Genomic DNA, 54,217 nt, shown 5'->3' with positions numbered 1-54,217 from the left:
GGTGCGGGCGGTGCGGGCGGTGCGGGCGGTGCGGGCGGTGCGGGCGGTGCGGGCGGTGCGGGCGGTGCGGGCGGTGCGGGCGGTGCGGGCGGTGCGGGCGGTGCGCGCGGTGCGCGCGGTGCGGGGGCGCGGGCGGTGCGGGGGCGCGGGCAGTGCCGCCCGTGCGGGACGGTGTGCCTGTGCGGGCGGCGGCGGGCGGTACCGCCGGTGCGGGACGGCGTGCCTGCACGGGCAGTGCCGCCCGTCACTCCTGACCGCGCTTCGGTGGTCCAACGACGCGCAGGAGCAGCCGAATTGGGGATTTCTGGGCGCCGTGTCCGATCTTCATGGTTTACACGGAGGCAACGGAATGTTGTACAACCCTTCTACGCGCTCGAACGTCTGACCCATCAGTGTCAGGCCGCAGTCGTGCGGGAAGTGTCGACATTTCCATCCCCGTTCCACGACGGCAGGGGGTATGTGAGTATCCACGAGGAGCTGAGAGAGCACACATGGGCGAGCGGGGCAGGAACAGCCATATAGGGGCCGCGGGCAGCCGCCGGAAAAAGGGCGGGCGCCGCGCCCAGCAGCCCGCCGGGCGCCGCGCTCAGCCTTCCCCCGGCGCGCACCCCGGGGAGGGGAGCACCGAAGGAAGAGGCGAGGGCAGAGCCGCGAGCAGGCGCGCGCCGCGCGGGCGACGCGGCCAGCGCAGACCGCGCAGCAAGGTCAAGACCCTGCTGATCTTCGTACTGCTCCCGCTGCTGGTCCTGGGCGGTGCGGGCTTCGCCTGGATGTACTTCGCGCTCGACGGCAACCTCAAGACCGTCGACATCGAGGCGGAACTCGGCTCCGACCGGCCGCCGGAGGTCGACAACGGATCGATGGACGTCCTCGTCCTCGGCTCCGACTCCCGGCAGGGGGACAACGGTCAGTACGGCAAGGACGTGGGCAGCGCGCGCTCCGACATCGCGATGATCGTGCACGTGCACGCGGGCAACGAGAAGGCCAGCGTCGTGTCGATCCCGCGCGACACCCTGGTCAGCCGCCCCCAGTGCATGGGCAGGTCCAAGGTCAGGCCGGCCGCGGAACGCCAGATGTTCAACACGGCGTACGAGATCGGCGGGCCCGCCTGTGCGGTGAAGACGGCGGAAAAGCTCTCCGGCCTCCGGATGGACCACTACGTCGAGGTCGACTTCGGCAGTTTCAAGACGCTCATCGACGCGCTCGGCGGTGTGCCGATCACCACCACCAAGGCGATCGACGACCCCAAGAGCCACCTCAAACTCGCGGCCGGCACCCACCGGCTGGACGGCGAGCAGGCCCTCGGCCTGGTACGCACGCGAAAGAGCGTCGGCGACAGCAGCGACCTCGGCCGCATCCAGCTCCAGCAGGCCTTCATGAAGGCTCTGATGGAAGAGATCAAGGGTGTCGGCGTCCTCAACCCGAAGAAGCTGTACGGTCTCGCGGACGCGGCGACCCAGACCCTCACCACCGACTCCGGCCTCGGCTCCGTCATGTCCCTGGCGTCCTTCGGCAACCGCCTGGGCGGCATCGGCTCCAAGGACATGAACATGATCACGCTGCCGATCGACTACGACGCGAAGGACCCCGAGCGCGTCATACCGCTGAAGGACCAGTCCGAGCTCCTGTGGATGTCGCTCCGGATGGACAAGCCGATCCCGCCCGCGGTCACGGAGAACTCGGCCGGCGACAAGGTCGACGCGGGCAAGGTCGTCAAGAGCGACTGAGCGGCCCGCGGGAGGCGCCGCCGAGCGGCCACGCGTCGATGTCGCGGTAGCGGATCGGCCCAGGACCCCGGCCGAAATTGCTGCCCACCAGGTGCAGACGGGCCGCCGGCCACCGGCGGCCCGCGAAGGACGCCAGGGCGTCGGCGGTCTCGACGACCGGGGCCGGACCGCCGCGGCGGGCGCGGGCCAGGGTCAGGTGCGGTCGCAGCGGCCGGCCCTCGAAGGCGATGCCGCAGCCCTGCACCACCGCGCGCACCCCGTCGGCCAGCCGGTGCAGCCCGTCCAGGTCGCCGCCGATCCCGCTCCACAGCACCCGCTCGTCGAAGTGCCCGCCGCCGCGCAGCGCCAGCTCCAGGGGGTGCTGCGCCGCCGCCAGTTCCCCCAGCGGCCCCCGCAGCAGCGGAACGCTGGCGACCGGCAGTTCCCCGAGGAACGCCAGCGTGATGTGCCAGTCCTCGATGCGGTTCCAGCGCAGGTCCGGATACGCGTCCCAGGCGGGCCGCAGCTCCTTCGCCAACTCGTCCTTCGCGTCGTCCGGCGGCGCCAGGGCGATGAACACGCGTACGGTCGCGGGCGAGGCCCCGTCCACGGTCATCTGCGGTTCCCCCCGACGCTGCTCTCCGGTACGGCTCGCATCGTACGGGGCGGCGCGGGGGAGCCCCGTACGTCCCCCGCGCTCCCGTGCTCCGGGGACACGGACGTCGCACCCCGCCCGTGTCGGCAGGGTGCGACGTGACCGCTCGGAGGTGTTACCGCTTGTGCGGCTGGGCGAAGCGGATCCTGACCGGTCGCGAGTGGATCCTGGCGACGCAGGCGGGGAGCGCGGCCTTGTCGTCGTGGTCGCGTGCCCGGTACGCGCTCGGGCTCATCCCGACCAGTTCGGTGAACCGTGAGCTGAACGATCCCAGCGACGTACAGCCCACCTCGAAGCAGACCTCCGTCACCGACAGGTCGCCCCGTCGCAGGAGTGCCTTCGCCCGCTCGATGCGGCGCGTCATCAGATAGCTGTACGGGGTCTCCCCGAACGCGGCGCGGAAGCTCCGGGAGAAATGACCGGCCGACATCAGCGCGACGTGCGCGAGCGCGGAGACGTCGAGCGGCTCGGCGTACTTGCGGTCCATCAGGTCGCGGGCCCGGCGCAACCGGACGAGGTCCTCCAGATTCACGCGCCCACCCTCGCACAGGCCGGATTCACGCGCCCACCCTCGCACAGGCCGGCCACGGCGGGAACGGGGTGCCGGGCATCGGGGCCCCTCCGCGAGTACGGCTGCCGCGCGGCATAGGGTCGGATGCACGGAGGCCGGTTCGTCTCCGGTTTCGCCCCCTGTACCCGGGTACCGAAGTAATCGTGTATCCGTCGACCGACCCCGAGGAGCAAGTCGTGACCGACCCGGCGTCCAGCACCGTGCAGCAGGAGATCGCGCGGGACCTCCAGGTGTCCGCGAGTTTCGACCCCGAGCAGGAGATCGAGCGGCGGGTGGCCTCCCTGGCCGAGCGCCTGACGACGACGGGCCTGCGCGCGCTGGTGCTCGGCATCAGCGGCGGCGTCGACTCCACCGCCGCCGGGCGGCTGTGCCAGCTCGCCGTGGAACGGGCCCGCGCCGCCGGACACGACGCCACCTTCTACGCGATGCGGCTGCCGTACGGCGTGCAGGCGGACGAGAAGGACGCCCAGCGCGCGCTCGACTTCATCAAGCCCGACCGGGTGCTGACCGTCGACGTGAAGGCCGCGAGCGACGCCTCGCTGGACGCCTCCCTCGCCGGTGGGCTCGCCTTCCGCGACGAGAGCCACCAGGACTTCGTACAGGGCAACATCAAGGCCCGGCAGCGGATGATCGCGCAGTACGCGGTCGCCGGCGCGCAGGACGGCCTCGTCGTCGGCACCGACCACGCGGCCGAGGCGGTCACCGGGTTCTTCACGAAGTACGGCGACGGCGCCGCCGACCTGGTACCCCTGACGGGTCTGACCAAGCGCCGCGTACGGGCGCTCGCGGACGCCCTGGGCGCCCCGGCCGAGCTGGTGCGCAAGGTGCCGACGGCCGACCTGGAGACGCTCGCGCCCGGCAAGCCGGACGAGGAGGCCCTCGGCGTCACGTACGACGAGATCGACGACTTCCTGGAGGGCAAGCCGGTCAGCGACGACGTCGTCACGAAGCTCGTCCAGCGCTACCGCCTCACCGAGCACAAGCGGCAGCTGCCCGTCGCACCCTGAACCCCGGAGGTATGTCCGTCTCGCGCGTGGGCAGGCGGGGATTTAACGTCAACGTACGGACGTTTCGGATGTTACGGACGTGCGACGCGCAGACCCCGGAAGGAACGAGCGTATGAGCAGCGAGCGGGGAGACGACGTCTACCAGCCGGACGGTGCCGATGAAGTGACGGCGGACTCCGGCATCCTCGACCCCGAGGACACCCTCAACGACCGTGAGGCGGACCCCTACGACGAGGGCTGGTCGCCGCCCGAGCGGCCGCTCGCCGTGGGGCGCGTCGGCACCACGGCGGAGGAACAGCAGGAGGGCGAGTCGCTCGACGGGCGGCTCGCGCAGGAAGTGCCCGATCCCGCACTCGACACACCGGGCGGCCCCGAGGACGACGACGGCCTCGGCGACCTGCCGGGCGGAGCGGGCGAGCCCGTCGACGCCGAAGTGGGCGACCGGCGGGCCGGACGCCTGGTGGCGCCGGACGAGGGTGCGCGCGAGGACGCCGAGAAGGACATGCTGGCCAACGACGTCGGCATCGACGGAGCGGCCGCGTCCGCGGAGGAGGCGGCGGTGCACATCGTGCCGGACGACGCCGAGGCGGACCTGGGCGAGGGCCTGAGGAACTGAGCAGGCGCGGACGGGCGGGGCGGGGACGGCAGGCACCGTCCCCGCCCCGCCCCCACGTCCGAGGCCTTCGCGCACCCGCGGCAGACGGCCGCAGCGGTCACGGAGGTGTTCGGCGTCGAAGCGGTCCTGGACCCCGGACTGCGCGAGAAGTCCTACGGTCAGGCGGGCGGCAGGCCCCAGGAGTGGCTGGACCGGAGGTTCGTCCCGCCGCCGCCCGTCGGGGAGCGGATGGACCACGACGAGGGAGTACGGGGCGCCGAGACCAAGGCGCAGTGCGCGCGGCGCCTCTACGCCGCGATGGACGACATCCTCCGCAGCCCGTGCCGGCACCAGATCGTCGTGACGCACGGCGGCTCCCTGACCTTCGTCGTGGCGTCCTGGATCAGGATGCCGATCGCGTCGGCCGGATACGCCGCTTTCCACGCGGCGCCGGGCAGCATGACGAAGCGGTCGGCGGTTTGGGGGACGGCGGCTCGGATACCCGCAGGAGAGCACGGTGTTCCCGCGCGAGAGGAGATTTTCGATCATGACCGCGCAGCAACCCGCAAGGGGCCACGAGGCCCGGCAGCAACGGTCGGCCGGAACGGCGAAGTCGCCGAAGGCCGAGCACGACGATCCCGTGGCGGCCTTGCTCGGCAGGGTCCGCGACGCACTGACGGAGCAGAACAAGTGAGGGGCTCCGACCACGGTCCGGGCCGGGAGCCGGGACACGCACCCGCACCCGCGCGCGGCGTCGATCCGGCCCGGCTGAGCGAGGACGTACTGCTCCAGGAACTCGAGAGCGTGCACCGTACGCGGCACGAGACCTTCCTCCACGGCAGCGGTGACGCGCTCGCCGAGCACACCCGGCGGACCGTGGAACTGGAGGACGAGTACGTACGTCGCCACCCGGAGCGTTCCGTCTCCGCCGACCGCACCCGAGAGGGAGCTCGCGCACGCGAAACGTGACGCGAGGGCGAGGCGCGCGCTCGTGCCGCGCTGGTGTCGCGGCGTGGGCGCGCGGGGCACGGCGTGGGGCGAAACGGGCACGGCGTGGCGCGCGCCGGGGCGAAATCCTCGCGGATCAGGCCTCGGCCTCGTCGGTCCCGCCGGGTGGGAAGTCCCCGCGATCAGGAGCCGTCGGTGCCACCGCGCCGCGTCCCGATCCGCCCGTGCAGGGACGCCGTCCGCTCCGCCGTACGCACCCCGCCCCGCCGAACCACGGCCTCGCCCGGGGCCTCCCCGCTGATCGACGGCCTGTTCAAGGCCTGTGGGATCATGCGGGGACGACCCCGGGGAGGGGCCTGTGGCGGTCGGTACGAGGAGTCGGGGATGAGTGCGGGTGGGGGACAGGACGGTGCGTCCGTGTCCGACGAGGAGTGGGAGCGGTTCCTGCGGGAGTCCGCCGCCGGAGTGCCGGGCGCGCCGAAGGAGCCCTCGGCGCGGGCCCGGGACGTGACGCGGAGGCTGCGTGAGGAGCCGGTACGGCCGGAGGCGTGGCGTTCCTACGAGCCGGCCCGGCCGCGCCGGTTCAGGGGCCGGCACGCGGCGGTGCTGGTGGCCGCGCTCGCGCTGCTCGCCGTGGCGCTGGTGCCGGGGCTCGCAGGCCGCGCCACCGGATGGTTCGGCGGCGCGGACGGCACGACGGACGCCGTCGGCGCGCAGGCCCCCGAGTCGCAGCGGCCGACCGGCCCGCCCGCCGGGCAGACGCCCGTGCGGCCCACCCTCGCCGAACCGTTCAGGGGTTCGCCCGCAGCCCGGTGGGCGAACGGCGCGGCCGGAATCACCGTGCCTCCGGCCAGGGCGACCGGCTGGATGAGCACCGCACAGGTCGCCCAGGCCCTCACCCGTACCCGGGACTTCCTCGCCGCGTCCAACCTGGACCCGGGCGTGCTGCGGGGCGAGCGCCCCGATCGGGCGATCGCCCTGGTCAACCCGCACCAGAAAGACGTCCAGGACTACCTGTCGACCGCCTTCACCACCTCACGCGTGTCCGACGAGAAGAAGGACCCGCTGCTGCTCTTCAGCCGGTTCGACCCCTCGCGCACCCGTCTGGTCGGCGACGTGATCAAGACCCGGGGCCGCCTCACCTTTCGGGAGGGCGAACACGGTGCGCTCCAGGTGACGGCCGACGTCACGTTCGTCTACCCGGTCGTGCGCGCCGCAGCGGGCAGCGAGGAGGTCGCCCGTACGATCGTGCGCCGCGAAACCGTGCTGAGCTGGGACGATCCCGGAAAGGTGAAGACCGAGGCGGGCACCTTCTCCCTCGACTCCTACACCGTCCACATGACGAACGCGGGCTGCCGCGACACCTCCGGCCGCCTTGCCCCGGCATTCGGCGCGGAACGCTCCGGCGCGGCCACCGGCCCCGAGGTCGACCCCTACGACCGCAGCACGCCGATGACGGAGCGGATGAAGGACGCCGACGACGCCGGGTGCGGGACGGCGACGCGGACATAGGCGGCCGTCGGCCGGACGGAGGACGGCGGGGGACCGCTACCTGGTGCTTGGCCCCGGCGAGGGGGAGTCCGCCGACACGGAAATCCCCACCGTAGCGCGCCGGTTGCTCGCACACATGCCTGGGGACGGACCGAAGCGGCTGGGGGCGCGTGGCCCGAAGCCGGTCCCGTAGCGGTGGCACACGGATCTTCTACGGTACGGAGTCCGGCGCGCCGTAGACGCGGGCGAGCTCCACCGCCAGGCGGGCGAGCCGCTCCCGTGCCTGCGGAGGGTCCAGCACCTCGATCCGCGCGCCGAACGCGGCCAGTTGACCGGCGACGACCTCCGCCGTCGGCCCGTCGACGGTTACCTCGGACCAGCCGTCCGGCAGCTTCTCCCCGATCCGCAGCCGCCCCTCGAACAGCCGCTCCAGGATGGCCAGGGTGCCCGGCTCCGCCCGCGCCCGCACCGTCGCCGCCAGCATCCGGTCCTCCAGTCGCGCGGCGAGGGACCGCCATACGGCCGGCAGGTCGAAGCCCTCCGGTCGGGTCACCGGGGCGCCGGTCGGCTCCGCGGTCAGGACGCGGCTGAGGCGGAACGTACGCAGGCCCCCCTCGGTGTCGGCGACGAGGTACTCGTTGCCCGCCTTGAAGGCCAGTCCCAGCGGGTGGACCGTCCGCACGGACGCGGGCTTTCCGGGGCCCGCGTACCCGAGCCGCACCTGATGGCCGTCCACCACGGCCCTTCGGAGCGCGTCGAGTTGGGGTGCGGCGGCCGTCGCGTCGGCGCGCGTCCAGTCGGTGGCGTCGACGATGTGGGCCCGAGCGGCGGCCTCGGCGTCCGAACGCAGCGGAGCGGGCAGCGCCCGCACCAGTTTCCGCAGGGCGGTACGCAGTTGCGGTGTCGCCGTCGCCGATCCCGCCCGCAGGAAGAGCGAGCGGATCTCCTCGGCGGTCAGGCCGGTGAGGTCGGTGCGGGCGCCGCCCACCAGCGACCAGCCGCCGCCCCGGCCGCGCTGCGAGTACACGGGGATGCCCGCGGTCGACAGGGCCTCCAGATCGCGGCGCGCGGTCCGTTCGGAGATTTCGAGTTCGGCCGCCACCTCGGCCACGGTGACGCGCCCGCGCGACTGGAGGAACAGCAGGGTCGCCACCAGGCGGTCGGCCCTCATACCGGGCCGCTTCCCGAATCGGTCCCCATGCCGGTGCCCTTCCTGCGCGAGTGCCCTTCTTCTGCGGGCCTGCCTCTTCCCGCAGGTCATCCTCTCCGGAAAAGTGGCCAGGAGGTGACCTGTTCGACTTCCAGGATGAGCGCATGACGCACCCCGCGAACACCACACAGGGCCCCGCCGCCCCCGCGGACCCCCGCCCGTTCCTGAACACGGCCGTGGCACTGGCCGGACGCACCCTCGCCGCCGTCCCGCACGCCCTGCCCGCCGAACCGCGCGGCGGCCCGGTCCCGTTCGCGGCCGTGGTGGACGTCGCCCCAAAGGCACCGGACATCGACCGCCTCGTGGCGTGGTCCGGGCGTACCCCCTGACGACCTGCCGGACCCGGGACGGTGTTTCCCGTGCGCACCCGTCACTGCCCCACGCGGCCGTCGACGCATTCCCGCAGCAGGTCGGCGTGGCCGCAGTGCCGTGCGTACTCCTCGATCCGGTGCACCAGCAGCTCGCGGACCGCCGTCCCGTCCTTGCCCAGCCGCGTGCCCAGGTCCGGGTGGGCGGCCAGGGCGGCGTCGGTGGCGGCCTGTTCGCGTTCCAGGTCGGCGTACGCGGCGTTCACCACGGACTGGTCTGCGACGGCGCCCTCGAAGTCGGCGTCCTTCGTCCCGTACAGCTTCGGCAGCGGATCGCCGTCGGTGATCCAGTTGCGCCAGTCCCGCTCCACCTCGGCGAGATGCCGCAGCAGGCCCAGCAGCGACATCGTCGACGGGGGCACCGAGCGCCGCGCCAGCTGCTCCGGGGTCAGACCCTCGCACTTCATCCGCAGGGTCAGACGGTAATCCGTCAGGAATTCCAGCAGCGTCGGCAGCTCGCCGTCAGGGCTGGGGCCGTCGCTGTCGCGGGGGTCGTCGTCCGGATCGACCCACATGTCGGGGTGGACGGTCGCCGGGGTCCAACGTGCGGGCTGATCGCTCATGGATGCCATGGTGGCCGGTTCGGGCCCGGCCCGCCACCGGTTTGCGCGGGCGTACGGAGCGTGACGGAGACCAATCCCGGCCTGCTGCACGGGAGTTCGGCAGCCGTCGCCGCGGGGATCTTCCGGTGGCCGCCCAGTGACGGGACCAGACGTTTTCAGCCAACATTAGGTTAGGCTAACCTTCGTCCTGTGAACGTCGGAGAAGAACTCCCCCAGGCCGCACCGGCCCGCGGCCACGCCCTCGCCGCCACGGGTGTCACCGTGGCATACGACGGCGTCGACGTGGTGCACGAGGCGTCCCTCGAACTGGCGCCCGGGCGGGTGACCGTACTGGTCGGCCCCAACGGCAGCGGCAAGTCGACGCTGCTGCGCACCGTTGCGCGGTTGCAGCGGGCACGGAGCGCGACGCTGACCCTCGACGGAGGTACGGACGGCTTCGCGCTGTCGCCGCGCGAGTTCTCGCGACAGGTCGCGCTGCTGACGCAGGGGCGGCCCACACCCAGCGGGCTGACCGTACGGGACGTGGTGGAGTTCGGGCGCTACCCGCACCGGGGGCGCTGGGGCCGGAGCGACCCCGGCGGCCGGGAGGCCGTGGACCGGGCGCTCGGGATGACCGGCGTCGCCGAGCTGGCCGAGCGGGGCGCCGAACACCTCTCCGGCGGCCAGTTGCAGCGGGTGTGGCTGGCGGGCTGCCTCGCGCAGGAGACCGGCGTACTGCTGCTGGACGAACCGACGACGTACCTCGACCTGCGCTATCAGGTGGAACTGCTGGACCTCATACGGGACTTGGCGGACGACCATGCGATAGCCGTCGGCGTCGTGCTGCACGACCTCGACCAGGCGGCGGCCGTCGCCGACCGGATCGTCCTGCTCCGGGCGGGCCGGGTGATCGCGGACGGCGAGCCGGGGGACGTACTCACCCCGGAGCGGCTGACCGACACGTACGGCATCCGCATCGAAGTCTCCACCGACCCGCTGACCGGACGGCTGCGCACCCGCGCGATCGGCCGGCACCACACCAGGCGCACGCCCGACGGAGTCCGCGTACTGGACGCCGACCGCGACAGCGTCAGCGCGCACCGCGGCGCCGGCAGGGACGAGGGAGACCGTGCGCCCGGCTACGGTGCGGGCGCCGGCGACAGCGTGCGAGTGAGCACCAGCACCACCGCATAGCGCGAGAGCACGTACCGCAGGACGTCCCGCCCCCGGCGACAGGACGCCTCCCCCCTCTCAAGAACGACCCCTCCGCAAACAGAACGCGCACCCCCGCGCACAGTGAAAGGCCCAGTGCCCCCATGAGACGACTCCTCCTCGCCGCCACCGCGGTCACCGCCGCCGTCCTCACCCTCGGCGCCTGCGGCACCACCGAGCCCGCCGCGGACAAGAAGGCGGACGCCAAGCCGGCCGCGAAGATCTCCCTCACCGACGCCGGCGGCAAGAAGGTGGAGCTGGACGGCCCCGCCAAAAAGGTCGTCGGCACCGAGTGGGACGTCGTCGAGCACCTGGTGTCGCTCGGCGTCGACCCGGTCGGCGTCGCGGACGTCAAGGGCTACACCGCCTGGGACAAGGCCGCCCCGCTGAAGGGCAGCCCGAAGGACATCGGCACCCGCGGCGAACCCAGCATGGACACCGTCGCCGCGCTCGCGCCCGACCTCGTCGTCGCCACCACGGACCTCCCGCCGGCCGCCGTCAAGCAGCTGGAGAAGATAGCCCCGGTCCTGACCCTGAAGGCGGCCGACGCCAAGGACCCGATCGGTCGGATGACCAAGAGCCTGGACATGATCGCCCAGGCCACCGGCACCACCGAGAAGGGCGACAAGCTCAAGAAGGACTTCGAGGCCAAGCTCGCCACCGGCAAGCAGGAGCTGGAGAAGGCCGGCCACAAGGGCACGAAGTTCGCCTTCGCCGACGGCTACGCGCAGGGCAACCAGGTCTCCGTCCGGCCCTTCACCAGCGGCTCGCTGATCGGCGCCGTCAACGACCGGCTCGGCCTGACGAACCCCTGGAAGGTCAAGGGCGACCCGGCGTACGGTCTGGGCGCCACCGACGTCGAGGGCCTGACCAAGCTCGACAAGGACACCGTGTTCGGCTACGTGTCCAACGACAGCGACAAGAGCAGCACCGTGTTCACCGGCGTCCTCGCCGACAACGCGGTGTGGAAGTCGCTGCCCTTCGTCACGGCGAACAAGGTGCACCGTCTGCCCGACGGCGTGTGGATGTTCGGCGGCACGGCGTCGATGGAGATGTACGTCGACTCCGTCGTCACCGCGCTGAAGAAGTAACGACGGGACACACGTACACACCATGGCCGTCACCACCACCGCACCCGCCGCCCCCAGCACGGCGGCGGCCTCCCGGAAGGGCGGCGCGGTGGCGGTGACGGCCGTGCTCGTCCTGCTGGTCGCCGCCCTCGCCGTCGTCGACGTCACCCAGGGCACCGCGCACGTCGGTGCCGCCCAGGTCTGGAAGGCGTTCACCGGCGACGCCGCACCGGGGGACGCCTCCGTCGTCATCGCCTCCCGGCTGCCGCGCATGGCCGCCGGAATCTTCGTCGGCGCGGTCCTCGGCATGGCGGGCGCGGCCCTCCAGGCCGTCAGCCGCAACGTCCTCGCCTCGCCCGACACCCTCGCCGTCAACGCCGGTTCGTACGTGGCGCTCGGGCTGGTCGCCGCCACCGGCGTTTCGCTGCCGCTGCTCGCCTCCTCGGGCGTCGCCTTCGTCGGCGGCCTGGCCGCCGCCGCGGTCGTGCTCGGCATGTCCGGGCTCGGCGCGGGAACCGTGCGCCTCGTACTCGCCGGCACCGCGCTCACCCTCGGGCTCACCGCCGTCACGGAGGGCATGCTGCTGCTGTTCCCCGTGGAGACGCAGGGGCTGTACGCCTGGAACCAGGGCAGCATCGGCCAGAACGGCTTCGGCGGCGTGCTGTGGATGGCGCCGCCGGCCGTCCTGGGTCTCGCCGGACTGCTGCTGGTCGCCCGCCGGGTCGACGCCCTCGCCCTCGGCGACGACGCGGCGCGCGGGCTCGGCGTGCCCGTACGCGCCACCCGGGTGGTCACCGTCGTACTGGCCGCGCTGCTGTCCGCAGCCGCCGTCACCCTGTGCGGGCCGATCGGCTTCGTCGGACTGTGTGCCCCGGCGCTGGTGCGCGTACTGGCGCGCCGCCACCGGGCGTTCACCCGCATCCGCGTCGGCGTGAGCGTCTCCGCGCTGGCGGGCGCCGCGCTGGTGCTCGGCTCGGACGTGGTGCTGCGCACCCTCGTCTCCGCGGACACGTCCGTGTCCGTGCCGACCGGCGTCGTCACCAGCCTCGTCGGCGCGGTGTTCCTGATCGTCCTGGCGACCAGGGGACGGGACCTGGGAGCCGCGTCGCCGCCCGACCGGCTCCGCATCCGCAGCCGTACCGTCTTCGTCACCGTGACGGCCGCCCTCGTCGCGGTCCTCGTCGGGCTGACCATCGCCTCCGTACTCCTCGGCGACTCCAAGCTGCTGCTCGGCGACGTGCTGAACTGGGCGCAGGGCAACGCAGGCCGCGCCGTCACCTTCGTCCTGGACACCCGGGTCCCACGCGTCCTGGCCGCCCTCCTCGCGGGCGCCGCCCTCGCCCTGGCGGGCACCCTCATCCAGGCGGTGACCCGCAACCCGCTCGCCGAACCGGGCGTGATGGGCGTCTCCGGCGGTGCGGCGCTGGGCGCGGTGCTGCTGGTGACGACCGTGCCGATGGCCGGCCCGGCAGGCATGGCGGGGGCGGCCTTCGCGGGCGCGGCCCTCTCCGCCGTCGTCGTGTTCGGGCTCTCCGCGCGCGGCGGCTTCCAGCAGAACCGGCTCGTCCTGGTCGGCATGGGTGTCGCCACCGCGAGCACCGCCCTGATCAGCCTGCTCATCGTGCTGACGGACCCGTTCAACGCCACCAAGGCACTGACCTGGCTGTCGGGTTCGACGTACGGGCGGACCATGCCCGACCTGCTGCCGCTCGGCGTGATCCTGGCGGTGGGGGCGGCCGTGGCGTTCGTACGGCGCACCGAACTCGACCTCGTCTCCCTCGACGAGGACACCCCGCGGCTGCTCGGCCTCGGGCTGTCCCGCTCCCGCCTCGGCTTCCTCGCCCTCGGCGTGCTGCTGAGCGCGGCGGCCGTCGCCGCCGCCGGAACCATCGCCTTCGTCGGCCTGGTCGCCCCGCACGCCGCCCGCGCCCTGGTCGGCCGCCGGCACGCGCGCGTGGTCCCGGTGGCGGTCCTGCTCGGCGCGGTGCTGGTGGGTACGGCGGACGTGGTGGGCCGCACTGTCATCGCCCCGGCACAGCTGGGTGCGGGGCTGCTGACGGCGGTCATCGGGACGCCGTACTTCCTGTGGCTGCTGCTGCGGAGCAGGGGGGACGCACGGTAGCGGCGGCGGCCCCCGGGGCGCGCAGCGGAACCTTCCGCCGCGCGCCCTTGCGCGTCACCGGCCGCTCAGCCTCCGCAGGTCCTCGGCGAGCGAGGCGACCGCCGCCGGATTGCGGGGGCTCTCCACCAGGTCCACGTAGTCCAGGACGACGATCCGGTCGTTCTTCACCGCCGAGACGTTCGCGAGCGGTGGGTAGGACTTCAGGAACTTCCGCTTCTGCTCGGCGGAGGTGTCCCCGTAGTCGTTGATCACGATCACCTCGGGGTCCCGCGCCACCACCGTCTCCCAGCCCACCGTCGCCCAGCTGTCCTTGAGGTCCTTCATGACGTGGTCCCCGCCCGCGCGCGTGATGATGTCGTGCGGACCGGCGTACGCGCCCGAGGTGAACGGCTTGTCCCGCCCGTCGTCGTAGAGGAAGACGCGCGGCCGGTCGGCCCCCTTCAGCGCCTTGCCCTCCGCCTCCGCGACCTGCTTGCGGAACGTGGCGACCAGGGCTTCGGCACGGTCCTCGACGCCGAAGATCCGGCCCAGGTTGCGCAGGTCGGTGTAGAGCGCGTCCAGCGGGGCCATCACTCCGCGCGCGGTGCCGCGCCCGTTGCGGCACGACTCGCTCAGCAGGTACGAGCCGACGCCGACCTTCGCGAGTTCGGCGGGCGTGAAGCCCTCCCCCTCGTCGAAGCCGTAGTTCCAGCCCGCGAACACCAGGTCGGCGCGTGCGTCGAGGACGAGTTCCTTGTTGATGCCCTTCTTCGACAGCCACTTGGTCCTGTTGTAGCCGTCCTTCCAGGGCACGGACGTCAGGTCGCCCTTGTCGTCGGGCATCACGAAGCCCGCCATCTGCTTTTCGAGGCCGAGCGCGAACATGATCTCGGTGATGCCGACGTCGTTGGTGACCACGCGTTGCGGGGCCTTCCGGTACGTCTTCTTCTCCCCGCAGTTCTCGACGGTCACCGGGTAGTGGCCGCCGCCCGCTTTTGCACTGTCCGTTCCGGCGACCTGCGCGCCGCAGCCGGAGAGGGTCAGGGTCAGCACGGCGGCGAGCCCGAGGGCCGCGGGACGCCGACGGAGGTGGTGGAAGTGGTGGGGCATGGTGGGCGGGGCTCCTCAGGGAGTGGGGGTCGGGACGACGAGACGGTCGAAGAGCAGCTGCACGGCACCGGACTCCGGGTGCGGGACGCGGTGCGCCCGTACGCCGAAGACCTCGGCGAGCAGCTCGGCCGACAGCACGTCGTGCGGGGGACCGTGGGCGACGATGCGGCCCGCCCGGATCACGTACAGCAGGTCGCAGTGGAGAGCGGCGAGGTTGAGGTCGTGCAGCGCGGTGAGCACGGTCAGACGGCTGTCGCGCACCAGGGCGAGAACCTCCAACTGCTGTGCGATGTCGAGGTGGTTGGTGGGCTCGTCCAGGACGAGCACCCGGGGCTGCTGGGCGAGCGCACGGGCGATGAGGACCCGCTGTTTCTCGCCGCCGGACAGGGAGAGGAAACCGCGGCCCGCGAGGTGGGCGGCCCCCACCTGCGCAAGGGCCCCCGCGCACACCCGGCGGTCCTCCTCCGAGGCGCGGGCCACCGACCGCTGGTGCGGCAGCCGCCCCATCGCGACGACCTCCGCCACCGTGAAGTCGAACTCGGCCGCCGCCTCCTGGGGCAGCGCCGCCAGCCTGCGGGCGCCCTCGCGGGTACTGAGCGCGGCGAGGTCGTCCCCGTCGACCAGGACCGCCCCCGCGCTGGGACGCAACGCCCGGTACGCGCACCGCAACAGGGTGGACTTCCCGCTGCCGTTGGGACCCACCAGACCGACGAGCCGGCCGTTGTCCGCGGACAACGTGACCTCGTCCACCAGCCGGGCGCCCGAGACCTCGACGGTCAGCGCCTCGATGTCGAGCCGCATCACACACCTCCGAAGGTGTAGGAGTGACGGCGCATCAGCAGGATGAAGCAGGGCACGCCGACGACGGCGGTGAGCACGCCCACGGGCAACTCGACCGGTGCCAGCACCACCCGGGACAGGATGTCCACCCAGATCAGCAGCACCGCCCCGACCAGCGGTGCGACGGCCAGCAGCCGCCGATGGTCGGCGCCGACCAGCATCCGCACCCCGTGCGGAACCATCAGCCCGACGAAACCGATCGCCCCGCTCACCGCGACCACCGCGCCCGTGACGGCCGCGGACACCAGGAACAGCTCCTTGCGCAGCCTGCGCGCGTCCACCCCCAGCGCGGCGGCCGTCTCGTCGCCCATCGCCAGGGCGTTCAATCGCCGCGCCGACCAGCCCAGATGGACGAGACCGCCGAGCACCGCCCCCGCCGCGATCGGCACCGACGCCCAGCTCGCCCCGCCGAGACTGCCCAGCAGCCACATCATCGCCGAGCGCGCCGCCTCGCCCCGGTCGGCGGCGAACACCATGAACGTCGTGATCGCCGAGAACCCGTAGTACATCGCCGTCCCCGTCAGCACCAGACGCAGCGGCGTCAGTCCCCGCGGGGTGCGGGCGATGGTGTACACCAGCGTCATCGCCAGCAGCGCCGAGCCGAACGCCGCCGCGGACAGCGCCCACATCCCCAGCGCCCCCAACGCCCCGAAGATCAGCACCGCGTTGGCGCCGACGGCGGCCCCCGAGGAGATCCCCAGCACGAACGGATCGGCGAGCGCGTTGCGCACCATCGCCTGCACCGCCACACCGATGGCCGACAGGCCCGCCCCGACGACCGCCGCCAGCACGGCGCGCGGGAAACGCAGCTCCCACACGATGGTGTACGCGGAAACCTCGTCGGGCGCGATCGTCCCGCCGCTCAGCCCCGCCCACAGATGGCGGGCCACCTCGCCCCAGGTGAGCCCCGACGCGCCGATCCCCGCCCCGCACACCAGCGACAGCACCAGTCCGGCACCCAGCACGGGCAGCAGGACCGGCAGCGTCACCGGCGCGCGTCCGCGGCCTGCACCGGTGGCGGGGGCCGGGCGCGGTGGCGCGGCGGGAGGGCGGGCGAGGGGGATGGCCACGGGCGTATTCGCTTTCGCCTCGGGCCGTGCGGCTGCATAACCCAAGGAGCGGCGCCGGGCGCGGGGCGCCCCGTGCGGCACCTCTCGCAGTCCACGGCGATTGTCAGGAGCGCTTCACCGCCGCGGGTGATCGGGCTTACGGGGACCCCACTTGGGGACTCCGTCTACCGTTGCGGGTCAGCGCCGGACTTCGACCGGACTTCCCCCGCGGGGCGACTCGCAGCCTAGCGGGTGCCGGACGGCGGGACGGACAGGGGTGTCCCGCCGTGCCGCTGCCGCGCGGGGTGCCGTCCCTGCCTCGCGCGGCCGGCCCGCCGGCCATGAGCCCGTCCCGGGTCTCCCACCGTCCGGCACCGGCGTGGCGCGGATCTGCGGGCGGAGCGGGCCCGGAACGCGGTCAGGCTGTCTCCGGCGCCCTGCCCAGCCACTCGCCGCCGCGCATGATCACCCGGCCCCGCAGCTCCGGCACACCGTGCCAGGCACGCACGGTGGCCGGCGTCACCCGCACGTAGACATGGGGCTTCGTCGCCGCACGCGGGTCCCAGCCGAACCTGTCGGTGAAGGCTTCCGCGGCCTCCTCGGGCACGTCCCGCGAGGCGAAGCACTCCGCCCGCCCCGCGAGCGTCACCACGTCGGCGGTGTCCGGCAGCGCCAGGCGTACCCGCGGATCGGCACGGACGTTGCGTATGGTCACGGACGTCTCCGCCGTGCACACCCACACCGCCCGCCCGTCCCACAGGAACCACAGCGGCACCTGGTGCGGGCCGTGCTCCGGGTGGGCCGTGGACACCCATATGTCCCGTTCGGCGGCAAGCCGTTCGAGGGTGGCCCGGGTACGTCGCGCCGGGCCGCGGCGCCCGCTCTGCGTGATCTCCATGCTCACCGACCCCAGAGGCGGCCCGGCCGCCCCGCATGGGCCATCGGTCCTACGTCCGCGGTCCCGTCGGCACAAGGACGGCGCCGCCGTCCCTCACGCCGTACGTGCCCGGAAGCGCGCCCCGGACACCGCCACCGACACCGTCAGGATGCCCGCGCACCAGCCCAGCGCGAGCCACGGGGTGCTGCCGACGGACAGGCCCAGGAGCAGGCCTGGTCGCGCGCACCTGAGCCCCGGTACGGGCGGCGGGTGGCCGCCCGTACCGGGGCCGGAGGGGTGTCGACTAGCAGCCGTTCGACACCTGGAGGCCCTTGTTCGCGCCCGCCGTCCGGCTCACGGTCGCCGGTACGCAGGCGGCCCCGTCGAGCTGGTAGGCGTACGGGATGCCGATCGTGGTCGTCGACCTGGGGTCCGGTCCTGCGGGCTTGTAGTCGCTGCCGGGCTTCGACCAGGTCACCCTGTCGAAGATGTTCCCGCCGACCTGCCAGTGGCCGACGGTGGTGGTGTAGAAGGTGCCGAGGACGTCCTTGGAGTCCTGGAAGTAGTTGTTCTCCACCTTGGCGCGGGCGCCGGCCCGGGAGTTGATGCCCGAGTCGTTGAGGCGCGTGTAGTGGTTGTTGAACATGTGGGCCGTGCCGCCGCGCAGCAGCGGGGCGCGGGAGTCGATGTTCTCGTACAGGTTGTGGTGGTACGTGATGAAGCCGTTGGACACGTCGGTCTCGCTGGACCCGACGAGACCGCCGCGTCCGGAGTTGCGCAGGGTGCTGTACGAGAGCGTCACGTACTGGGTGTTGTTCTTCATGTCGAAGAGGCCGTCGTAGCCCTCGGACTCGCCGCCCGAGGCCTCCAGCGAGACGTGGTCGACCCAGACGTTGCGGACGTTGCTCTCCATGCCGATGGCGTCGCCGCCGTTGGAGGTGGGGGAGCCCGACTTCTTCACGTTCCGCACGGTCACGTTGCGGATGACGATGTTGCGGGCCTCCCGCAGGTGGATGCCCAGTTGGTCGAAGACGGCGCCGCTGCCGACGCCGAGAATCGTCACGTTGCTGATCTGCTTGAGCTCGATGACGCCGGCGGCGGTGTTGCAGCTCGTGCCGGACACCTTGGCGGTGTTGGCGTGGTTGATGGTGCCCTCGACCTCGATGACGATCGGGGTGCTGCTGCTCGCCCGGCCGCACAGGGCGGCGTGGATCGCCGTCCCGGTCGTGGCGCGTACGGTCTTGCCGCCCGCGCCGCCGGTGGTGCCGCCGTTCTGGGTGGCGTAGCCGGTGGCGCCGCCGGACGCGGCCGACGCGTGGGGGGTGGTCAGGAACAGGCCGGTCGCGACGGTCGCGGCCGTCGTGACCAGGGCTGTACTGAGTCGCAGGGCGACTGCTCGTCTCATTCTCGGCTCCCAATTCTCGGTCCGGCCCGGCGCTTGCCGACGGCGTGGGCGAGGGTGGGTCCCACGCGGTCGGTCGGGGATGCCGGACGGGCCTGATTCCGGGCACGGCGAGGACCGGCCCGATGCGGATGCTCATGTCGATGTGTCGACGTCGGGGACGTGGAGAACCCCCTGACGGGACCGATGGCGCAAGCCGGCGGTGGAAGCGTGGGCGACGCGTGCGCGGCGTCGCTCGTGGGGGCGCGACGACCGTCCCGCCGAACGGTCCCCCGGGGTGGAGCAATGGAGCGGGAAAGCGCTTTCTGCCCGTGACCATAGGGGTGCCCCCGGGGCCTGGCAAGACTCTGCGCGAAACGCGGAACATTGCCCGCCGCCGCGCTGGCGGTCTCCGCCGGCTCGGCTCCCGGCTGTACCCCGGTCCTGCCAAGTCGAAGGCACTGCAACGGAGTTGGCGGACAACGAAACGGGCCACGCACGCTTTCGCATGCGTGGCCCGGTCAGCGGCCGGTGTGTGCGGGTCGTACGGGAAGTCCTAACCCCCCGCGGGGGCGGGGAAGTCCCACACGGCCCGGAGGCCGGGACCGACCACCAGGGCCGAGCGGCCGAGCCGCTCCACGTGCCGGTGCGCGACGGGCCGGTTCAGGGACATGCCGATCTGCCGCAGGCCCGCCTGCTCGCGGGGTACGGCGTCGAGCCGGATGGTGCTGCCGCCGCCCTTCGCGACGACCCCGCCCGCGACGGAACGTACGGAGAACCCGCCCGCGCGCAGCAGCGGCACCGTGTTGGCCAGGTCGCGGGCGGTGACCGCGAGCCGGATCGACGTGATGTCGCGCATCAGGTGCCGGCGATAGTCGTCGGACAGGTAGCGGTCCCTGCCGACGTCGCCGGGAAAGCGGGCGGGGCCGGTCCGGCTGCGCGGGTCGGCGAAGTACTCGGGGCGGTACTCCATGCCCCAGGCGCCGAAGGCGTCGTACTCGCCGGAGGTGAACACGGCGTCGAACCACGGCACCGGGACCCCGTCGCCGAAGTCGCGCGTCTGGGGAAACTCGACGGGGTGCTCGATCCCCTGGCCCCGCAGCCGCCGGATCACCTCCGTCAGCTCTCCCCGCCGTTCCACGGAGAGCGCCAGCCCGCCCGCGCCGAGGGCGCCGTCCTGGCCCGGCAGATCGCCGGCACCGAAGAGTTCGAGGTAGGTTTCGCGGCCCAGCAGATAGCGGCCGGTCCAGGTCCGGCCGCCGGAACCCATGGTTGTACGGACCTGGAAGTTCGCGAACTCCCGCAGATAGGCGGAGTGTTCGATGGCGTCGGCGGTCGCACGGTCGAGGACGCCGTAGGCGTGGTTGTAGTGGAGGAGCTGACGCCCCGTCGGGGGCGGCCCGGCATCGGACGCGGCGGCCGAGGCGCTCGCGTGGACCGCGCCCGCGAGGACGACAGCCAGGGCGACGAAGATGCGCATCACTCGTCGAAGCAACATGCGGCAAGCGTAGGGCGCACCGCGCGGAACGCACAGGGTGCGCACGGTCGTTCACGCGCTCCCGGGACCGGACCCCGGGCCCGCCGTCATGGCCTGCGCACCTCGTAGTGGAAGCAGCCGTACTCCACGGCCCGGACGTGCACCAGCACCACTTCGGGACCGGCGAAGGCCTCGTCGAGGACCCGCTCGAACCCCGCCGTGGCGTCCTCGGGGACCTCGAAACAGCGGCCCCCGACGATGTGCCCCCGCGCGTCGTAGCGCCGCACCGCGCGCAACGCCCCCGGACGCGCGAAGGGGTAGCCCCGACCCGTACGCATCTCCGCGCACGGGTCCGCGTGAATGAACACCGGGCCCGTCTCCTCGTACGCTCCGGGGTCGGCGCCCGCGTCGGCCGCCCAGCGGCGCAGCGGAGCGTAGGAGACGAGGGCGATCCGCTCGCCGGGCTCGACGGCGCGCAGACAGCAGCGCAGCGGACTGCCCACGCTGTCGACGGGCGACCCGTCCTCGCGCGCGGTGAACGGGCGCGGCGCCCGCCCCGCGTCGTCGGCCGTCCGGAGTTCTCCGAGCGTGGCGGGGGAGAGGGGCAGCGGCGTGTACGAAGTCATGGCTCCAGCCTCGCGGGACACGTCGGCGGGCACCGGCGGAATGCGGACGTCGAGGCCGGATGCCCCCACCCCCTGCCCCTCACCTTCCTTGCCCGCTCACGCCGGGCCGCCGCGTCGCGCGGCCGACGGCAAGAGCCCAGGATCCACTCCCGTGCGAAGTCTATGATCGACTCCGGATCGGAGGTTCGGACCATGCTGCACGACCGCTCCCGGCGTTCCCTGCTCACCGCGCTCGCCGTGCTCCCGCTCGCCCCGCTGACCGCCTGTGCGGACCCGCCTGCCCGCCCGGCCGCTCCCACGCCCGCCCCGGATTCCGACCGCCCGGTCGGCCCGTCGTCCTCCCCTGCGCCGACTGCTTCCCCACTCGCGCAACTCGCCGCCTTGGAAAGGAAGTTCGACGCCCGCCTGGGCGTGTATGCCGTCGACACCGGAACGGGCCGGCAGCTCGCGCACCGCGCCGACGAGCGCTTCGCCCACGCCTCCACCTTCAAGGCCCTGGCGGCGGGCGCGGTGCTGGCCAAGTACGAACTCGGCGGCATGGGCCGCAGAGTCACCTACGGCAAGGACCGCCTCGTCCCCCACTCCCCGGTCAGCGAACGGCACGTGGGCTCGGGGATGACCTTGGACGAACTGTGCGACGCGGCCGTCCGCCACAGCGACAACGCGGCCGCCAACCTCCTGCTCGACGCGCTCGGCGGACCGGAAGGACTCCAGGACGCGCTCCGGGCCGTCGGCGACGACGTCACCCGCATCTCGCGCACCGAGCCCGAGCTGAGCCGGTGGTCGCCGGGAGAACTCCGCGACACCAGCACCCCGCGCGCCCTGGCCCGCACCCTGCGCGCGTACGTGCTCGGCGACGCCCTCGGCGCGAACGAGCGCGCCCGGCGCACCAAGTGGCTGCGGACCAACACGACCGGGGACGCCACCATCAGGGCGGGTACGCCCGCGGGCTGGACCGTCGGCGACAAGACCGGCACCGGCAGCGGCTACGGCGCACGCAACGACATCGCCGTACTGTGGCCGCCCGGCGGGGCGGCCCCTCTCGTCCTCGCCGTCCTGACGCGCCGCGCCGAGCAGTCCGCCGCCCACGACGACAGGCTGATCGCCCAGGCGGCGTCGGTGGTGGTGGGCGCGCTCGGATAGGAGAGCGGTGCGAAGCCGCCGCCGCGCCCCCGATCGCCCGCGTCCCGGGCACCCGCGGTCACGTCCCGGACCATCCGCCGTCGCGTCCCCGGTCACCCGGGGATCGCGCCCCGACCTCCCGCCCTCGCACCCCCGACCGCCCGCCCTCGCGTCCCCCGATCACCAGCGGATCGCACAGTCACCCGCGGTGGAAGAGGTCGACGGCGGGCGCGCGCCGTCGACCGTCCCGGGACGCGAGCCGCGGCACCTCCCGCCCCTGCTGACGCCACTGGGACTCCAGGGCGTCGTAGATCGGGCAGGGGGACAGGGGCCGTCCGGCGGACGGCCAGAGTGGCTGCGCCTGCGGCGGGATGGGCCGAGGGTCGTACGCGGGCTGGCTCATGGCTGGCTCAACGATTCTGCTTGCCGTTACGTGGCGGCCCGCCGCCCGGCGGAGGCGTCTTCCGGCCACGAACGGTCACACCCTCACCGTCCCCGGCGGACATCGGCGCCGACGCGATCCGGACGTCTGCCGAGGGTGACGGCGAGTCGCGCGGGCGAGGTGTCGCCGATCCATGCTTCCGCGGCTAACGTGAGTGTTTCCGCGGGTATGGGTGCTCGAACAACCGTACGAGATGCGACAGGGTGCAATTCCCGGTGTGGACGCTCTCGTTCGGGGTACTTGGGCCCCGGTCGCGGCGCGCCTGCCTCCGTACGCGCGCCCGGCCCGTACGCGATCCCCACGGTTCGCGTACGACCGCCCGCATCCGACGACCCGCATCCGACGCGCACACCCGAGGAGCTGAAGGCCGTGACCGACGATTCGCGCATGGGCTCGCCCACCGACGACTCGAACGCCGACCGCCCGGCACTCACCGACCGTCAGGGCCACCCCGTCTACGACAACCAGAACCAGCGCACGGTCGGCGCCCGTGGACCGGCGACTTTGGAGAACTACCACTTCCTGGAGAAGATCAGCCACTTCGACCGCGAGCGCATCCCCGAGCGCGTCGTGCACGCGCGCGGAGTGACCGCCTTCGGCCACTTCGAGGCGTACGGGAAGTGGGGCGACGAGCCCATCAGCCGCTACACCCGCGCCAAGCTGTTCCAGGAGGCCGGCAAGCGGACCGACGTCGCCGTCCGCTTCTCCACCGTGATCGGCGGCCGTGACTCCTCGGAGGCGGCCCGGGACCCGCGCGGTTTCGCCGTGAAGTTCTACACGGAGGACGGCAACTGGGACCTCGTGGGCAACAACCTCGGGGTCTTCTTCATCCGGGACGCGGTGAAGTTCCCCGACGTCATCCACGCGCTGAAGCCGGACCCCGTCTCGCACGAGCAGAAGCCCGCCCGGATCTTCGACTTCATGTCGCAGACGCCCGAGAGCATGCACATGCTGGTCAATCTGTTCAGCCCGCGCGGCATCCCCGCCGACTACCGGCACATGCAGGGCTTCGGTGTGAACACCTACAAGTGGGTCAACGAGGCGGGCGGCACCGTCCTCGTGAAGTACCACTGGATGCCCAAGCAGGGCGTGCGCAGCATGACCGAGGAGGACGCCGCCAATGTGCAGGCGGGCGAACTCGGCCACGCCACCAAGGACTTGTACGAGGCGATCCGCGGCGGCGACCACCCCGAGTGGGAGCTGCTCGTGCAGGTCATGGAGGACGGCGAGCACCCGGAGCTGGACTTCGACCCGCTCGACGACACCAAGACGTGGCCCGAGCAGGAGTTCCCGCCCAAGCCGGTCGGCCGCATGGTGCTGGACCGCACCGTCGACAACTACTTCGCCGAGAACGAGCAGATCGCCTTCGGTACGGGCGTACTCGTCGACGGACTCGACTTCTCCGACGACAAGATGCTCGTCGGCCGGACCTTCTCCTACAGCGACACCCAGCGCTACCGGGTCGGCCCGAACTACCTGCAGCTCCCCGTCAACCAGGCCAAGAACGCGGACGTGCGCACCAATCAGCGCGACGGCGCGATGGCCTACGACAACGGGGCCAGGAACGCGAACCCCGAGGTCAACTACGAACCCTCGATCACCGGCGGCCTGCGCGAGGCCCCGTACCCGGGACACGACGAACAGGGCCCGGAGATCCAGGGCCGTCTCACCCGCAAGCGGATCCCGCGCACCAACGACTACCTCCAGGCCGGTCAGCGCTACCTGCTCCTGGAGGACTGGGAGCGCGACGACCTGGTGCACAACTTCGTCACCCTGATCTCCCAGTGCGACCGCCCGGTCCAGGAGCGCATGGTGTGGCACTTCCTGCTGGTCGAGAACGACCTGGGCCTGCGGGTCGGCGAGGGCCTCGGCATCAGCCCCTCCGACGTGAGTCACCTCGGTCCGCTCGACGGGCAGACCCTCACGGACGAGGACCGCAAGAGGCTGGACAACCTCGGCGACAACCCGCCGCGCGATGTCTCCGGCCTGACGATGACGCACTGCGTGCCGGACACCCGGCACGTCGTCTCCCGCTGAGGCGACCGGGCCCGGGAGAGGAGCGCGCGCCCTCTCCCGGGCCCGGTGCCGCCCGGCCACGGGCGGCCGATGTCGCCGTCGTCCGCCGTCCCGTGACGAGAGCGCCCGGCGGGATGATTGGCTGTGCTCCATGGACCGCTCCCACGCCGCGCCCCCCTTCGACCCCGAACTCGCCGCCGCGCTGCGGGCACGGCGGTGGAAGCCCCGGGAACCGATCACCCCGGAGAACCTGGTGGCCCGCCAGGAGCAGGACGCCACCGCACGGCCCCGTCCGACGCTGCGGGACCTGCGCGCCGACGGCCGTTTCGAGGTGACCGAACTGTCCGTACCGGGGCCGCAGGGCGCACCGGACGTCACGCTCGTGAGCGCGCGCCCTGCCGGGCTGGCCGGGCCGCTGCCGCTGCTGTACTACCTGCACGGCGGCGCCATGATCATGGGCAATGCCCGGTCCGTGCTGCCGCGCGTCCTGCGGGAGTGGGCGGAGCCGCTGGGGCTGGCCGTCCTCTCCGTGGAGTACCGGCTCGCCCCCGCATCGCCGTACCCCGGCGCCCTGGAGGACTGCTGCGCCGGACTCGTCTGGGCGGCGGGACACGCGGCCGAACTGGGCATCGACGCGGACCGCATCGTCGTCGGCGGCAAGAGCGCCGGCGGCGGACTCGCCGCCGCCCTCGCCCTGCTGACCCGCGACCGGGGCGGCCCCCGGCCCCTGGGCCAGATCCTTCTCTGCCCCATGCTCGACGACCGGCACCCCACCTTCTCCGGCCGTCAGTTGTCGGGCATCGACGTCCGGGACCTCGCCTCCCACGCCACCGCCTGGAAGGCGCTGCTCGGCGACCTGCACGGCTCCCCGGACGTGCCCGCTTACGCGGCCCCCGCCCGCGCCACCGACCTCGCCGGACTGCCCCCGGCCTACCTCGACGTGGGATCGGCCGACATGCTGCGGGACGAGGGCGTGGCGTACGCGAACGCGATCTGGCGGTCGGGCGGGCAGGCCGAGCTGCACGTGTGGCCCGGCGGCTGCCACGGCTTCGACAGCCTCGCCCCGCACGCCGCCCTCACCCGGGACGCGCGTCGCGCCCGTACGGGCTGGCTCCGCCGCCTTCTGGGCGACCCGCCGATTGGAACCGACGGCTGAGGGGACCTTTCTGGGAACCCAACCATCCGTCCGGTCCCTCCGGGGGCCGGCGAAGCGTTCCGAGGGACCCCACATGACCGACCCCCGCACCTCCACCCCCTCCACCGCCCCCGCTCCCGTCGCCGTCGTCACCGGCGCGGACTCCGGCATCGGCCGGGCCACGGCCGTACGTCTCGCCGAGGCCGGGATGGACATCGGGATCACCTGGCACAGCGACCGGGAAGGCGCCGAGCGGACGGCGGCGGAGGTCGGCGAGCACGGACGGCGGGCGGCCGTCGCACAGATGGACCTCAGCCGGCTTCCCGACGCCGCACGGGTGATCGACACACTCGCCGACCAGCTCGGCCGGATCGACGTCCTGGTCAACAACGCGGGCACCGGGACCTCGACCCCGTTCCTCGACCTCGGGCACGACGAGGTACGACGCGTGGTGGACGTCGACCTCATCGGTCCGTTCCTGTGCGGCCAGCACGCCGCCCGCCGCATGATCGAGCAGGGCGGTGGCGGCCGCATCGTCAACGTGACGTCGGTGCACGAACACCAGCCGCGGGTGGGCGCGGCCCCCTACTGCGCGGCCAAGGGCGGGCTCGGCCTGCTGACCCAGGTGATGGCCCTGGAGCTGGCCGAACACGGCATCACCGTCAACTCCGTGGCCCCCGGCGAGATCGCCACGCCCATGACGGGGCAGGACGAGAACGACGTACGCACCGCCGACCGCCCCGGCATCCCGCTGGGCCGCCCCGGCGACGCCCGGGAGATCGCCGCCGTCATCGCGTTCCTGGCAGGCCCCGACGCCTCGTACGTCACCGGCGCCTCCTGGGTCGCGGACGGGGGCATGACCCGGATGGGCCCCCAGGCGGGTTCCCACCTGCGGAGCGACGACTGGCGGCGGCCGTGAGCCGCTCCACAGCCGATGGGCACACATAACAGGCGCAGTCGGGGGAACCCGACGCACATGGCACTCATCAGGAGGATTGCAAGGCCCTTGCTGGCCTCGACGTTCATCAGCGGCGGTTACAGCACCCTGCGGCACCCGGAGCCGGTGGCTCCGGCCGCCGAGCAGGTGGCCGTACCCCTGGCGCAGCGCATTCCCAAGCTTCCGACCGATCCCGAGCAGCTCGTGCGGATCAACGGCGCGGTGCAGGTCGGCGCCGGTGCTCTGCTCGCCCTGGGGCGCTTCCCCCGGTTCGCGGCGCTCGCACTGGCCGGGACGCTGGTGCCCACCACGCTGGCCGGGCACCGGTACTGGGAGGAGAAGGACCCCGAGGCGCGGCAGGAGCAGCGCGTCCAGTTCTTCAAGAACCTCTCCCTGCTCGGTGGTCTGCTCATCACGGCCGCCGACACCCACGGCAAGCCGTCGGCGGCCTGGCGGGTGCGGAACTCGGCGACGACCGCCCGCAAGACGTCGGCGGCAGCCCGGAAGTCGGCCTCCGCCGGCCGGCGCGCCGGCCGGGTCTCGGCGCGCAACGCGGGGCAGCGGGCCGAACTGGCGCGGCTGCGGTCCGCGAACAACGCCCGCAAGCACGCCAGGACCGCGACCAAGTCCGCCCGGAAGCGGTTCGCCGCCAGCTGAGACAGCCCCGGCGGCCTTGTGAGCGACGGGGGCCGCGCATCCCGCCGCTTTGCTGAGTTCTTCTCGAAGGCGCGGGAGACGAGCGGGAGGCCAGGGGACGCCCCTTGGTCTCCCGTTCCTGGTCTCCCGTTCCGCCATGAGCTGCCCCGTGGCGGGGTGGCGGCCTCGTCCGCCGCGGCCCGCCTGCCGGGCGACAGCCTCGTCCGCGGCCCGCCGGGTGGCGGCTCGTCCGCGGCCCGCCCGCCGGGTGACGGCTCGCGGCCGCATCCCGTACGACCACTTTGTTCGCCCGTACGTACCCCCGCCCCGCCCCCGTGACCGAAATCCCGCGTTCTTTGTCACGCGGGTGACTGTTCCTTCGCGCCCGCTTGGTCCACCGTGGTCACTCCTGTTCCGTTCGGGGGGAGCGACCCGCAGTGAGGCCCAGACGTTTACCGGCGACGGTCGGAGCGCTCGTCGCGTGCGCGCTGGTGTGGATCACGGGCTGCGGCGAGCTGCCCGATCCGGCCGAGCCGCCCGACGGGTTCGATCCCCCCGCGGCAGCCGCGCCCCGCCCGGGCGGCACCGCCACGGGTGCCGCCCGGCCTTCTGAGGAGTCGGCTCCCGCGAGGTCCAAGAAGGAGCCCCGGTCACCCGCGAGGACGTCGCCCTCCGACGTGCCGCCGCCGCAGGGAGAGCGGCCCTCGGTGCTGTACCTGGGGGACTCGCTCGGTATGGAGACCCAGACCGTGCTCCGGGAGCGCATCGAGTCCGACGGGCGGGCGAAGGTGCACAGCGCCCCCTATTCCGGCACCACCCTCTGCGACTACCTCACCGACCGCGCCGCGGGGTCCCTCATCCTCCCGAAGAACAAGGCCGCGACCCTGGTGCGCGCACACCGGCCCCGCGTCGTCGTCCTCCAGTTCTGGGGGAACTCCTGGGGTTATACACCGTGCATGGACAACCTCGTGCAGGGCAGCGACCGTTACTTCACGCGGTACGCGAAGGACGCCGAGGCCCTCACGGACCAGATCGCCTCGGCCGCACGCTCGGCGGGAATCCCCCGGCCCCGGATCGTCTGGGTGCTCCAGGGCCCCGACGCCTTCTCGACCGACCGCACGCGCCGGGTCAACGACCTCTACCGGGCCCGGGCGGCGGCCTCGGGCGACCTCCTCGCCGACGCGGGCCGCGCGGTGAGCCCGGACGGCGGACGCTACGAGTGGCGGGAGCGCCTGCCCTGCAACGCCGCGGAGCGCGCCCGGCCGGGCTTCTGCCGCGACGGCATGGCCGCCATGCACCGGCACGACGACCCGCTGCACTTCTGCATGGCCCCGACGACTTCCACCCCCAAACCCTGCCCGGCCGCCTCACCGGGCATCGTGCGCTACACCGACGCCATCGCCTCCGTCGTCGACCGGTACCTGCGCGGCACCGGTTGAGGGCCGGTGTGCGACGACCGGGCCGACCACGAGGAGCTGGGCGAAGGCGAGCACGAGGAGGACCCCGGCCGGAACGCCCCACAGCCCACCGACCCCCGCACGCGTCAGCAACTGGGTGGCCACCACGGGAGCGGCGACGGTCGCGACGCCCCAACTGACGCCGTACGACGCGAGATAGCGGTCCGCGCCGCCCGGCGGCGCCAGCCCTGCCACCACCCCGAGGACGCGGCCCAGGACGATCGCCTCGCCCAGGCTCCACACGGCGGTGGCGAGCACGAACTGCGGCAGGGTGGCCGCGACCGCGTACCAGGACAGGCCCGCGGCCATCACGAGATAGGCCAGCGCGAGGGACGGGGAGTCGCGGAGCGAGGCGAACAGGCGCAGTCGGAGCAGCGGTTGGGCAGCGACGACGGTCAGCGCCGACGTGGTGAACAGCAGTCCGGCGTCCGCCGGCTCGAAGCCGCGCCGCTCCAGGGCCAGCGGCAGCGCCATCATGATCTGCATCGCGATCAGGGCGAAGACCGTACCCGGCAGGAACATCGCCCACAGGGCCCGGTCCCGCCACGGCCGCACAGGGCCGGCGGGGCGACGGCCGCCGGGCTTCGCCGGGGGCCGGTCGGCGGGCAGCACCAGACGCATCATCAGCGCACAGGCCAGGCAGGAGAGCGCGTCCACCACGAACAGCCACCGCAGGTCCCACCGCCCGACGCCCGCCGCGATCAGCCCGGCGCCCGTCCCGCCGAGCGCGAGTCCGGCGTTGAGCAGGCCGTACGCCCGCACCCGGTCGGCCGGGCCGACGGCGTCGGCGATCAGCCCCTGGCTCGGCGGCTCGTACAACTCGAAGACCAGTCCGAGCAGTACGGCGAACACCGCCACCGCGAGCAGCGAACCGGCGGCGGCGATGCCCAGCTGGGCGAGGCCGCAGCCGGTCAGCCCCAGCACGATGGTGCGCCGGCGCCCCAGCCGGACCGCCAGCCGGCCGCCCGCCAGCCGGGAGGGGATCGTGGCGAGCCCGAACGCCGCCGACAGCAGGCCCGCCGTGGCGGTGCTCGCCCCGAACTCCGTGCTGATCAGGACGGTCAGGAACGGCAGCGAGAACGCCCCGATCCGGTTGACCGCCCGCGCCACCACCAGCAGCCAGACAATTCTCGGCATGTCGCCCCCTCGGACGCCCCGTGGGCCACCCCCACGATGCATCACTGTCGAACCGGGTATCGTCGGTTACGAAACCCAGGCCTGGAACCTAAACCCGAAGGAGTAACCGGTCAAGTGATGTTCGACAGTCACGTGGTGGTGCGGCTGGAACACGCCGTGTCCCTCGTGAACGCGCTCACCGACGGCGAGGCCCACGGCCGCCCCCGCACCGCCCCCGCCGGAGCCGCTCTGTGGGCCGCCGTCGCCGAGGCCGTCCCGGACGACGCCTCGTCCGCGCTTCCGCGCACCCCCGACCCCGCCGAGGCGGCCCACCTCGCGGACACGGCACGCCGCATGCGCGAGGCCATCGAGGCGGTACACGACGGGCACGTCGACCTCGCGGCCGAAACCGTCAACCACCTGCTGCGCACCGCCGGTGCCCGCCCGCAGCTCGACCGGGCCGAGGACGGAAGCTGGCGGCTGCACTTCCACGGCCCCGGCGACTCCTTCGCCTCGGGCGTCGCCGCGAGCTGCGCCACCGCCCTGGCCCTGACGCTCGGCGGCGGCCTCGAAGGGCGCCTCGGCGTGTGCCGAGCCACCCGCTGCGACCGCGTCTACGCCGACACCTCCCGCAACGCCGCCCGCCAGTTCTGCTCCACCGCCTGCCAGAACCGCATGAAAGCGGCTGCCTTCCGCGCCCGCAGGAACGCACACTCCGCCGGACGAGAGGACCTCCGATGACCGCCACCCTCAGCTTCGAGGGCGCCGAGAGCGCGCCGGACCAACTGGAGCGCCGGGCAGATAAGTTGGCCGGAGGCCTGCGCGAACTGGGGCTGCGGGCGGGAGACGTGGTCGCCGTGCTGCTGCGCAACGACCCGGTGTACGTCGACATCATGCTGGCCTGCCGGCTCGGAGGGTTCCAGTTCTGCCCGCTCAACTGGCACTTCACCCCTTCCGAACTCGCCCACATCGTCGAGGACTGCGGCGCGGAAGCCGTGATCGGCCACGCCGACCTGCTCGAAGCGGCACGCACGGCGCTCCCCGGCGCGCTCACCGTTCTCGCCGTCCCGCACGGCGGGAGCGGCGCCTCGGGGGACGGAACCGGGGGGCGGGCCCTCTCCCAGGAGGGCGGGGGCGCCCTTCCGCACGATCAGGGACAGGCGCTCCCGTACGGCCTCGGGCAGGCGCTCCCGTACGAGAGCTGGTTGGAGCAACAGGAGCCCTACCGCGGCCCGTTGGTGTCCCCGGGCGGGCACATGGTCTACACCTCCGGGACCACCGGCCGCCCCAAGGGCGTCGTCCGTACGCCCGTGCCGGTGGCGGAGATCGACGCCTTCCGCACCCGTATGCTCGCCGTCATCGAGCAGGTCTACGGGCTGCGGGCCGGCTGCCGGGCCCTGATGACGGCGCCGCTCTACCACAGCGCGCCGAGCATGTACGCCCAGTACGGGGCCCTGGTCGCCGACCTGCTCGTCATTGCGCCGCGCTTCGACGCCGAACAGACCCTCGCCCTCGTCGAACGGCACCGCATCGACAGCCTGTACTGCGTACCGACCATGTACGTAAGGCTGTTGAAGCTCCCGCGCGAGGTACGTGAGCGGTACGACCTGTCCTCGCTGCGCTTCGTCGGCTCCACCGGCGCGCCCTGCGCCCCCGAGGTGAAGAAGGCCCTGATCGACTGGCTCGGGCCGATCGTGCACGAGACGTACGCCTCCAGCGAGACCGGCTACATCACGCTCATCGACTCGGCCGAGGCCCTCGCCCGGCCCGGCAGCGTCGGGCGGCCCCTCGGTGACGCGCAGATCCGCGTCGTCGGCGACGACGGCAAGGAGTGCGCCCCCGGCGAGGCCGGAATCCTGTACGTGCGCCAGCCCGCGCACACCGACTTCACCTACCGGGGGCGGCCCGAGGCACGCGAGGAGGTCGGCCTCGACGGACTCGTCTCGGTGGGGGACATCGGGTACCTCGACGAGGACGGCTACCTCTACGTCTGCGACCGCGCCGTCGACATGGTCATCTCCGGGGGCGTCAACATCTACCCGGCGGAGATCGAGGCCGCGCTCCTCACCCTCCCCGGGGTGCTCGACTGCGCCGTGTTCGGCGTGCCGGACCCCGAGTTCGGCGAGCGGCTGCACGCCCTCGTACTCCCCGAGCCGGGAGCCGCTCCCGACCCGGCACAGCTGCGGGACGCGCTGCGCGCCACCCTGGCCGGGTTCAAGATCCCCCGCGGCATCGACCTCGTCACCGACCTGCCGCGCGACCCCAACGGCAAGCTCGCCAAGCACCGCATCCGGTCCCGGTACCTGGAGGAGGTGCCGGGGCGCCCCTGAGGTGTCCAGGGGCGCCCACGGGCCTACGCGGGCCGGTCGGCCGGGTCCCCGCCCCCGGTGCGGCTCAGCACCCCGGGCCACCATGCCTTCCGTCCGATGTCCCGCACGAGCGCCGGTACCAGCAGCGAGCGCACGACGAGCGTGTCGAGCAGCACGCCGAACGCCACGATGAACGCGATCTGCAGGAGGAACGCCAGCGGAATCACGCCCAGGGCCGCGAACGTGGCGGCCAGGACCACGCCCGCCGAGGTGATGACGCCGCCGGTCGCGGTCAGCCCGCGCCGTACGCCCTCACGCACCCCGTGGGTCAGGGACTCCTCCCTGACCCGCGACATCAGGAAGATGTTGTAGTCCACGCCGAGCGCCACCAGGAACACGAAACCGTACAGCGGTACGGAGGAATCGGTGCCGCTCATGCCGAAGACGTACTTGAAGACCAGCGCCGAAACACCCAGCGTGGCAACGAAGTTGAGGGCCACGGTGACCACCAGCAGCACCGGCATCACCAGCGAGCGCAGCAGCAGCGCCAGGATGACCAGGATGATCGCGAGAACCACCGGCACGATCACCGCGCGGTCGTCCGCCGCGGTCTGCTGGGTGTCGTACTGCTGTGCCGTGTAGCCGCCGACGAGTGCGTCCGCGCCGGGCACGGCGTGCACCGCGTCCCGCAGCCGGGCCACCGTGTCCTTCGCGGCGTCGCTGTCGGCGGCGTCCGCCAGGGTTGCGTCGATGCGCACCCGGCCGTCCACGACCAACGGCGGGCCGCCGCCGGGCCGGCCGGACGCGGTGACGGTCTCGGCGCCCGCCACGCCCTCGGTCCGCTCGGCGGCCTGCCGTACCGCGTCGGCCTGCGGTGCGCCGGCGACGATCACCGCGGGGTTGCCCGAACCGCCGGGGAAGTGCTCGCCGAGGGTCTGCTGCGCGGAGACCGACGGCGCGTCGTTCACGAAGATCTCGTCCAGCGGCACACCTCGCGACGTCAGCATGGGGGCGAACGCCGCGCAGGCGAGCAGCCCGGCGAGGGACAGTGCCCACACCTTGCGCGGCGCACGGTCGACGAGGTCGGCGACCCGCTGCCACAGTCCGTGCGCGCCCCGCCCCTTCGCGTCGCCCTCGGCGACCGGCTTCGGGCGGGCCGGCCAGTACGCCGCCCGGCCCAGCAGCGCCAGTACGGCGGGCAGGAAGGTGAGCGCACTGAGTACCGCGCACACGATGCCGATCGCGCCGACCGGCCCCAGCGCGCGGTTGTTGGTCAGGTCGCTGAGCAGCAGGGCGAGCAGGCCGAGCGCCACGGTCGCCGCACTGGCCGTCACCGGCCCCACCGTCTGCCGCCAGGCGGCCCGTACGGCGGTGAAACGGTCGTGGCCGGCGCTCAGCTCCTCCCGGAAGCGCGCGGTCAGCAGCAGCGCGTAGTCCGTCGCCGCGCCGATCACCAGGATCGACAGGATGCCCTGCACCTGCCCGTCCACCCGGACCACGTCGTTGTCCGCCAGCACGTAGACCACCGCGCTCGCCAGTCCGAGCGCGAAGACCGCACCGACGATGATGATCAGCGGCAGCAGCACGCTGCGGTACACGAGCAGCAGGATGAGCAGGACGGCGAGCAGCGCGACGCCCAGGAGCAGCCCGTCGATCCCGGCGAACGCGTCCTTGAGGTCGGCCTGACTGGCCGCGGGTCCCGCCACCTGCACGGTGGTGCCCGGGACCTGACCGGCGGTCTCCTTGATCCGGTCGAGGGTCGGCGTCAGTTCCTCACCCAGGTCGGGGCTCAGCTGCACGACGCCCTGCAGTGCCTGTCCGTCCTCGGAGGGGAAGGCGGGCGAGGCGGCCCCGACGATGCCCTCGAAGCCCTTCAGGGACGCCAGCGCCTTTGTGGCGGCGCCCTGCTCTTCTTCGCCGAGTGTGCCGCCGTCCTCGCCCCCGGCGGTCCACACGACGATGCCGGGCAGCGTCTCGTCCTGCCGGAACGCCTTCTGGGCCTCGATCACCTGCGTCGACTCGGCGTTCTGCGGGAGGAACGCCGCCTGGTCGTTGGTGGCGACCTGGCCCAGTTTCCCGGCATACGGGCCGAGACCGCCGCCGACGCCCAGCCAGACGACGAGCAGAACGAGGGGGATGAGCCAGCGTGCGGAACGTGCGGGGGTAGACATCGTGCTCCCGGTGCCACGGAGTTGTTTCAAGGAATAACAATCTCAATGATTGAAATATATCAGTGCCCTGTCCGGCCCCGCCCATGCGTCCCTCGCCGGGTCTCGGATCGCTCGGCGGAGGCAGGCCTCTCACCCGGGGGCTCTCACCTGCGCGGTGCGGGGAGTTCCGAGAGTTCCGTGTTGAGTTCCGTCAGGAACCGCAGAACGAGGGAGAGTTCGGCGGGCTCGAAGCGCGACCGCACGTTCTCGGTCGCCGTCGCCAGGGGAAGGAAGTGCGCGCGCGCCACGGACCGCGCGCTCGTCTCGTAGTGCAGATGTACGACCCGCCGGTCCCTGCTGTCCCGGGAGCGCCGGACGTGCCCGGCCTTCTCCAGCCGGTCCAGGCAGGCGGTCACCGCACCGGAGGTCAGCCCGAGGTGCTCGCGCAGGCGGCCCGGCGTGAGGGGGGTCTCAGAGTCCAGGATGGCGGCCAGGGCCTGTACGTCGGTCGGATGCAGGCCCTGCTCGGCCGCGAAGCCGTGCGCGAGGCGGCCGATCTCGCCGTTCATCCGCCGAAGTTGCACCGCGAACGCCAGCAGGTCCGGCACGGGCTGCCCCGGCGGGGGCGCCGGGATGCTGCTGTCCGGCGCTGCCGCTCGTTCGGGGTCTCGTTCGTTCGTACTGGCCACGGGTTCACCCTATCGAGGGCCGCCCGCGGCGTGATACTACAGGTGTAGTTCGCGTGGCGGCGGGACGAGACCTGGAGGTCGGGATGGCGGGAACAGCGGTGGTCGTGGGCGCGGGAGTGGGCGGGCTCGCCACGGCGACAGGACTGCGGCGGGCGGGCTGGACGGTCACCGTGCGCGAGCGCCGTACGTCCCTGGAGAGGTACGGCACCGCCTTCGGCATCCACCCCACCGCGCAGGCCGCCCTCGACCGCCTCGGCGTGGGCGAGGCGCTGCGCCGGCACGCCGTCCCCTACCGGCGCGCCGACATCCGTACCCCCGACGGGCGGGTACGGGCGCGCCTCCCGCTGGAACGCATCGAGAAAAAGGGCGGACGCCCGGAACTGCTCATCTCCCGGCCCTACTTGATCGACGCGCTGCTCGCCGGCCTGGAGACCTTCGGCGACGTCCCCGTCACCTTCGGCGAGAACGTCACCGACGTGGCGGCGCTGGCCGCCGAACACGACCTAGTGGTCGGCGCCGACGGAATCCGCAGCGCCGTGCGCACCGGCGTCCTCGGCACCCGCAGCGCGCCCCGCGACACCGGCACGGTCGCCTGGATCGGCATCGCCGACTTCGAGAGCGATGTCCACGGCGAGACCTGGGGCAGCGGATGCTTCTTCGGCATGACCCCGGTCGAACCCGGCCGCACCAACTGGTACGCCACCGTGCCCGCCGCCACCACGGCCGACGAACTGCGCCCGTACTTCGAGGGCTGGCACGACCCGATCCCGCGCATCCTCGCCGAGACCGACCCGGCCGGCTGGATCCGTTACGAGATGCGCCACCTGTACCCCGCGCTCCCGTCCTTCGTCTCCCTCTCCGCAGGCGCCGGGAGGGGCCGTACGGGGGCCGCCCCGGCGGGCGCCTTCGCCCTGGTGGGCGACGCCGCCCACGCCATGACGCCCCACCTCGGCCAGGGCGCGTGCACCGCCATCCTCGACGCCGACTCCCTCACCCGCGCCGTCGGCGCGCACGGCCCGTCCGGGCTGCCCGCCGCCCTGCGCGCCTACGACGCCGAACGCCGCCGGAGCGCCCAGCGCGTCGCCTTCGGCTCCCGCACCCTGCACCGCTTCGTGTCCACCAGACGCACCGCCCTGCGCGACGCCCTCGTCAGCCTGCTGCCCTGAACACCCCGGCCACCGCACCGCACGCCACCGAGGGCCGCCTCACCGCCCGCCGTGCCGTCCCGCCTCCTCGCGGAGGGCGTCGACCAGCGCCGCGACGTGCGGCCGGCCGCAGCGACCGAGCACGGCGACCCCGATGTGCCGGACCGGGCCGGGAGAGGTGACGGGCACGGTGCAGAGGCCGGGGACCGCCGGGGCGAGCGCGACGGAGGGGACGAGGGAGATGCCGACCCCCGCGGCGACCAGCGAACGGGCGAAGAAGTAGTCGGTGGTGGTCCCGCGCACCTGCGGATCGAAGCCGGCGCGCTCCGCGTAACGACGCAGGTACGCCTCTGTCTTCAGGCAGCCGAGCACCCAGGGCTCGGCCGCCAGCTCGGCGAGGTCGAGGCAGTCGCGCTGGGCGAAGCGGTGCCCGTCCGGCAGGACGACGTGCAGGGGGTCCTCCATGAGCGGCGTCCACTCCAGGCCGGTGCCGTTACCGCCGTCGGGGCCGACGGGCAGCGGACCGTCGAAGTGGTAGGCGAGGGCGAGGTCCACGGCGCCCCGGCGGACGAGCGGCAGGGTGTCCTCCGGTTCGCCCTCCCTGACGTGCAGTTCGGTACGGGGATGACCGGCCATCAGCCGGTGCAGGGCGCCGGGCAGCAGGACTCGGCCGCCGCTGGTGAACGTGGCGACGGTGAGCCGGGCACGGCCCGTGCCGAGCCGTTCGACCCGCTGCCGGGCGTGGGCGAGTTCCGCGGCCACGGACTCCGCCGCGCCGAGCATGATCCGGCCGGCCGGGGTCAGCACGACCCCACGGGTGCTGCGCGTGACGACCGCGGCGCCGAGACCGCGTTCCAGGGCGGACACCTGCTGCGAGACGGCCGAGGGAGTGAGGCGCAGAGCCGTCGCCGCCCGGTTGAAGCTGCCGTGCTCCGCCACCGCCCGCAGGACACGGAGCCGCTGCACATCGATCAACAGTTTTCCTTCATACCCGGCCAGCAGAACGTGACTTCCGCTGATGACGATAGGCGCCCAGGATGGCCGCATGCAAAGGATCTGCGTCATCGGCGGAAGCCGCTATGTCGGAAAACTCCTGGTGGAGCGCCTGCACGCCGAGGGGCACCGGGTCACGGTGATCAACCGCGGCTCCACCCGGCCACTCGCGGGCGTCGAGCACCTCGTGGCGGACCGGAACGACGAGAGGGCCCTGACGGAAACGCTCGGCTCCCGTACCTTCGACGCCGTGGTGGACCAGGTCTGCTACACCCCGGTACAGGCCGCCCTCGCCGCCCGCGCCTTCGCCGGCCGTACCCGGCGCTATGTGCTGACCTCCACGATCGAGGTCTACGACCCCATGAGCGCCGTGCTGCCGCCCGTGCCCGTGGGCACGCCGGTGCCGGAGGGGAACGTGGACCCGGCGACCTGGCCGGTGGACCCGGACCTCCCCTGGCACGACGACGCGTACCTCCAGACGCACTACGCTGAGGGGAAGCGTCAGGCGGAGAGCGTCCTCGCCCGGTGGGGCGGCTTCGCGTTCGCCGCAGTGCGCGGCGCCCACGTGCTCGGCGGCGGCGCCCGGGAGTTCACCGGCCGGCTGGCGCACTACACCCGGCGCATCGTCGGCGGCGAGGAGATCGCGGTGCACGCGGAGCCGCTGCCCACGGTCTTCATCCACTACGAGGAACTGGCGGACGTCCTGCGGTGGGCGGCCACCTGCGACTTCACCGGTCCCGTCAACGCCTGCTCCGAAGGACTGCTCGACGTGCACGACCTCGCCGCGGTCGTCGCCGCGCGGGCCGGACGCGAGCCCGTGACGAGGGTCGTTCCGGCGGGCGGCCAGGCCTCGGCGTTCTCCTTCGACCGGCACTACGCGATGAGCAACGCCCGCGCGAAGGAACTGGGCTTCGTCTTCTCCCGCACCGCCGACTGGCTGCCCGCCGCCGTCGCCGAGGCCCTCGCCGCCGACGGGGCGCCCGCTGGTATTCGCGCGGGCGCCCCGTCGGCATGAGCCGGCCGTGCCGGGGACGGCTCCGGCGCGCGTGCCCCGGAGCCGTCCGCCGCGGTCAGCGGCCCTGCGCGTCGGTGGCGCAGCCGGAGCCGATCTGCCGGTCGCGGTCGGGGCCGGAGGTCTGCAGGCCCGGCCGGCGTCCGCTCTCCCGCCACAGTTCGACGACGGCACGGGCAAGTCCCTGCCCGGTACGGGCGTCGACCTTGCGCACCTGGAGTTTTCCGGTGACCTCGGGGACCACCGTCTTCTTGTTGCGGGCGACCGTGGTGACGCCCTGGAGGCGGAGCGCCTCGGACAGGACGACGGGACCGAACACGGCCGGGGAGGGCGAGTCGTAGCCCGCCGGGGCCTCGGTCTCCTGCCAGTAGAAGGCGGAGCCGACCGGGGCCGTCCTGCGGCAGGTCCCCGTGGTGTCGGTGGTGCACTGCTGGCCCTGACGGCTGTCGGGGGTCGTGCCGCCGGTCTGGAGGCCGGGCACGCCGTTGCTCTCGCGCCACAGCTGGAAGACTGCTCCGGACAGGCGTGCGCCACTCGCGGCGTCCTGCTTCACGATCCTCACCTCGCCCTCCAGAGGTACGGGCGCCGGCCCGCGGCGACGGTGACGGCGACGCCGGTCGTGAGGTGGTCCGAGCCGACGGGCGGCGCGACGCGGGAGCCGACGCCCGCCACGCCCACGTTGTAGACCTGGCCGCCGTCGGCCGGCTTGTTGCTCTCCGTCACCAGCCGAGTGGTCACGGGGCTGTGCTCCGTGCCCGCATCCGTACGAGCGCGTACACACAACCGGCCAGTGCCAGGTCGGACAGCAGCATGAAGCCGATCGAGTACGAGTCCTTGGCGCTGTAGATCGCGCCCATCAGCAGCGGCGGCAGGAATCCGCCGAGGCCTCCCACCGCGCCGACGATTCCGGTGACGCTGCCCACCTGGCTCTGCGGGGTGGCGCGGGACACCAGGGCGAACACGCTGCCGCCGGCCGCGCCGAGCCCGGCCGCCATGCCGAGCAGGGCGATCGTGCCGAGCGGGCCGAGCACCGGGTCGAAGGCCTGGACCACCGCGAAGACGGCCACCGCCGCCAGAGCCACGCCGGTCACCACGGCCGGGTGGAACCGGTCCGAAAGCCTGCCGCCGAGCGGCCGGAACACGACCGTGACCAGGGCGAAACCCGCCGCCTTGGTTCCGGCGTCGGTCGGCGACAGCTCGTACCAGGTCTTCAGGTACGTCGGCAGGTACACGCCGAACGCGACGACCCCGCCGAACCCGATCGCGTACAGCGCGGACAGCTCCCACGTCACCCGCAGCCGGCCGGCCTGCCCCAGCCGGGAACCCAGCGACGCCGTGGGCACGGTCCGGCCGGGCGCGTCCGTGATGAGGACGGCGGCCAGCGCCGCGTAGAGCGCCAGTGCGACGGCGACCACCACGAAGGGGAGGTTCTCCCCATGCCCGGCGATCCGCGGGGTGAAGTACCCGGACAGCGCGACTCCGCCCATGCCCATGCCGAACACGCCGAGGGCGAAGCCGCGCCGGGACGGCGGGAACCAGGAGTTCACCAGCGGCACACCGATCGCGAACGTCGTGCCGCCCAGACCCAGCAGGAAGGCGACCAGCAGCATCAGCACGTAACTGTTCCGCGCGGGGATCAGCAGCAGCACCGGGACGATGGTCAGCGCGGACACCAGCGGGAACATCAGCTTCGCGCCGTACCTGTCGGTGAGCGCACCCGCCGGAATCCGCCCCACCGACCCCACCAGCACCGGCACGGCGACGAGCAGCGACTGCTGGAACGAGCTGAGGCCGAGGCGCTCCTTGTAGTCGACGGCCAGCGGTGCGATCAGGTCCCACGCCCAGAAGGTGAGCGTGAACCCGATCGTCGCCACGAAGAGGTTGCGGTAAGCGGCGGCGGAGGGCTTCTGCTCGGTGAGCTCGGTGTCCATTGCGCCAGTCAATCCACCGGAGGTTGCCGGGGCGCGTGGAACTGGGCCGTATGCGGTACGCGCGGTGGGCGGACGGGTTACGGGTGTCCCGCGCCCTTCGGCCGGAGCGGCCCCCGGGCGTCCGGCCGCCGAAAGTCAGCGGTGGTGCGGGGCGGGGGCTGCTTGGATACCGCCATGTCCTCCGAACTTCCCACCGGTCACGAACGCCCCGGCCCCTCCGCGGGCCACGCACTCCCCGCCGCGCGCGAACCGTCCGGCGGTGACGCGTTCCCCGCCGGTTACGAGCTGTCCGCCGATGCCGACCGGCTCGACCCCGCTCTGATCCACCGATGGCTGTCGCAGGACGCGTACTGGGCCCGCGGCCGTTCCCGGGAGAAGCAGGACCGGGCGATCTCGAACTCCCTCAACTTCGGTGTCTACGCACAGGACTGCGGCAAGCAGGTCGGGTATGCCCGGGTGGTGACCGACTGGGCCGACTTCGCCTGGCTGTGCGACGTGTACATCGCCCCGGAAGCGCGCGGCAAGGGGCTGGGGACCGCGCTCGTCGCCGCGGTACGCGACCACCTCGCCCCCTACGGCCTGCGGCGCATCCTGCTGGCCACCGCGGACGCGCACGCGGTCTACGCCCGGGCGGGCTTCGCCCCGTTGACGAAGCCCGAGCAGTGGATGACCCTGGGCGCCCAGTGAGCGGCCGCCCCGGCGGCGCGCCCGCCGAGGCTGCGCGCCGCCGGGGCCCGGGACCGGTGACGAGGCCCGGGACCGGTGACGAGCGGGGGCCGGGCACGGGAGCGGGGCCGAACGGTCAGGACGCCCCGGGGGTGACCATCTCCGCCAGTACCGTACGGAGGTCCTCGCCCGGCCCCGGGCGCAGGGCCGGAGCCAGCCGGTCCGCACGGTAGTGCCACCGGTGGTCGAGGTCCGGGTGGACCTGCGCGTCGTACCGTACGGGGCTGTCGCTGCCCAGCAGGGTCCGCAGCTCGTCCGTGAGCTCCGGCCAGCCGACGTGCCCGCTCACCGCGTTGGCCACGCCGTGCACCGGGGCGTCGAGACACGCCGTCACCGCGCGGGCGAGCGCCGCCGCGTGCACCCAGGGAGCGCCGTACCACTCATGGCCGCCCGCGCCGGGGGCGGGGAGGGTGATCGGGGCGTGGGAGCGGGCGGCCTGGTACAGCAGCCCGATGGCCCCCCAACGGAGTTGGTCGCGCAGTCGGTCGTGCGCACCCCACACCAGAGGGGACCGGACCGCGCTCGCGCCGCCCCTGCCCCCGGTGCCCGCGGCCCGCAGCAGGACGGCCTCGCAGTCGGCCTTCGCCTGACCGTACGGGCTCAGCGGCTGCCGGGACGGGCTCTCCTCCGCCACCCAACCGTCCGCCGGGTGCCCGTACGCGTCGACGCTGCTGACGAAGACGAAGGGGCCCCTGTTCCAGGCCTCGGCCATGGCGCGCATGGCCGCCACGTCCACCTCGGGACGGGTGAAGGTGCAGGCCGCGTGGATCACCGCGTCCACTCCGGCGACCGCCCGTCGCAGACCGTCCGGGTCGCCCAGGTCGCCCTCGACCACCTCGACCCCCTCACCGGCGACCAGGTGGGCCGACTCCGGGCGGGCGAGTGCGCGGACCGGCGTGCCACGAGCGGCCAGTTCCCGCAGGACGAAGGCACCGACACCGCCGGTCCCCCCGGTCACCAGGACCGTGCCGGGCGCTACGGTGCGCCGCTTGGTGGACCGTCCGGCCGCTGCCGTGGCCGCCGCCGCTCTGCGCGCTGCCGTACGGGCCTGCGCCCGGTCGTCGAGGAGCGCGGCCAGGGCGTGCGGGGTGCGGGCCTCCATGATGTCGAGCCCGGTCAGGGGGAGTTCGAGGCCGGTCCGCAGCCGCTCGGCGAGCTGGACGGCGGTGAGGGAGTGCCCGCCGAGCGCGAAGAAGTCGTCGCCCGCCGCGGGCCGTCGGCCGAGCACGTGAGCGAACGCGGCCGTCACGGCTGCGGCGTGCGGGCTGCGGGCAGCAGCGGGTGCGGGCGCGGGTGCGGGCGTGGCAGCCGTCGCTGGTACGCCGGGGAGGCGGGTCAGGTCGGGCGAGCCGTCCGCCGTGCGCGGCAGTGCGTCGACGAGCGTCACCGCGAGGGGCAGCTGGTCCCGGTCCAGAACGCCGCGCAGGGCGGCACGCAACTGGGCGGGGGTGGGGCCGCTCCACTCCCGGAGCACGGCGTACGCGAGGAGCGGCCCGCCCGGCGGGTCGACGACGACGGCGTCGGCCACGTGCGGGAGGGCTCGGAGCGCGGCCTGGGCGGGGTGTGCGGCGGGGACGGGGTGTGCGGCGGTGCCGGGGGGCGTGGCGGGGTCTGGGAGCGCGGCCGGGGCGGGGTGCGCGGTGGCCTGCTCGCTTCCCGCGGGGCCTGGCAGCTCCGAGAGGCGCCGGGCGGGATCGTCGGCCACGGCGGTCAGCAGCTCAGCGAAGGAGCGGCCCAGCGCCTGCCCCGTCCCGTCGTCGAGCGCCGCCCGCCCGTACTGGACCAGACCCGCCGGTTCGCCCGCCGCCACCAGAGCGAAGGAGAGGTCGAACTTGGCCTCGCACAGCACCACTTCGACCGCTTCCGCCCGAAGGCCGGGCAGTCGCAACGCCGTCGGTTCGCCCAGTACGTCGGAGGTCACCCGTACCAGCGCGGACCCGTCCGCGCCGCGTGCTGCCGCGCCGAGCCGTTCCATGACGAGGTCGTACGGCACCTGCCGGTGCTGCTGTGCCTCCAGCAGCGCATCCCGTACCCGCTCCACCAGTTCGCCGAACCCGGGGTCGCCGGACACGTCCACCCGTACCGCGAGAGTGTTGACGCACAGACCCACCAGCCCGGCCGCCTCCCGGCCCTCGCGATGTCCGGCCGCGCAGCCGATCACCAGGTCGTCGGCGCCGGTCAGCCGGTGCAGTGCGGCGAACGCGGCGGCGAGCTGCACCGTGAAGAGCGTGGCCCGCCTCGTGCGCCCGAACTCGCGCAACCGCCCGGGCACTTCGGGACCCAGAGGCTCGACGTGGGTGACTGCGGGCCGGTCCGGCAGGTCGGACGGCGGGGTCGCGGGGCGGGGCAGGGCCGGCGGGACGGCCCCGGCCAGCCGGCGGGCCCAGTGGTCGAGACTGCCGGCGAGCCGGCCGGACGCCGCGTGCTCGCGCCGGGCGTGGTCCGCGTACTGCGGCGGTGCGGCAGGCAGGGGCGGTACGGAGACCCCGGTGGCATGCGCGTACAGACTTCCGAGCTCGTCGGCGACGGTGACCAATGAGTGCCCGTCTACCGAGATGTGATGGAGAGTCAGGTGAACGGTGTGGTCCTCGGGGCCGTGCCGCAGCACCAGCGCCCGGGGCAACGTGCCGGCCGAGAGGTCGAACGGGAGCCGGGCCTCGGCGGTCAGCAGCTCGTCGTAGCCGGGCCCCCCGTCGGTGTCGGTGTCGACCACGCGCACGGGGTACGTGGCCGGCGCGGGGAGCGTCTCCTGGTACGGCACGTCGTCGTGCACGCCGTACCGGGTGCGCAGGATCGTATGACGGGTGACGAGAGCGGTGAGGGCCTCGCCGAGCGCGTCCAGGTCGAGCGGCCCGGTCAGGCGCGTGGCGAAGGGCACGCTGTAGGCCCCGTCGCGATGACCGAGCCGGTCCATCAGCCACATGCGGCGCTGGGCGTGCGAGAGCGGCGCACGGCCGGTGCCGGAACCGACGCCGGAGCCGGAGGCCGAACCCGAGCCCGGGCCGGTGCTCGCGGGGTTCGGTTCGGCGGGCCGGGGCGCGGTGCGGGAACGGGCCCGGCGCAGGAGTTCCTGTTGGAGGGCGGCGGGGGTGTCAGGGGACATCGGGGTGCTCCGGCGCGTCGGGGTTCGGGAGGGTGCGGGCGTCCGGCAGGGGGTGTGCGCCGGGCAGGGGGTGCAGGTCGGTGTGGGCCGCCAGCAGGGCCCGTTCGACGAGTGCGGCGTGCCCGGCGACCGTCGGCGAGGCGAAGAAGTCGGCGAGGGACAGCTCGACGCCGAGGTCCTCCCGGAGGTCGTCGGTGACGACGAGGGCGAGAAGGGAATGGCCGCCCAGGGCGAGGAAGTCGTCGTCGGGCGACGTCACTTCGCAGCCCAGCGAACGCGCCCACACCTCGGCCACGGCCTGCTGGAGAGGAGTCAGCGGTGACGCACCCTGCACGGATTCGTCCCGGGAGGGGGGCGCGTGCGGGGACGCGGCGAGTTCGGGAACCGGTTCCACGGCCGGGGGAGCGGTGGCCGCGGGGCCGGGTGCGGTGGCGGCGGGCGCTCCGGTCCCGGCGCGTGCTCTGGCTGCGGAGTGCGCCGTGGGGTCCGTACCCGCCGCGGTGACGGCGCCGCTCGGGGCCCCGCCCCCCGGATGGGTCCCGGATGCGTGCGCGACGCCGGTCCGCTGGGGCGAGGCATGCGCAGGCGTACCCGGCCCGGACGCCCCGAGCGTGGGCGCGACGGCCGGGCCGGGCGAGGACCCAGCCTCGGTGCCGGTGCCCGTACCGGTGTCGCCTCCGGGCCCCTCCGTCCCCGAGCCGGGTACCGTCCCCGCCCCCGGCCGCCGGTCGAGGTCCGCCAGTGCTGCCCGGTCCACCTTGCCGGTAGGGGTCAGCGGCAGGCGGTCGAGGACCGTCAGCTCGTCGGGGACCAGGTGGGCGGGCAGGGTCGCGGTCAGGCGGGCGCGCAGGGACCGCGGGGAGGGCGCCGTTCCCCGTGCCGGTACGACGAACGCGGCCAGCCGTGCGTCGTCGGGGGCCGGGCGGCGTACCGTCACCGCCGCGTCGTCCACCTCCGGCTGTTGGCGCAGTACGTGCTCGATCTCGCCCGGTTCGATGCGGTGGCCGCGTACCTTCACCTGGTCGTCGGTGCGCCCGTGGAAGTCGAGGGTCCCGTCGGGACGGACCGAGGCGAGGTCGCCGGTGCGGTAGAGGAGGCCCAGCGTCGGGTGGGTGACGAAGCGCTCGGCCGTCAGCTCCGGCTGTCCGACGTAGCCCCGGGCGAGCCGGCTCCCGCCGACCCAGAGTTCCCCGCGCGGCGCGTGGTCGCCGCCGTGCTCCCCGGCCGCGACCGGCCGGCCGTCCTCGTCCAGGACGTGTGCGGTGGCCCCGGCGATCGGCCGGCCGATGGGCATCGGGCCCTCGCCGTCCTGGGCGGTGACCCGGTGGGCGGTGGCGAAGGTCGTCGTCTCGGTCGGCCCGTACCCGTTGACCAGTTCGAGCCAGGGGAAGTCCCGCAGCACCGAACGGGCGTGCAGCGCGGACAGCGTCTCGCCGCCGACCACCACGGAACGCAGCAGTGAGAAGACGCGGGAACGGCGGGCGGCGAGCTGGTGGAAGAGCGCCGTGGTGAAGAAGGCGACGGTCGCCCCGTGCCGTTCCACCTCCCGCGCCAGGTCCTCGAAGGACGGCCGGTCGGCGGGGCAGACGACGACGGCGGCACCGTTCGCCAGGGCCACCCACACCTCGAACGTCGACGCGTCGAACGTCGCGGGGGAGTGCAGCAGCACCCGGTCCCGGGGGGTGACCGTCACGTACGCCGGGTCCATGACCAGCGCGGCCACGGCACGGTGCCGTACCGCCACGCCCTTGGGCCGCCCGGTCGACCCGGAGGTGAACATGATGAACGCCGTGGCGTCCTCGCCCGGCCCGGGGAGCGGCTCCGCACCGTCGTACGCCGGGATCCCGGCGTCCAGCGCCAGACGCGGGCCGTCGACCCCGGCCGACTCCAAGAGGTCGCTGTCGCCGACCGTCAGCACCGCGCCGGAATCGTCGATCATGGCCTCGGTGCGCACCCGGGGATGCGCCGGGTCGAGCGGCACGCACACCGCGCCCGCCCGCCACAGGGCGATCTGTGCGACCACGGCGCGGGCGGAGCGCCGTACGAGCAGAGCGACGGGGTCGCCGGGACGCACCCCCCGCGTTGCCAAGTGCGCCGCCAAGTCGCGTGCGGAAGCGACGAGTTGGCTGTAGGTCAGGAGTGTGTCGCCCTCGATCAGTGCCAGTGCGTCGGGGGTCAGGTCGGCGCGGTGGGCGAGGAGGGCGGTCAGGTCGGGGTATGCGGACCCGCCCGGAAAGGCGGAGGCGGACGGGGTGTGGTTGTCGGCCACGGTGGAGCCTTGCACAGCAGGTTCCTTCCGATCGGAGTGCGGTGGGCGGTGGGGTCCGGTACGGCGCGCGACGGTCACCTCAGACCCCGGTGCCGCGTGCCGCCGCTGCCGCGCACCGCTTGTCCAGTACGGCGACGACCGCCCGCAGGTCCGGCTGGCGCAGCAGTTCCGGTGCGCGCAGCCGCACTCCCGTCTCCCGCTCGACGGCGGTCAGCAGCCGGGCCGCGGCCAGTGAAGTGCCGCCGATGTCGGTGAAGTTGTCGGTCAGGGCGGCCGAGGGGCGGTCGAGGAGTTTGCGTACCGTTTCCAGCACGAGCCGTTCGTTGGCGGTCGCGTCGGCGGGGAGCGCCGGGGCGCCGTCCGTCGCCGCGGAGTCCGTGTGCTCCTGGGTCTCCGCCTCCCGCCTCAGCAGGGCCGCCCGGTCCACCTTCCCGTTGGCGTCCAGCGCGAAGGCCTCCACCACGCGTACCGCGGACGGCACCGCCTGTTCGGGCAGCCAGGCGCGCACCGAGGCGAGCAGCGCGTCCGGGTCCGGGGCGTGCGCCGGGGTGCTTTCCGGGTACGGGCCGGCGGCCGGCGCGTCGGCGGTGGCGTCGGAGCGGTCGGCCACGGGCAGCACGTAGGCGACGAGGCGGGCGCGGCCCTCGGCGTCGCGCGGGGCGACGACCACCGCGCTGCGCACCGCCGGGTCCTGCTCCAACGCGGCCTCCACCTCGGCCGGTTCGATCCGCACACCGCTGATCTTCACCTGGTCGTCGAGACGGCCGAGGAATTCGAGTGCCCCGTCGGCCCGCATCCGCACCCGGTCCCCGGTGCGGTACACGCGGTCCACCTCCGGCGGCAGGCCCGCAGCCGGAGGTGCGGTGAAGCGGCGCGCGGTGAGTGCGGCATCGAGGTAACCCATCGCCAACTGAAGGCCGCCGACGCACAGTTCGCCGTCCTCGCCGCGTGCGACGAGCGTACCCTCGGGGTCCGTCACCAGGACGCACACCCCGGGCAGCGGCAGGCCGATCGGCGGTGGGGCGTCCTCGCGCACGTCGTCGTCGGTGGCCCGCATGGAGTGCGTCGTGGTGACCACGGTCGCCTCGGCGGGCCCGTACGCGTTGTGCACCACGGCGGTCACGTCCGGACCGGGCCGGCGGCGCATCCGATCGCCCCCGACCACGAGATGACGCAGGGTCAGGTCCTGTGGCCAGGGCCGGTCGAGGAGCGGTTCGGCCATCGGCGTGGCGGTGACCGCGACCGTCACCGCCGCGTCGCGCCACCAGTCGGTGAGCGCGCCGGGATCCCAGCGGACGGCGTCCGGCGCGGGTACCAGCGTGGCTCCCGAGGTCAGTCCGGCCCACAGTTCCATGACGTGCGGGTCGAAGGCGACGCCGATCAGCAGGGTCTGCCGGTCGCCGGGGCTAAGACCGGTCTCCTCCCGGTACCAGGACAGGAGCGCCGCCAGGGCGGGCTCCGCGACGGCGACCGCCTTCGGGCGGCCGGTCGAACCGGAGGTCAGCACGGCGTACAGCGCCCCCGACGGGGCCGGGCGGGCGCCGGGCGCGGGCGGCAGGAACGCCGCCACCACACCGGCCGCCGCGTTGACCCCCTCGGCGGGCAGCGGCAGGGCGAGGTGCCCGGCCTCCCGGTGCCGCTGCGGGAGCACCTCGGGCGCGCCGATCAGGCAGGTGACGCCGACGTCCTCGCCGACCGCGGCGAGCCTGCGCTCACCGGGGCGCGGCCCCAGCGGCAGATAGACCGCGCCGACCCTGGCCAGGGCCACGGCGGTCACCACGAGGGCGGCGGAACGGTCCAGGCAGACCCCGACCAGGTCGCCCGGCCGCACCCGCCCGTCCCACGTCCGGACGAGCGCGTCGGCCGCCTCGTCGATCTGCCGGTACGTCCAGGAGTGCGGCCCGTCGGTCACCGCGGCGGATCCGGGTGCGCGCCGCACCCACCCCTCGTAGGCGGCGAGCACCCCCACCGGGTCGGGGCCGACGGGCCTGCCGTACTGCACGCTCGTGGTCATTTCCTGTCGTTCCTTCACTGTGTCGGTCGCCGTACGGGTGTGGGTGGCGGTGCCGTGACGGGGTTCGGTGCCGGTCATCTTCACGACTCCGTCGGCTTGGCGGCGGCGGTGGCGGCGAGCGCGCGGGCCTGATCGGCGAAGACCGGGTTGCGGAAGAGCACCCGCAGCGGCGGCCGGTCGCCGAGGTGCGGCTCCAGCCAGGCCGCGAGCTGAGCGGCGAGCAGGGAGTGGCCGCCGACGCGGAAGAAGTGCGACCCCTCCTCGAAGCGGCCGTGCCCCAGCACCTCCCGCCACCCCTCGGCGAGCAGTGCCAGTGCCGGGTCGGCGGACCGGGCCAGGTCGGGCAGCGCGTTGTGCCCGTCGCCCGACGGCTCGTCGGCCCGCGCGGGCTGCTCCACCTCGGCGGCCAGCTTCGTCAGCGCGGCCCGGTTCGGCTTGCCGCCCGGGAGGGTCGGCATGGTGTCGAGCCGCACCCAGAGCGCGGGCACGAGCGCTCCGGGCAGCTTCGCGCTCAGGGCGCTGTGCAACCCCTGCTCGTCCCAGGCCGTTTCGTCCCCCGCGGTTTCGAGGAACCCCACCAGTCGCGGTCCGCCCGTCGCGGACGCCCGGTCGAGCACCACGGCGCAGGACCGGCCGCCGAGCACGCCGGACGCGGCGGCCTCGACCTCCTCCAACTCGATGCGGTAGCCGCGCAGTTTGACCTGGTTGTCCCGCCGCCCCAGAAAGCGCAGCAGGCCGTCCGTGCCACGGAACCCGAGATCGCCGGTGAGGTAGACGCGCTCGCCGCCGAGCGCGGGCACCCGTACGAAACGGTTCGCCGTGGCCTCCGGATTGCCGACGTACCCCTCGGCCAATCCAGCACCCGAGACAGCCAGTTCACCGATCGCGCCGTCCGGCAGCGGGCGCAGTCCCTCGTCGAGCACGTGGACGCGCTCGCCGGGCAGTTCGGTGCCGAGCGGAACCTCGGCGCCCGCGCCGAAGGCGTCCGGGTCCAGCTCGTACACGGTGGAGCTGATCGACGCCTCCGTCACCCCGTACGCGTTCAGTACCCGTACGTCGGTGCCGCTGCCCGAGCCGGTCTCCCGCAGGAACGCCCGCATCACGTCGGCCGGTATGCGCTCACCGCCCAGTACCAGCAGCCTCGGCGCCCAGCGGCCCTCGCGCAGCACGGACCGCAGGTCCTCCTGGGTGGCGAGGAAGTAGCTCGTGGGCAGATTGGCGACCGACACCCGCGCGTCCACCAGGAGTTGCGCCAGTTCGCCGCCGGTCGGCACCTCGAACTCCGGTACCACCAGGCAGGCGCCCGCCCACAGCGAAGGCAGCACCTCCTCCAGCGCCACGTCGAACGAAGGCTGCGCGAACAGCAGCGCCCGGTCACCGGCCGCCAGCGCGAACCGGTCGGCCACCCCCGTCAAGTGGTTGCGCAGCGCGGCCCCGCCGACCGCGACCGGCTTCGGTGTGCCGGTGGAGCCGGAGGTGTGGATGACGTACGCCGCCGAAGGCAGGACCTCGGCCGGCGCGGCGGGCGGCAGGACGGCGTCACCGACCCCGCCCGCCGGCAGCCCGTCCGGTACCTTCACCGAGCCGTCGGAGGGGGTGAGGACCATCGCCGGGCCCAGCCGGTTCAGCAGCAGCTCCAGCCGGGCGGCGGGGTCGGACGGGGACAGCGGACAGTAGACGGCCCCGCCGCGCAGACAGGCCAGCAGCGTCACCACCGACTCCACGCCGCGCGGCAGCACCGCCGCGACGGGTTGGCCCGCAGTGACCCCGGCGGCCCGAAGCCTGTCCACCAGGCCGTCGACCTGCTCGTTCAGCTCGCCGTACGTCAGCCGCCTGGCCCCGACGAGAACGGCGGGCAGCGACGGGTCGTGGCCCGCCAGCACATCGAGCGGGTCGCGGTCGGCGGAGCGACGTACCTCCGGCTCCGCGGCGGGTGCCGCGGGCGGCGGCGCCAGCTCGGCCAGCACCGTGCCGGGCGCGTCCAGGTAGGCCCGCAGCAGATCGAGGAAACGCCCTGCGAGCAGCCGGGCAACATCCTCCCCGAACAGATCGGCGTCGTAGTCCCACACCATCGTCATGCCGGCCGCCCCGTGCCGGGGGCCCACCCCGCGCCGGTCGTCGGGCAGCAGCACCACGTCGAGGTCGAAGCGGGTCGTCCCGGTGTTGAACCCCTCGAAGAGGGAGATGTCCAGCCCCGGCACCTCCAGGTCCGGCAGCACGGCGTCGTGCGCGCTGAACATCACGCTGAACAGCGGATTGTCCGCACCCGACGTGTGCAGGCCGAGTGCCCGCGTCAGCTCCTGGACCGGCACCTCCTGGTACGGCAGCGCGCGCAGGAGGGTGTCCGTCACCTCGTCCATGGTGTCCTCGGCGGGCGCGTCGGCGTCCAGCCGCAACCGCAGCGGGATCGTGTTGACGAACATCCCCACCGCGTCCTCGAACCCGAGCGGACGGTTGCCCACCGCGGTCCCCACGACCATCTCGGAGCGCCCGCTGTGCCGCCGCAGCAGCTCCGCGAACAGCCCGAGCAGCGTGGCGAACGGGGTCAGCCCGCGCTCCTTGGCGTGCGCGCGCAGCCGCTCCGCGAGGTCCGCGCCGATCGACTGCCGCAACTGGCCGCCGTGGTGGCGGCGTTGCACCCCCGGCCTGGCCAGGCCCGGCAGCGGCATGTCGTACGAAGCACCCTCCAGCTCGGCGCTCCAGTACTCCAGCCCCGCACGCATCACCTCGTCCCGCCCCGCCGGTTCGGCCTGGGCACGGACGTGGTCGGCGTAGGAGGAAGCGGGCTTCAACTCCGTGCTCTCGCCCAGGACATGGGCCCGGTAGACGCCGAAGACGTCGGCCAGCAGGATCGCGAACGAGTGCCCGTCGTGGATCAGGTGGTGCTCGACGTGGATCAGCCGGTGCCGGTCGTCGGCCATCCTGACCAGCGTCCAGCGCAGCAGCGGCGCCTCGAAGGTGTCGAGCGGGCTCTCGGCCTCGGCACGCAGCAGCGTCTGGAACGCGCTCTCCGGGTGGGCCTCCCCGCTCAGGTCCACGGTGCGCAGCCGGGGCGGGCACGCGTCGGCGACCCGCTGCCCCGGCATGGCGCCGGGCACGGGCACCAGTTCCAGGCGCAGACCCGGATGACGCTCCAGCGTGGCGGCCAGCCCGTGCTCCAGGGCGTCGACGTCGAGGGTTCCCCACAGGTCGAGGGAGGCGGTGAAGTTGTAGGCGCGGCTGCCCGGCTGCACTTGCTCGTGCAGCCAGACGATCTCCTGCGAGGAGGAGAGAGGAAGCATGGCGATCCCTGAGGTTGTCGGGTCGGACGTGCGGGAAGAAAGGGCGGGGGCACGGTCGTGCCCGCCGCCCGTGGCGTACCGGCAGGCCCGCGGATCACGCAGGGCCGCACCGGAAGTCGTTTCGGGGGACCGGACGTCGCATGGTCCTGGGCGTTCGGGACGGGCCGTGTCGTACGGGACCGGCCGTGCCGTGCGCGAGTGGTCGTGTCCTACGGCAGTGGCTGTGCCGGGTGCGCGGGCGGCCGTGCCGCAGGGACCCCGGGGCTGCCCGGCAGGGCGGTTCAGGAGACGGGCAGACCGACCCGCAGCTCCCCGGCCAGCGCGGCGAAGGCGTCCTGCGCGGCGTCGTCGGCGAGGACCGTGCGGTCCCACACCATCCGCACCTGCAGTTCGGCGCCCTGGACGACCGACACGGCGAACGGGGCGCGCACCCGGCGGCCGTCGACGTGCACCTCGCGTCCGGCGGCCCCGCCCAGCCGCAGTGCCGGCCGGCGACGGGCGTCGTCCACGGTCAGCAGCCCGTCCAGCGCCCCCGACCAGCGTGCCCCCGCCGACCGGGCGGCGTGCACGACCTCGTCGAAGGGGGTGTCGGCCCGGTCCAGGTCGTCCCACCACTCGGTGGCCGTCACCTCGGGCGCGGGGCGCTCCGGGCCGGTCGCGGCGGGGAAGACCACCGTGTTGAGGAAGCAGCCCAGCACCGGCGGCGCCCCGGCCGGACGCCCGCCCCACGGGTAGCCGACCGGCGGGACCCGCCCGGGGCCGTACAGCACGCCGGCGGCGGCCCGGCAGGCGTCGAGCAGTGAGGCGAAGGGCACGCCCAACGGGTCCGCGCGGAGCGTGAGTCCGGCGGCGCCCGTGGGGGTCCGGGCGGACGTGTCGGGCTTGGCCGCGCGCTCCTGCACCGTACGAAGCCGCTCGCCCCAGTACGCGAGCGCGTCCGGCGTGCTCGCCCTGCGCTCGGCCTCCAACTGGAGCAGGACCGCCTCCCGGTAGTCGGCGAGGTGCGAGGCCACCTCGGCGGCCGACGGGTCCAGCGGCCCGAGGCGCTCCCGGTAGGCGTCGCCCAGCTCCTCGACGATGCGGGCCAGCGACTGGCCGTCGCAGGCGGCGTGGTCCAGCACCACCGCGAGCACCTCTTCGACGCCGTCCTCCGCGAGGTACAGACGCAGCGGAGGGCCGTCGGACGGCCACGCGCCCACGGCACGGCGCAGCGCGTCGTGGACGTCCTCGCCGGGCGACCGGCGCACGTGCTCCACCGGTATGCCGGGGTCCGCCTGGCGAAGCACCGGAGTACCCCTGAGGACGCAGGCGCGGGAGCGCAGCGCGGGGTGGCGGGCGGCGAGGCACTCGGCGGCGGCCTGCAGCCGCCCGGTGTCCACCGTGCCGCGCGGGAACGCGAAGAACATCGGAACGGTGTCCGGGCGGCCTGCCGGATCCATGGCCCGCACCAGGACGAAGCGGCGCTGCGCACCGGTGACGGGGAGCAGGTCCGCGCCCTCGCCCCCGGTGCTCGCGGCGAGACGCTGGTAGCGGTTCAGGTACTGGCCGGTGATGCTCGGACGCCGACCGGTGATGCTGGAGTGCACGAGGTCCTCTCTTGGTTCGTTTCTCTGACCGTGGAAAAGCGGGGCGGGCCCTGCCAGGGGGCGGACCGGTCAGTCGGCGTCCGGCAGGTCCCGCATGGAGCGCAGCGGGGACAGCAGCAGTGGCAGCGGTACGAGGAGGAAGCCCACCGCGCACACCCACAGCGCGGCGCGCGCGCCCAGAGCGTCCGCGACGCCTCCGCCGACGAGCGCGCCCAGCGGCAGCGAGCCCCACATCAGGAACCGCAGGGTGGCGTTCATCCGTCCCAACAGGCGCGGCGGGCAGAGGGTCTGACGGAAACTCACCTGGGCGACGTTGTAGACGACCGCACCGAAGAAGACCGCCGCGGAGGCCACCGCGAACAGTGCCGCGGCGGCGCCCTTGCCCGCGAGTGGCCACAGCAGCGCGAACGGCGCCGAGACCAGCGACGCCAGCCAGATGATCCGGGCGTGCCCGAACCGCCGGGCGAGCCGGCCCGCGCACAGCGCGCCGGCGAGGCCGCCGACGGCCGACGCCGACAGCATCAGCCCCACGACCCCGGGCTGGAGGTCGAGGACCCGCACCAGGAAGACGGTCTGCGTGGCCATCAGCATCGCACTGAAGAAGTTGCCCAGACCGGTTGCCCCGGCGATGACCCGCAGCAGCGGATGGCCCAGCACGAAGCGCAGCCCCTCGGCGACGTCCTTGCGCAGCGACGCGCCGGGAACCGGTTCGGGTTTGCTCTCCGGCTGCCGTATCGCCAGCAGGAACAGGGCCGACAGCAGGTAGCCGATCGCGTCGGCCACGATCGCCAGATGCGCCCCGACGAGTTGCACCAGCCCACCGCCCAGGCCGGGGCCGGTGACCTGGGCGGACGAGCGCACCGTCTCCAGGGCTCCGTTGCCGGCCACCAGCTGTTCCTTGGACAGGAGTTGGGGCAGATAGCTCTGGTGTGCGACGTCGAAGAACACCGTCGCCGCACCGGTGACCAGCGCCACCAGGTAGAGCTGATACATCGTCAGTGCGCCCGCGAACCCGGCCAGCGGCACGCTCGCCATCGCGACGGCACGCACCACGTCGGCCCGGATCATCAGCGTGCGCTTGCGCATCCGGTCCACCCACGCGCCGGCGGGCAGGCCGATGAGCAGGAACGCGGCCGTCTCGGCGGCCGTCAGCAGGCCCACCTGGAAGGCGGGGGCCCGGAGTTCGAGGACGGCGACGAGCGGCAGCGCGACGAGGGTGGAACAGCGCCGTCGCCAGCGCGACGGCCCTCAGCGACGCCTCACCAGCGACGTGCCGCACCCCCTCGCGGATCCGCCGCAGCGCGGGAACGGG

The 54,217-nt window shown here is 73.6% G+C and carries 46 protein-coding genes and 3 pseudogenes; 22 read left to right on the top strand and 27 right to left on the bottom strand.

The genetic code is table 11. The features are described from left to right. Positions 1-273, bottom strand: a 273-nt coding sequence (locus tag HNQ79_RS33300) for a hypothetical protein (RefSeq protein ID WP_221508266.1), incomplete at its 3' end; no start/stop codon positions are given. Between the two features lie 218 nt (positions 274-491). Here HNQ79_RS33300 and HNQ79_RS28820 point away from each other — a divergent pair. Further along, the gene (locus tag HNQ79_RS28820) at positions 492-1,727 is read left to right on the top strand and encodes an LCP family protein (protein ID WP_185035850.1); all 1,236 of its coding nucleotides are present in this window, start codon (positions 492-494) and stop codon (positions 1,725-1,727) included. Here the strand turns inward: HNQ79_RS28820 and thpR are convergent. Both thpR and HNQ79_RS28810 read right to left on the bottom strand, forming a co-directional pair. Continuing rightward, positions 1,714-2,322, bottom strand: coding sequence for an RNA 2',3'-cyclic phosphodiesterase (thpR, locus tag HNQ79_RS28815; RefSeq protein WP_185035848.1), 609 nt, complete (start codon positions 2,320-2,322; stop codon positions 1,714-1,716). The genes HNQ79_RS28820 and thpR overlap by 14 nt on opposite strands. Positions 2,323-2,476: 154 nt before the next feature. Then, the gene (locus HNQ79_RS28810; protein WP_185035891.1) at positions 2,477-2,848 is read right to left on the bottom strand and encodes a helix-turn-helix transcriptional regulator; all 372 of its coding nucleotides are present in this window, start codon (positions 2,846-2,848) and stop codon (positions 2,477-2,479) included. Between the two features lie 260 nt (positions 2,849-3,108). Here HNQ79_RS28810 and nadE point away from each other — a divergent pair, with 260 nt between their 5' ends. The 3 genes and pseudogenes from nadE to HNQ79_RS28795 form a co-directional block, all read left to right on the top strand. Next, positions 3,109-3,939, top strand: coding sequence for an NAD(+) synthase (gene nadE, locus HNQ79_RS28805; protein ID WP_185035846.1), 831 nt, complete (start codon positions 3,109-3,111; stop codon positions 3,937-3,939). 112 nt (positions 3,940-4,051) lie between these two features. Then, the gene (locus tag HNQ79_RS28800) at positions 4,052-4,555 is read left to right on the top strand and encodes a DUF5709 domain-containing protein (protein ID WP_185035844.1); all 504 of its coding nucleotides are present in this window, start codon (positions 4,052-4,054) and stop codon (positions 4,553-4,555) included. A gap of 105 nt (positions 4,556-4,660) precedes the next feature. After that, positions 4,661-4,906, top strand: a pseudogene (locus tag HNQ79_RS28795) (histidine phosphatase family protein); the annotation flags it as partial. Here the strand turns inward: HNQ79_RS28795 and HNQ79_RS34860 are convergent. Next, on the bottom strand, positions 4,843-4,995 hold the full coding sequence (locus HNQ79_RS34860) for a hypothetical protein (RefSeq protein ID WP_373312540.1): 153 nt from the start codon (positions 4,993-4,995) through the stop codon (positions 4,843-4,845). The pseudogene HNQ79_RS28795 and the gene HNQ79_RS34860 sit on opposite strands and share 64 nt — an antisense overlap. A gap of 86 nt (positions 4,996-5,081) precedes the next feature. Between HNQ79_RS34860 and HNQ79_RS34120 the strand changes: the two genes are divergently transcribed. The 3 genes from HNQ79_RS34120 (at position 5,082) to HNQ79_RS28780 (ending at position 6,994) form a co-directional block, all read left to right on the top strand. Next, positions 5,082-5,228: a hypothetical protein gene (locus HNQ79_RS34120; RefSeq protein ID WP_185035898.1), complete on the top strand. Its 147-nt coding sequence runs from the start codon at positions 5,082-5,084 to the stop codon at positions 5,226-5,228. Further along, positions 5,225-5,503, top strand: a complete 279-nt coding sequence (locus tag HNQ79_RS34115) for a DUF6158 family protein (RefSeq protein ID WP_185035889.1) — start codon at positions 5,225-5,227, stop codon at positions 5,501-5,503. Before HNQ79_RS34120 ends, HNQ79_RS34115 begins: the two co-directional genes overlap by 4 nt. A 363-nt stretch (positions 5,504-5,866) precedes the next feature. Beyond that, positions 5,867-6,994, top strand: coding sequence for a hypothetical protein (locus tag HNQ79_RS28780; protein WP_185035843.1), 1,128 nt, complete (start codon positions 5,867-5,869; stop codon positions 6,992-6,994). Between the two features lie 190 nt (positions 6,995-7,184). Here the strand turns inward: HNQ79_RS28780 and HNQ79_RS28775 are convergent, their stop codons facing one another. After that, on the bottom strand, positions 7,185-8,144 hold the full coding sequence (locus tag HNQ79_RS28775; protein ID WP_185035841.1) for a helix-turn-helix transcriptional regulator: 960 nt from the start codon (positions 8,142-8,144) through the stop codon (positions 7,185-7,187). Positions 8,145-8,287: 143 nt separating this feature from the next. Here HNQ79_RS28775 and HNQ79_RS28770 point away from each other — a divergent pair, with 143 nt between their 5' ends. Next, entirely contained in the window at positions 8,288-8,512 is a 225-nt protein-coding gene (locus tag HNQ79_RS28770; protein ID WP_185035839.1) for a hypothetical protein, read from the top strand. A 41-nt stretch (positions 8,513-8,553) separates the two neighbouring features. Here the strand turns inward: HNQ79_RS28770 and HNQ79_RS28765 are convergent, their stop codons facing one another. Next, positions 8,554-9,123 carry a DinB family protein gene (locus HNQ79_RS28765; RefSeq protein ID WP_185035837.1) on the bottom strand — a complete coding sequence of 190 codons (570 nt, stop codon included), beginning with the start codon at positions 9,121-9,123 and terminating at the stop codon, positions 8,554-8,556. 180 nt (positions 9,124-9,303) lie between these two features. Here HNQ79_RS28765 and HNQ79_RS28760 point away from each other — a divergent pair, with 180 nt between their 5' ends. The 3 genes from HNQ79_RS28760 (at position 9,304) to HNQ79_RS28750 (ending at position 13,497) form a co-directional block, all read left to right on the top strand. After that, positions 9,304-10,287 (top strand): ABC transporter ATP-binding protein, encoded by a 984-nt coding sequence (locus HNQ79_RS28760; protein WP_185035836.1) that lies wholly within the window; start codon positions 9,304-9,306, stop codon positions 10,285-10,287. A gap of 122 nt (positions 10,288-10,409) precedes the next feature. Next, positions 10,410-11,396, top strand: a complete 987-nt coding sequence (locus HNQ79_RS28755) for an iron-siderophore ABC transporter substrate-binding protein (RefSeq protein WP_185035834.1) — start codon at positions 10,410-10,412, stop codon at positions 11,394-11,396. A gap of 22 nt (positions 11,397-11,418) precedes the next feature. Next, positions 11,419-13,497 (top strand): iron ABC transporter permease, encoded by a 2,079-nt coding sequence (locus tag HNQ79_RS28750; protein WP_185035832.1) that lies wholly within the window; start codon positions 11,419-11,421, stop codon positions 13,495-13,497. Between the two features lie 54 nt (positions 13,498-13,551). On the opposite strand, the gene HNQ79_RS28745 is transcribed toward HNQ79_RS28750, so the two are convergent. The 7 genes and pseudogenes from HNQ79_RS28745 to HNQ79_RS28715 all read right to left on the bottom strand — a co-directional run bounded on the left by HNQ79_RS28745 (position 13,552) and on the right by HNQ79_RS28715 (position 20,836). After that, on the bottom strand, positions 13,552-14,586 hold the full coding sequence (locus HNQ79_RS28745) for an ABC transporter substrate-binding protein (protein ID WP_185035830.1): 1,035 nt from the start codon (positions 14,584-14,586) through the stop codon (positions 13,552-13,554). 15 nt (positions 14,587-14,601) lie between these two features. Further along, positions 14,602-15,387 (bottom strand): ABC transporter ATP-binding protein, encoded by a 786-nt coding sequence (locus tag HNQ79_RS28740; RefSeq protein WP_185035828.1) that lies wholly within the window; start codon positions 15,385-15,387, stop codon positions 14,602-14,604. Next, the gene (locus HNQ79_RS28735) at positions 15,387-16,415 is read right to left on the bottom strand and encodes a FecCD family ABC transporter permease (RefSeq protein ID WP_373312521.1); all 1,029 of its coding nucleotides are present in this window, start codon (positions 16,413-16,415) and stop codon (positions 15,387-15,389) included. Before HNQ79_RS28735 ends, HNQ79_RS28740 begins: the two co-directional genes overlap by 1 nt. Positions 16,416-16,893: 478 nt before the next feature. Next, positions 16,894-17,373 carry a pyridoxamine 5'-phosphate oxidase family protein gene (locus HNQ79_RS28730; protein WP_185035824.1) on the bottom strand — a complete coding sequence of 160 codons (480 nt, stop codon included), beginning with the start codon at positions 17,371-17,373 and terminating at the stop codon, positions 16,894-16,896. Between the two features lie 289 nt (positions 17,374-17,662). Continuing rightward, positions 17,663-18,757 (bottom strand): annotated as a pseudogene (locus HNQ79_RS28725) (pectate lyase family protein); the annotation flags it as partial. A 532-nt stretch (positions 18,758-19,289) separates the two neighbouring features. Beyond that, complete coding sequence (locus HNQ79_RS28720; RefSeq protein ID WP_229923371.1) at positions 19,290-20,231, bottom strand: DUF5829 family protein; 942 nt, start codon at positions 20,229-20,231, stop codon at positions 19,290-19,292. Positions 20,232-20,317: 86 nt separating this feature from the next. Further along, the gene (locus HNQ79_RS28715; protein WP_185035820.1) at positions 20,318-20,836 is read right to left on the bottom strand and encodes a DUF1203 domain-containing protein; all 519 of its coding nucleotides are present in this window, start codon (positions 20,834-20,836) and stop codon (positions 20,318-20,320) included. Between the two features lie 192 nt (positions 20,837-21,028). Here HNQ79_RS28715 and bla point away from each other — a divergent pair, with 192 nt between their 5' ends. After that, positions 21,029-21,979 (top strand): class A beta-lactamase, encoded by a 951-nt coding sequence (gene bla / locus HNQ79_RS28710; RefSeq protein ID WP_185035818.1) that lies wholly within the window; start codon positions 21,029-21,031, stop codon positions 21,977-21,979. A 178-nt stretch (positions 21,980-22,157) separates the two neighbouring features. On the opposite strand, the gene HNQ79_RS28705 is transcribed toward bla, so the two are convergent. Beyond that, the gene (locus HNQ79_RS28705; RefSeq protein ID WP_185035816.1) at positions 22,158-22,361 is read right to left on the bottom strand and encodes a hypothetical protein; all 204 of its coding nucleotides are present in this window, start codon (positions 22,359-22,361) and stop codon (positions 22,158-22,160) included. A 426-nt stretch (positions 22,362-22,787) separates the two neighbouring features. Between HNQ79_RS28705 and HNQ79_RS28700 the strand changes: the two genes are divergently transcribed. From HNQ79_RS28700 to HNQ79_RS28680, 5 genes are all read left to right on the top strand, one after another. Further along, positions 22,788-24,437 (top strand): catalase, encoded by a 1,650-nt coding sequence (locus HNQ79_RS28700; protein ID WP_185035886.1) that lies wholly within the window; start codon positions 22,788-22,790, stop codon positions 24,435-24,437. A 130-nt stretch (positions 24,438-24,567) separates the two neighbouring features. Next, the gene (locus tag HNQ79_RS28695; protein WP_185035814.1) at positions 24,568-25,572 is read left to right on the top strand and encodes an alpha/beta hydrolase; all 1,005 of its coding nucleotides are present in this window, start codon (positions 24,568-24,570) and stop codon (positions 25,570-25,572) included. A gap of 73 nt (positions 25,573-25,645) precedes the next feature. Continuing rightward, the gene (locus tag HNQ79_RS28690; RefSeq protein ID WP_185035812.1) at positions 25,646-26,470 is read left to right on the top strand and encodes an SDR family oxidoreductase; all 825 of its coding nucleotides are present in this window, start codon (positions 25,646-25,648) and stop codon (positions 26,468-26,470) included. 87 nt (positions 26,471-26,557) lie between these two features. Then, positions 26,558-27,145, top strand: a complete 588-nt coding sequence (locus HNQ79_RS28685; protein WP_260421843.1) for a DoxX family protein — start codon at positions 26,558-26,560, stop codon at positions 27,143-27,145. 416 nt (positions 27,146-27,561) lie between these two features. Continuing rightward, positions 27,562-28,563, top strand: coding sequence for an SGNH/GDSL hydrolase family protein (locus HNQ79_RS28680; RefSeq protein ID WP_229923372.1), 1,002 nt, complete (start codon positions 27,562-27,564; stop codon positions 28,561-28,563). Here the strand turns inward: HNQ79_RS28680 and HNQ79_RS28675 are convergent. Further along, the gene (locus HNQ79_RS28675) at positions 28,492-29,718 is read right to left on the bottom strand and encodes an MFS transporter (protein WP_185035809.1); all 1,227 of its coding nucleotides are present in this window, start codon (positions 29,716-29,718) and stop codon (positions 28,492-28,494) included. The two genes, HNQ79_RS28680 and HNQ79_RS28675, sit on opposite strands and share 72 nt — an antisense overlap. Positions 29,719-29,835: 117 nt before the next feature. On the opposite strand from HNQ79_RS28675, the gene HNQ79_RS28670 reads away from it, so the two are divergent. Together HNQ79_RS28670 and HNQ79_RS28665 are read left to right on the top strand one after the other, a co-directional pair. After that, the gene (locus tag HNQ79_RS28670; protein ID WP_185035807.1) at positions 29,836-30,438 is read left to right on the top strand and encodes a CGNR zinc finger domain-containing protein; all 603 of its coding nucleotides are present in this window, start codon (positions 29,836-29,838) and stop codon (positions 30,436-30,438) included. Continuing rightward, a complete protein-coding gene (locus tag HNQ79_RS28665; protein ID WP_185035805.1) occupies positions 30,435-32,027 on the top strand; it encodes an AMP-binding protein in 1,593 nt (530 codons plus the stop codon). The genes HNQ79_RS28670 and HNQ79_RS28665 overlap by 4 nt, the downstream gene beginning before the upstream one ends. 23 nt (positions 32,028-32,050) lie before the next feature. Here the strand turns inward: HNQ79_RS28665 and HNQ79_RS28660 are convergent, their stop codons facing one another. Continuing rightward, positions 32,051-34,177: an MMPL family transporter gene (locus HNQ79_RS28660; RefSeq protein WP_185035803.1), complete on the bottom strand. Its 2,127-nt coding sequence runs from the start codon at positions 34,175-34,177 to the stop codon at positions 32,051-32,053. A 143-nt stretch (positions 34,178-34,320) separates the two neighbouring features. Next, entirely contained in the window at positions 34,321-34,845 is a 525-nt protein-coding gene (locus tag HNQ79_RS28655; RefSeq protein WP_185035801.1) for a MarR family transcriptional regulator, read from the bottom strand. A gap of 83 nt (positions 34,846-34,928) precedes the next feature. Here HNQ79_RS28655 and HNQ79_RS28650 point away from each other — a divergent pair, with 83 nt between their 5' ends. Further along, on the top strand, positions 34,929-36,011 hold the full coding sequence (locus HNQ79_RS28650; RefSeq protein ID WP_185035883.1) for an FAD-dependent oxidoreductase: 1,083 nt from the start codon (positions 34,929-34,931) through the stop codon (positions 36,009-36,011). A gap of 39 nt (positions 36,012-36,050) precedes the next feature. On the opposite strand, the gene HNQ79_RS28645 is transcribed toward HNQ79_RS28650, so the two are convergent. Then, complete coding sequence (locus HNQ79_RS28645; RefSeq protein ID WP_185035799.1) at positions 36,051-36,965, bottom strand: LysR family transcriptional regulator; 915 nt, start codon at positions 36,963-36,965, stop codon at positions 36,051-36,053. A 70-nt stretch (positions 36,966-37,035) separates the two neighbouring features. Between HNQ79_RS28645 and HNQ79_RS28640 the strand changes: the two genes are divergently transcribed. Continuing rightward, on the top strand, positions 37,036-37,998 hold the full coding sequence (locus HNQ79_RS28640) for an NAD-dependent epimerase/dehydratase family protein (RefSeq protein ID WP_185035798.1): 963 nt from the start codon (positions 37,036-37,038) through the stop codon (positions 37,996-37,998). Between the two features lie 55 nt (positions 37,999-38,053). Here the strand turns inward: HNQ79_RS28640 and HNQ79_RS28635 are convergent, their stop codons facing one another. The 3 genes from HNQ79_RS28635 to HNQ79_RS28625 are packed head-to-tail and all read right to left on the bottom strand — an operon-like array spanning position 38,054 to position 39,926. Continuing rightward, entirely contained in the window at positions 38,054-38,548 is a 495-nt protein-coding gene (locus tag HNQ79_RS28635) for an MSCRAMM family protein (protein ID WP_185035796.1), read from the bottom strand. Between the two features lie 5 nt (positions 38,549-38,553). Next, positions 38,554-38,733: a hypothetical protein gene (locus HNQ79_RS28630; protein ID WP_185035795.1), complete on the bottom strand. Its 180-nt coding sequence runs from the start codon at positions 38,731-38,733 to the stop codon at positions 38,554-38,556. Continuing rightward, complete coding sequence (locus HNQ79_RS28625; protein WP_185035794.1) at positions 38,730-39,926, bottom strand: MFS transporter; 1,197 nt, start codon at positions 39,924-39,926, stop codon at positions 38,730-38,732. Before HNQ79_RS28625 ends, HNQ79_RS28630 begins: the two co-directional genes overlap by 4 nt. Positions 39,927-40,100: 174 nt before the next feature. Between HNQ79_RS28625 and HNQ79_RS28620 the strand changes: the two genes are divergently transcribed. Then, positions 40,101-40,613 carry a GNAT family N-acetyltransferase gene (locus HNQ79_RS28620; protein ID WP_185035793.1) on the top strand — a complete coding sequence of 171 codons (513 nt, stop codon included), beginning with the start codon at positions 40,101-40,103 and terminating at the stop codon, positions 40,611-40,613. A 115-nt stretch (positions 40,614-40,728) separates the two neighbouring features. Here the strand turns inward: HNQ79_RS28620 and HNQ79_RS28615 are convergent, their stop codons facing one another. From HNQ79_RS28615 to HNQ79_RS28585, 6 genes and pseudogenes are all read right to left on the bottom strand, one after another. After that, positions 40,729-43,755 (bottom strand): condensation domain-containing protein, encoded by a 3,027-nt coding sequence (locus HNQ79_RS28615; protein WP_185035792.1) that lies wholly within the window; start codon positions 43,753-43,755, stop codon positions 40,729-40,731. Continuing rightward, a complete protein-coding gene (locus HNQ79_RS28605; protein WP_373312522.1) occupies positions 43,745-46,039 on the bottom strand; it encodes a non-ribosomal peptide synthetase in 2,295 nt (764 codons plus the stop codon). Before HNQ79_RS28605 ends, HNQ79_RS28615 begins: the two co-directional genes overlap by 11 nt. A gap of 64 nt (positions 46,040-46,103) precedes the next feature. Beyond that, entirely contained in the window at positions 46,104-48,116 is a 2,013-nt protein-coding gene (locus HNQ79_RS28600) for a non-ribosomal peptide synthetase (protein WP_229923373.1), read from the bottom strand. A 2-nt stretch (positions 48,117-48,118) separates the two neighbouring features. Next, positions 48,119-51,319: a non-ribosomal peptide synthetase gene (locus HNQ79_RS28595; RefSeq protein WP_185035791.1), complete on the bottom strand. Its 3,201-nt coding sequence runs from the start codon at positions 51,317-51,319 to the stop codon at positions 48,119-48,121. Between the two features lie 281 nt (positions 51,320-51,600). Further along, on the bottom strand, positions 51,601-52,905 hold the full coding sequence (locus tag HNQ79_RS28590) for a non-ribosomal peptide synthetase (RefSeq protein ID WP_229923374.1): 1,305 nt from the start codon (positions 52,903-52,905) through the stop codon (positions 51,601-51,603). A 69-nt stretch (positions 52,906-52,974) separates the two neighbouring features. Continuing rightward, positions 52,975-54,123, bottom strand: a pseudogene (locus HNQ79_RS28585) (MFS transporter); the annotation flags it as partial. Positions 54,124-54,217 lie beyond the last annotated feature (94 nt).

It is taken from the genome of Streptomyces candidus, assembly GCF_014207445.1.
Lineage (GTDB): Bacteria > Actinomycetota > Actinomycetes > Streptomycetales > Streptomycetaceae > Streptomyces > Streptomyces candidus.
This window is presented reverse-complemented; position numbering and strand designations above follow the sequence as displayed.

Excerpts from the sequence above, each read along its gene's own strand:
- HNQ79_RS28620 (WP_185035793.1), top strand. The coding sequence starts at position 40,101 with ATGTCCTCCGAACTTCCCACCGGTCACGAACGCCCCGGCCCCTCCGCG.
- HNQ79_RS28800 (WP_185035844.1), top strand. The coding sequence starts at position 4,052 with ATGAGCAGCGAGCGGGGAGACGACGTCTACCAGCCGGACGGTGCCGAT.
- HNQ79_RS28615 (WP_185035792.1), bottom strand. The coding sequence starts at position 43,755 with ATGTCCCCTGACACCCCCGCCGCCCTCCAACAGGAACTCCTGCGCCGG.
- HNQ79_RS28690 (WP_185035812.1), top strand. The coding sequence starts at position 25,646 with ATGACCGACCCCCGCACCTCCACCCCCTCCACCGCCCCCGCTCCCGTC.
- HNQ79_RS28650 (WP_185035883.1), top strand. The coding sequence starts at position 34,929 with ATGGCGGGAACAGCGGTGGTCGTGGGCGCGGGAGTGGGCGGGCTCGCC.
- HNQ79_RS28820 (WP_185035850.1), top strand. The coding sequence starts at position 492 with ATGGGCGAGCGGGGCAGGAACAGCCATATAGGGGCCGCGGGCAGCCGC.
- HNQ79_RS28730 (WP_185035824.1), bottom strand. The coding sequence starts at position 17,373 with ATGGAGATCACGCAGAGCGGGCGCCGCGGCCCGGCGCGACGTACCCGG.
- HNQ79_RS28600 (WP_229923373.1), bottom strand. The coding sequence starts at position 48,116 with ATGACCGGCACCGAACCCCGTCACGGCACCGCCACCCACACCCGTACG.
- HNQ79_RS28720 (WP_229923371.1), bottom strand. The coding sequence starts at position 20,231 with ATGTTGCTTCGACGAGTGATGCGCATCTTCGTCGCCCTGGCTGTCGTC.
- HNQ79_RS28625 (WP_185035794.1), bottom strand. The coding sequence starts at position 39,926 with ATGGACACCGAGCTCACCGAGCAGAAGCCCTCCGCCGCCGCTTACCGC.
- thpR (WP_185035848.1), bottom strand. The coding sequence starts at position 2,322 with ATGACCGTGGACGGGGCCTCGCCCGCGACCGTACGCGTGTTCATCGCC.
- HNQ79_RS28705 (WP_185035816.1), bottom strand. The coding sequence starts at position 22,361 with ATGAGCCAGCCCGCGTACGACCCTCGGCCCATCCCGCCGCAGGCGCAG.
- HNQ79_RS28640 (WP_185035798.1), top strand. The coding sequence starts at position 37,036 with ATGCAAAGGATCTGCGTCATCGGCGGAAGCCGCTATGTCGGAAAACTC.
- HNQ79_RS28745 (WP_185035830.1), bottom strand. The coding sequence starts at position 14,586 with ATGCCCCACCACTTCCACCACCTCCGTCGGCGTCCCGCGGCCCTCGGG.
- HNQ79_RS28670 (WP_185035807.1), top strand. The coding sequence starts at position 29,836 with ATGTTCGACAGTCACGTGGTGGTGCGGCTGGAACACGCCGTGTCCCTC.
- HNQ79_RS28765 (WP_185035837.1), bottom strand. The coding sequence starts at position 9,123 with ATGGCATCCATGAGCGATCAGCCCGCACGTTGGACCCCGGCGACCGTC.
- HNQ79_RS28780 (WP_185035843.1), top strand. The coding sequence starts at position 5,867 with ATGAGTGCGGGTGGGGGACAGGACGGTGCGTCCGTGTCCGACGAGGAG.
- HNQ79_RS34120 (WP_185035898.1), top strand. The coding sequence starts at position 5,082 with ATGACCGCGCAGCAACCCGCAAGGGGCCACGAGGCCCGGCAGCAACGG.
- HNQ79_RS28595 (WP_185035791.1), bottom strand. The coding sequence starts at position 51,319 with ATGCTTCCTCTCTCCTCCTCGCAGGAGATCGTCTGGCTGCACGAGCAA.
- HNQ79_RS28770 (WP_185035839.1), top strand. The coding sequence starts at position 8,288 with ATGACGCACCCCGCGAACACCACACAGGGCCCCGCCGCCCCCGCGGAC.
- HNQ79_RS28715 (WP_185035820.1), bottom strand. The coding sequence starts at position 20,836 with ATGACTTCGTACACGCCGCTGCCCCTCTCCCCCGCCACGCTCGGAGAA.
- HNQ79_RS28665 (WP_185035805.1), top strand. The coding sequence starts at position 30,435 with ATGACCGCCACCCTCAGCTTCGAGGGCGCCGAGAGCGCGCCGGACCAA.
- HNQ79_RS28755 (WP_185035834.1), top strand. The coding sequence starts at position 10,410 with ATGAGACGACTCCTCCTCGCCGCCACCGCGGTCACCGCCGCCGTCCTC.
- HNQ79_RS28750 (WP_185035832.1), top strand. The coding sequence starts at position 11,419 with ATGGCCGTCACCACCACCGCACCCGCCGCCCCCAGCACGGCGGCGGCC.
- HNQ79_RS28675 (WP_185035809.1), bottom strand. The coding sequence starts at position 29,718 with ATGCCGAGAATTGTCTGGCTGCTGGTGGTGGCGCGGGCGGTCAACCGG.
- HNQ79_RS34860 (WP_373312540.1), bottom strand. The coding sequence starts at position 4,995 with ATGCTGCCCGGCGCCGCGTGGAAAGCGGCGTATCCGGCCGACGCGATC.
- bla (WP_185035818.1), top strand. The coding sequence starts at position 21,029 with ATGCTGCACGACCGCTCCCGGCGTTCCCTGCTCACCGCGCTCGCCGTG.
- HNQ79_RS28775 (WP_185035841.1), bottom strand. The coding sequence starts at position 8,144 with ATGAGGGCCGACCGCCTGGTGGCGACCCTGCTGTTCCTCCAGTCGCGC.
- HNQ79_RS28700 (WP_185035886.1), top strand. The coding sequence starts at position 22,788 with ATGGGCTCGCCCACCGACGACTCGAACGCCGACCGCCCGGCACTCACC.
- HNQ79_RS28810 (WP_185035891.1), bottom strand. The coding sequence starts at position 2,848 with ATGGACCGCAAGTACGCCGAGCCGCTCGACGTCTCCGCGCTCGCGCAC.
- HNQ79_RS28740 (WP_185035828.1), bottom strand. The coding sequence starts at position 15,387 with ATGCGGCTCGACATCGAGGCGCTGACCGTCGAGGTCTCGGGCGCCCGG.
- HNQ79_RS28695 (WP_185035814.1), top strand. The coding sequence starts at position 24,568 with ATGGACCGCTCCCACGCCGCGCCCCCCTTCGACCCCGAACTCGCCGCC.
- HNQ79_RS28660 (WP_185035803.1), bottom strand. The coding sequence starts at position 34,177 with ATGTCTACCCCCGCACGTTCCGCACGCTGGCTCATCCCCCTCGTTCTG.